Raw genomic sequence first — 57,671 nt, 5'->3', positions numbered from 1 at the left:
AATAAAATATTGCTTCGGCTATTGTCTCACTAAGCTGATTCAAGAATAAATAACAAATAGGAGTTATTAAAATGCTTGAAGTTCACAAAAATTATGTTCTTGACGAAAATCAACGACCTATTGCTGTACAAATTCCTATCGCTGAATTTGAAAAAATTGAAGAAATTCTTGAGGATTACGGTTTAGCAAAACTTATGGAGGAAGTAGAGGAAGAAAAACCATTATCAAAAGATGAAGCACTAAAATATTATCAATCACTAAAGGATTTTAAATCTGGGTTTATGAAGAGTGGTCGCTGTTTGCTGTACAGTAATAGTTAAATCAGCATTAGTGACATCTACAGGAATATCTAAATGTAATATTCCATCTTGTCCAACACGAGAGTTTAAAGTTATTCTTTGCGTGGCATCTAATTAGATTAAATAGATTTGCTCTTGTGGGAGGCTCTGCCTCCCAGTTTGACAGGAGGCAGAGCCTCCCAGTGATCACATTCCCAGGCTCTGCCTGGGAACGAGGCAGGGCAAGACTTTTATCTTAATAAGCTTGATATCCAGATGATGCTCAATTTGTAAAGTGCGTAAATCCTAGTATGTAAGTCTTGTTCTAAATCCCCGTTACAAAACTGTACTTCCGACTTCCGACTTCCGACTTCCGACTTCCGACTTCTTTAATATCCTGCTTGCTTATTAACTACATTCCGTAAGGGCTGGCCGGCTCGGTACCGCTCTAGATTATCGAGAAACAAGGCGGCGATGCGCCCTTTTAATGCTGGGGAAATTGCGGAAGTGTGGGGTGTGATCAACAGGTTAGGTAAAGACCACAAAGGACTTTCTGGCGGTAGGGGTTCAATAGAAACTGTGTCTAATCCTGCACCTGCAATCCAGCCTTCAGTCAGAGCTTTAGTTAATGCTGATTCATCTACAACCGCACCGCGACCAACATTAATTAAATAGGCATGGCTGGGTAGCGATCGCAGTACTGTTTCATCGATTAAACCTTTAGTTTCTGGTGTCAAAGGTGTAGTAACAATTATATAGTCAACTTCTGGCAACAGTGCTTGCCATTCATCTGCACCGACGATTTTATCAAAATTAGGTAGAGGTGCGGGACGAAGGCGACCACCCCAAACTCTTGCCCCAAATGCTTTAGCACGATCTGCGATCGCCTGACCAATATTCCCAGTACCAATAATTAACACAGTTGAATTTGCCAACTCTGGCAGTACCAACCAGCTTTTTTCCCATATGCGTTGATCGTGATCTGTTTGCAGTTGCCGTAACTGCTTTGCATGATAGAGAATCAAAGTCAATACAAATTCTGAAATGGGAATTGCATGAACCCCCGCAGCATTAGTCAGGATAATATCGTGTTGGAGAAAAATGGGTGTGAGGATGTGATTTACACCAGCACTAGGAGTTTGTTGCCAACGTATTCCAGGAGCAGCCGCCAGCACCTTATGTAGAGTAGTCGGCTTTAATTTGAACCCATTGAGATAAATTTCCGCATCACTAGCATCACCATCAAAATTACCATCACTATCTACTTGCACAAATTGCGTATCAGCTGATAGGTATGGCTCAATCTCGGCGGTAAGCTCTATAGGTAGAATTAGTTTGACCACGGGTTAATCCTTCATAGAATTGCTTAGTATCCTGCTGACTACTCATCCACCCACCAGTAATATCAGTTAATAGAGTAGACAGCGATCGCAATACGTTTTCAATTTAATTTTTGTTAACAGTCAACAGTCAGCCCCAACTCTTGGAGACGCACTTGCGTTCGGGTAAGTCAAAAGTCAAAAGCCTTGCTATACAAAATTTTTGACTTTTGACTTCCGCCTTGCGGTACTAGCCCTTTCAAAGCGAAGGTTCGTACTATCTATGAAAGAAATAATGTTTTAACCCAATTTTGGTATTTTGGCTCAGTCGTAGGCGTAGCCCAACCTAGGCATCGCTTAATTTACAGCCCACAAATTTGGAGTTTAATGCATAATCTCTTTCTTAAATTCCAGCCGATACCTCAAATGCCGTAAAAACTTTGATAGTACAGATGCTCACGTTGAAAAGACTAGTTCTAACTATCTAGCTGACGAAAGGACTGCTTCTGCTTCTAGGTTCTCGGCTTTATTCTTGAAGACGGTTGGTAATTCGCTGCTTAATGGTTCACCTTCAACTATTTGCGATCGGAAACCATCAGGGCCGACTGGAATATCGCCAGTAATGGTGGTGCGATAGAGTACGCGCTCGACTTCTACATGATCTAAATCCTGCGGCGCTAAATGTGCGGTGGCGCGGTTGTCCCAGAAGGCAATGTCACCATTGTTCCAGCGAAAGCGGGTGGTGTAGGCTGGCTTAGTGATCTGGTTGAAGAACAACTCCAGTAGTAGCTCACTCTCTTGTGGTGACACGTCAAGAATGTGAGAAGTGAAGCCAGGGTTGACGAATAATGCACGTTCGCCTGTCTCTGGATGAACCCGCACCACTGGGTGAATGGAAACCTGGGGATTGGCTGCGATGCGCTGGACAAGCTTGCTGTTGCTAGGCAGCCGCAAACGCGCATTGAAGCGATGTTCTGCTTTCAATGTGTCTGCTAGCGCTTTCAGTGGTGCTGACAGACCCTCGTAAGCTGCAACCAGATTAGTCCATTGTGTATCACCACCAAAACTGGGGACGTTAACTGCACGCAAAATAGACCCCGCCGGTGGGTTAACAACTGCTGTCACATCGGTATGCCAACGGCTCTCGTAGCTGGAACGACGCAGACCATTCTTGCGTTCGTAGCGGCTGCGGTCAATCGGCAGTATTTGTGAGAAGCCTTCGATTGGCTGATCCTCGTGGGGATGTGCATAGGTCACTTCGCCGAAACGAGATGTAAAGGCAATCTGTGCAGCATGATCGATGTTCTGACCGCGAAAGAATATGACTTTCCACTTCAACAGTGCTTGACGAATTTCGGCAACTGCATCATCGTGCAGAGGACGCGAAAGGTCTACGCCGTTGATTTCGGCACCGATGAAACCAGCTACCTGTTTAACTTCAATGTGCTTGTTGCTCATATTATTAAATTCTCCTGAGTTTTACTCAGAGGGCGGTGTTCGCACTTGTTCACTTTCTTTGTATTGCCATCAAGTGTAAGCAATATACCAAAGGAGGCGATCATTAGCTAAAAATATTGTACAGTAAGTTGATAAATTTGCCGTACTATAAAATTATCTAATGCAGTGTCTCCCCTGCCACAGTGCTGGATTGATCTTTCTAGAGTGCGATCGCCTCAATTGTGCAAGATGAAAAACCACTGAACCTTGAAGAAGCATTAGCAGAACTAGAGAAAGACGTAGGTTGGGTGGAGCGCAGCGCAACCCAACATATATCAGGATGTTGGGTTACGCAAAGCCTCCACCCAACCTACAATATTTTTTGCAACATTTTAGGCTAGAGGGTCTACTACAAGACTACCGAGATTTTTTCAGAAATCAAATATGATTGCTATATAAGAGTTATTAAAATCCTTGATGTCAAAAGGGCGTAATTGCTTGTAAATGCAGGGTTTTTTCTAACTGCGGATGCTGGAAGCGAAGTTCTCTGGCGTGCAGATGTAACCGACTGGTAACTGCACAGCATCCATAAAGGCGATCGCCTAAAATAGTTACCCCAAGTCCTCGCGCATCAGCCGCATGAACTCTTAACTGATGAGTGCGTCCTGTTAGCGGCGTAAATTCTACGCGGGTGTAGTCTCCTGATCTCGCTATTACCTGGAAGTGTGTCAAGCTAGGTTTACCCTGCTGCCAATCAACTTTTTGCTCAGGGCGATTTTCGGGATCTCCCCACAGTGGCAATTCAATCACACCTTGCTCAACTGTCACAGCACCAGAAAGTATGGCTTCATAAACCTTGTGAACCTGCCGTTGCTGAAACTGCTGGCTGAGTTGCCGATGGGTTTGGCGATCGCGTGCCAACAACAGAATACCAGATGTTTCCTGATCTAAACGATGCACAGATGTCAGCGCCATGCCATCAGCCCTAAGATGACGTAAACGACTCAAAACACTATCTTGGCGATCGCCATAACGACCAGGTACCGAAAGTAGCCCAGCAGGTTTGTTTACAGCAATCAGCCATTCATCTTCATAAAGAATGGGGATCTCTCCCCTGATAGGCGAGAAGCTTCTTACCCCCCCTTCCCTGCAAGGGAAGGGGGCTGGGGGGTTAGGTCTTAACCCTGAGAGCAAAAACCCCATCAATGGCTGACATCGCTCGGCACATGCTCCATAAAATTCTCCCTGAATTTTATCCTGATTTACGGAAGACTCACCCCACCAAAATTCCGCCATTGCCAATGGTTTGAGATTATGTGTTGCCGCATAATGTAGTAGCTTGGGGGCACAACAGTCTCCTGTGCCAGTGGGCAAACCTCCTGGCATCAATTCTTGTAGTGATTGCGATCGCCCGGAAAAATTAGTCAGGCTGTAACTAGCGTGCATCAGAGCTTGTAATTGACGGGACAGTGCTTTACGCTGTTGTTTCAGTTCGCTAATTCGCGCATCCGTCGCTGCAATTAACTGTTGAAGGGGCTGTAATACTGCATTTTGCTGGCGTTTAAGTTGCCGTCGTTCAATTCCCTGCTGACGACTCTCTTCGTCGAGTTGTTCTAGGGCGATAGTGAGTGCTTCTGAAGTGAGTGTATTGCAGATTTGCTGACGTTTTTCCTGGCGTTGATGTTTGCAATGGCGATGGCGATCGCTCATTGCTTGCAACTGTTGCTCAAACTCATCAACCAGGGTTTGATACTGCTGACGTTCACTGAGTTGCTTCAAGGTAAGGAGTTCTTGCTTAATCGCGTCCAACTGTGCCAAAGTGCGGGCTTCTTCTAAAGCAACCTCCTCTCGTCCTGGAATTGGCGGCACCCAGCCCTCAACCAGACTGCAACCATTCAAAAGACCAGAGAAGGCTTTGAGTACCCTTTGTTCGCCATTAGGCAGTTCAACCAATAGTATTCCATACATCTTGCCTTCATGAGAATAACAGTCATTATTGATAAGAGATTGCATTAGTCCGTGGGCGATCGCTTCAGACATTGAGGTGCGGGGTAATTTCAGGCGATTGCCACTTTCGAGACAACGCCCTTCGTAGTAATAACTACAAGATGAATAGCTAACAGCAAAATCGCTGTCAATGAAATCTGAAAGTGTGTGCAGAACTTCCATAGAAAATATGATTACAAATCTAGCTTTACCTAACACAAAAGTTATTCTTTTAGGACTAGCCCTTTCAAGGTAGGTAAACTTTTTGGATAATATAGGACTAGTATAAGATTTTTGAAATGCACTATTTTGGACCCTCAAGGCTTTAATAGTGCATTAGACGTAGACGTAGGTTGGGTGGAGCGGAGCGCAACCCAACTGATGAGAAGGATGTTGGGTTACGCTTTTCCTCCAACGCCACTTGCTACAACGCTCTTAACCCGCGCAACGCAGTGGCTCCCCAACAAAGCAATTTTTTTACAACATTTTAGCCAAGAGGGTCTACTACAAGACTACCGAGATTTTTTCAGAAATCAAATATGATTCCTATAATAGGACTTACGCACTGTACAAATGCATCGTAATCTGCAATAAATATCTTGAGGAAGTTTTCAGGCTTTTATTAATTATCCTGCGATCGTAAATAGATCATGCTGTAGGGGCACAGCAATGCTGTGCCCTTACGAAAGATATGGTTTTTAACCTTGATTCATATTTGGTATTTCTTGTTAATGCCTAAGTCTTATCTTTATAGGACTTACGCATCAAGTACGAAATGTAGGGGCAATTCATGAATTGCCCCTACGGTAAATCAAGGCTTTCACTGCCTTTTTGCGTAAGTCCTATCTTTATTAAATCCGTGTTCTTAAGCAGCGTTTATTCTTTGCAAACCAGTGTAAACATTAAACCGTTCTCCGCGCAGGAATCCAATTAAGGTAATCCCGAATTCCTTGGCGACAGACACCGCCAAACTACTGGGAGCGGAAACAGAACACACAATGGGAACTCCAGCAGTTGTAGACTTTTGCAAAATCTCAAAACTAGAGCGTCCGCTCACTAAAACAATACAATTATTTAAAGGCAACTCGTCACTGAGCAAAGCTGTACCAATCAATTTATCTAAAGCATTGTGTCGCCCAACATCCTCCCACAGGTTTAACAATTGTCCTTGAGCATCGAAGGTAGCCGCAGCGTGCAAACCCCCTGTAGCAGTGAAAATACCTTGAGCAGCGCGGAGCTTGTCTGGTAGGCTGTAGATGATCTCAGGTGTTACCGTTGGGCCAGAAGGAATCACTGGACATCCCCGCAGACGCAAAGCCTCAAGGCTAGCTTTACCACACACCCCACAGGCGCTACTAGTGTAGAAATGACGCTCCAAAGGCTGTAAATCTGGAATCAACCCATCCCGCAGTTCTACATTTACGATGTTATGGCGCTGTTCACCATCTACTAATTCATCTACGCAGTAGCTGATACGTCGGATATCTTCTCTGCGGCTAACGACTCCTTCACTGTAGAGGAAACCAGCAGCTAGTTCAAAATCTGCCCCTGGTGTCCGCATTGTGACAGCTACCGTCTTCTGGAGAGGAACAAGGCGAATTTCTAAAGGTTCCTCTGTAGTGAGATGATCTAAACGAGGACGTACTTGACCTTTTTCCACTACCCAAATAGTGGCTTTGGTCTTGCTTTTAGTAGGCATTGTCATAGTTGTGAGAGTTGGTGAATTGAAATTTTGATACTAATCTGGAAATAGAGTAATGCTATTTGTATATCAGATGTCTCTTTGATGCTCACTAACTACTTTGTGCAGTTGAGCTAGCTCGGCTAGTACAGCACAGCGTAAATAAACCACCCATTAAAAATCAATACTTCGACAGAGCTACGTAACCATGAAACGCTTACGCTGTATACCTGTTTGAATTTTGAATGAGTGAATTTTGAATTCCGTCCTGCGGTACTAAGTTTCTATTTAGGAAGTAAAATGAACCTAAAATTTTTGGCTTTCAGTAAAATTTTATTTGCAATAGTCTTTGTGATTTCCCTTGGTTTTGCAGGATACCTAGTGGGTGATAACATTAGTCAGAGAGTAATTGAAAAATCTCTTGCTAAACAAGTCATATCTACCTCCACCGTCGGAAAAAGTTCTCAACTACAGACACTTTTAAATGAGATAGTTGTAGAACAAAAAATCCCTGGTGCAGTCATGTATATTTCTACACCTAAAGGCTCTTGGCTGGGAGCATCTGGTGTCAATGACTTGTCAACTAAAACCCGGATGAAACCCACGGATGGCTTTTCTATTGCCAGTATGAGTAAAACTTTTATGGCGGTGGTTGTGCTGAAATTAGTGGAGCAAGGGAAGATAGAATTAGATCAGGCGATCGCAACCTATCTACCAAGAGACATCAGTCCTCATATTATCAACAGCGACAAAATTACAGTTCGTCAACTGCTCAACCACACCAGTGGTGTTGCTGAATACCTAGACACAAAAGAGTTTATTCAAGCTACTGCGAGAAGAAGTCGCTCACAGCCTTGGACAGCCAGAGAAGCTATTCCGTATATGTACCAAGAGCAACCACAGGCAAATCCCGGAGAAAAATTTATTTATACTGATTGCAACTACATTCTTTTGGAACTGATTGTTGAAAATATAACTAGGGGAACTCTCGCACAAGCCATCCGCAGTCAGATTTTAAAACCATTAGGATTAAAACATACCTTCACGGAATTGCGCGAACCGACAATTGGAGAAGTCGCTACAGGTTATGGCGATCGCCATAAGCATGGTAAGCTAGATAGCTACGCAAAAGTCAATGATGGCAATGGTTTAGGAGATGGTGGGTTGGTTTCAACAGCAGAGGATTTAGCCAAGTTCGCCAAAGCGTTATTTGTCAAAAAAACCTTACTTTCCTCGAAGATGATGAAAGAAATGTTGAAATTTAAAGATAATGGCGAAGGCTATAGCTATGGGTTAGGTGTAGAACGGTTTTCATCTCCTTTAGCAAAAGCAATTGGGCATACTGGTACAGCCTATGGCTTCGTAACATTGCTTGCATATCTCCCCAATCAAGATACCACCATAATAGTGCTGCTAAACAATCAGGATGTTGATATTAAATCAGTAGCTAGGACAGGTCTAGAGGTTGTCGAGAATAAATGATATTACTGTAGTAAGCGGGAACCTAGAGGGAAAAGTTATAGTTCTTTTCTCTCGCATTGAGACTTACGGAGTGTAGCATTTAAGGCTTTTGGCTTAACTTAACTGTTACCGCCAAATGCAACCCTAATGCATCCAGCAAAGCATTCAGGCAATAAAATTCTATTTCTTCTTTCTCGGATAATATCTGTTCGAGTTTGTCATAAACTTGCTTAACTTGTACAGAAAATTTATCAATTCCACCTTGCGCCTCAATTACATTTTTCAGCGCCTTACTCAACATTTTCGGGTCGCCTTCTTCTAAGACAACTTCGATATAAGCTGCTGCTTCTAATGGGTCTTTGAGGTCTTCAATCAGTTTTTCGTGATAGCTTGCACTTATAGACATTTTATAAACTCTCTGGGTCAATACCCAATTCTCGCAGTTTGGCTGCTAGCCGTTCAGCACGTTGTCTTTCTTGTTCAGCACGTTGTCTTTCTTGTTCGGCGTGTTTCGCTTCCCACAGTGCAATTTCTTCTGGTGTAGGCATTAACTGTCCTTCAGCATTGAAATAGCGTAATTGATTTTCATGAACGCCCAAATACAAACTTAGCTGCTGACTCCACAACAATCCTTCTGGGTTGGGTTCAATCGGTTGATAAGTACCACCCAACAAAATAAACCCAGCAAATTCTAGATTTCTGGGGTCAAACCAGAAATATTCAGGGGTGCGAAAGATATCTTGGTAAATTTGTTTTTTTAAGCCCTTGTCAATCGCTGCCGTTGACTTTGAAAGCAGTTCTATAATCAAATTCGGATATTTGCCGTCCTCTTCCCAAACAACCCAACTATCACGGGGTTTACGTTCAGTATCCAATACAACAAAGAAATCTGGCCCCCGAAAGTCTTGGGATTTACGCTGGCGTGGACTGTAATGAATGCTAAGATTGCCGGCAGCAAAAAAGTTGTCGTGGTCTCGCCACCACCAATCAAGGCATTTTATCAATAGCAGCATTTGCTGCAAATGTAGGTATGTTTCCAATGGTGGTTCGTTACTTTCTAAATCCCCTGGTGGAAATATAACATCTTCTGTGGTTTCAAAATCTTTGGCGACAGACATGGCTGCAAGTTTTGGAGTGATATTAAGTTGAGCGTAGCAGTCGGAAAGCGTTAATATTAGGTTTGCTTTTCTAAGCGTACTACTGCATTATAATCAGGAACACCTTCGAGCGATCGCTTACTTTTATCTATTAGCACATTCCCTTCTGGCCAATGTACTTGCAAGTTTCCTGACTGAATGGGCGCAATATAGACTTGACAGAATAACTCGCCTAAATCATTCTTAAGAATGACGCGATCGCTATCTTTTAAACCCAATAGTGCCGCATCAGCAGCATTCATTAGCACCGCCTCTCGCACCGCCCCTGTAATTGCATCCTTGCGTTCCTGCACCATACTATTAAATTGTTTGCCTCGGCGCGTTGCTAATAAGAAATAACCTTCTGGTAATTCTCTTTGGGGTGGCAATAATACCCCAAAATGTGCCTTACCATCTGCTGTCGGGAAATTCCAACCAAAGCACAAATGTGACCCGCCATACTGAAACTGATCGCCAGCCTGCTGTAAGTGTTGAATACCTGCATATTGGGGGACAACTTGAGCAATTTCTTGACGGATAGCAGCTGTGTCAGCAAAAGCCAGCTTATCTGCCAAATCTGGTTTTACCCGCCTTGCTAATTCTAAAAATACTTGCCACTCTGGACGTGTTTCCCCAATGCGCGGCCCCGGAATTTCTGGACTGAAAATTACCCGGCGTTCGGTGCTAGTTTCTGTGACTCCCCCTGGTATTTCGTAGCGAGTCGTCGCAGGTAAAAGCACCACAGTATCAGCAGGTTCCACTAACATTTGGCTGGAGAGAACAATATCCATATGTACCCGCAACGGTATTTGCTTCAATGCCGCTTCCACATAATCCGGTTCTGGCAGCACTTCTAAAAAATTCCCACCCACGGAAAACAACACATCTAACTGTCCCTGATGTGCGGCGTTAATCATTTCTGGAGCAATTAAACCTTTACTTGCTGGCACTTCAAAACCCCAATGCTGACTCAATTGGGCAGCATTTTCTGGAGTAATAGGTTTACCGCCAGGAAATACTGTTGCGTAACATCCCATCTCTGCGCCACCCTGCACCCCAGAGTGACCGCGAATTGGCATTAAACCGCAGCCTTCCCGACCGACAAAACCTTTGGTGAGAGCTAAGTTGATGATACTTCGCACGTTATCTTCGCCGCATTCATGCTGAGTAATGCCCATACTCCAAACAAATACAGCTTTATTCGCTTCTTTAACCATTTTGGCAAAGGCGGACATTGACTCGCGGGATGTACCAGAAAGCCGCTCTAATTCTTCCCAAGATTGGCTTTCTAACGATGCTTTGAGTTCAGCAAAGCCAACTGTATGTAAATCTATAAATGACTGATCTACCCAATTGTTAGCAATTAGATGTTTAATAGTGCCATTCAAAAATGCTATATCCCCGCCCATGTTGATTAAGAAAAAGTCTTCGGCAAACTTTGTACCGAAAACGGCACTTTCCACAATTGAGGGCACCCAGTAGCGCTCCATTCCTGGCTCACGGTAAGTATTAATGACTACAATCTTAGTGCCAGCTTTCTTGGCGTAATGAAGATACTTAACGGTGACAGGCTGATTATTGGCAACATTGGAGCCAATGAAGACTAATAAATCAGTTCCAATCCAGTCTTTATATGAACAGGTAGTAGCCCCTGCACCGAGAGCAGCTTTCAGTCCCGCAGTGCTGGGAGAATGGCAGATGCGGGCAGCGTTATCAATATTATTGCTTCCCATTGCCCGCACAGCTTTTTGGGTAGCATAATAAGTTTCGTTGACAGTACCGCGACTGGTAACATAGAAACTGAGGCGGTCTGGTGTAGTAGTGCGAATGCGATCGCTAATTACCTCCAAAGCTTCATCCCAGCTAACACGGCGAAAGCCTTTTTCCCCTCGTTGACGAATCATCGGGTAAGGAAGCCGTCCCAAGTCGCGTAATTGGGCGCTTTTTTGCTTTTGCAACTGCGAAACATCCGTCAATAGCACCGGGTCAAAAGCTGGCATAGTATTCATCCGCAACAGCCGCAACCGGACATTGCAGAGATGGATGCCATCTAAAGTCCAATCTTTCATCCCAGTTGTTCCGAGAGCGCAACCATCGCAAACACCTTTATCGAGAATATTCCACGCATAGGGTAGTTTGTCACGAGATAGCCAGATTGCCCGAAAGACTTCCCAATAGTTGTTGGGGTACTGTTCGCCAATCCCGAAAGGCTTCCAACTTGCCCAGTGCTGGGGTGTCCAATATTTCTTGGGTTTCGGCAACATGACGCGTCTGCTCTCGTGAGGAAATTATTCTTCTAGGCTACCGTCTTGAGTAGAATTTGAGTAGCAGCCAGTTAAAAATCCAGATATAGGACTAGTATAAGATTAGTGAAATGCACGTAGTGGACCCTCTAGGGTAAAATAGTGCATTAGACGTAGACGTAGGTTGGGTGGAGCACAGCGCAACCCAACTAATTATCAGGATGTTGGGTTACGCAAAGCCTCCACCCAACCGACAATTTTTTTGCAACGCAACATTTTAGCCTACACAGTCCACTACAAGACTACCGAGATTTTTTCAGAAATCAAATATGATTCCTATAGAAGAGATCAAAACTGCGAAGATTACAGCAATTTTCAGGTAAATAGACCACGCGGTACGGGTACAGCATTGCTCATGGGTGTCAACTTAAGCTAAAACTCCTTTACAACCTCGTTTCCAGCTTCTTGCTGGAAATGCACCTCATTGGGCTGCTGCCGCAAGTCTTGAGGCGGAGCCTCACATAGGCATTCCCAGTCAGAGACTCTTGACGAGACATTCCTATCAAACATGGCATCGCGTGTCAGCTTTTCTTGCCTTGGACGCAGTAGTTCAAATAAAAATCCCTGCCACAGTGGACAGGGATAGTAGTTTTTAGCTATGACTTGTCTGCTAACTGCTAACAAAATCTTTGTGGGCAGCGACAAGCATCTGAGCTTGTCTTAAAACGTTTCCGAATAAATAAATAGGAATCTGCCAAGCCGCAACAGTAACTTCTTTGACAATATCTTGTACACTAATTGCGATTAATTCATGCTCTACCGGCTCTCCCTCAAGTGTACCAGACCAAGTAAAAGCTAATAAGAAATCATCATCTCCAGGCAAGGATGCAATCAAGCATTCTTCTGGTGTTGGCTGGCAAATAATTCCATAATCATTTGCAAGTTCTACTAGTCTTTGAAAGTTGGTTACGTTCGTCATTTGTCCTTTGGATGTAATTTAATCTCAGTTTTAGAAGAAATCATATTTTTATCCCCAGAACTCAAGTTAATTGCTCTATACCATAAATTAAAAATTATTAATTATTCGGTCAGAGTTAGGAGTTATTGGAGATGCATCAGCCTTAAGTCCAAAATCTTACCGCGATCGCCTGCTTCTATCAGCAACAATTGCTACTTTTTTAAAAAAAGTTGAACTACCTACTTTTTCGGTTTACGGTATTTACATACACCTCCCTTCGTTACCATTTCAATATTGAGAAAAGGCTAACCAATGACCCATGAAATATTGTTACCACTGCATCTTTTCCCTGCAAAATAGTGTAGTCCACAGGTACTTATGGATTAAGAATGATTATTTTTTTATTATCTTTAGCCAAGAATAAATTATATTGACCGCCAATGCCACGAATTTCACAAATTGTCACAGGGGGTTTCATTCTCTGAGGTTCTATTTGTAATTGCCCAGCAATTTGGAGGTCAATATTGGCATTCAAAATCTTTACTATTTCTTCACGGAGCAATTGTTCAGAAATAGCTGAAAATCCTCCCAAATCAGACACGAGAACCGTAAATTTTCTGGGTTTTCCCCCAACCTTAACTCAGAAGGAGTTTCCAGGATATTGGCGACGATTTGATCATTTAGATAGTGACCGAGGGTTTTTTGCATCTCGGTAGCACTTTGAGCAATATACTGAGTGAGTGCGGGCTATTCGGCGTCACAGAACCTACCGTAATCGAGTAGAGAGGGGCAGACTTGAACTAAAAGAGGTTCATCGAACTCACGTTACCTTAGAAATTAGTCATACAATCTTCACAAACTAGGGTCAATGTTAAAGGAAAAAGCAAACATGAGGTTAATGAAGTCGGAAGTCGGAAGTCGGAAGTCGGAAGTACAGTTTTGTAACGGGGATTTAGAAAGAGCCACAAAACTTAAAGCCGTGCTAGAAGCACGGGGTTTTAAACCCAATTTTTTGATAAAAATCTTCAGAAGCATCTTTGCTGCTATCAACTTGGCGCTAATCTCTGGAGGGTTAGTTAGTTGTGTTGTTGAAGTACCGCAGCCAGTTGTTCCAACTGAGCAACAAAAACCAGTCCTAGAACCTACCCAACAGCCTAACCAGGTAAAGCAGAAGGACAAAAATGACGACGACAAACATGGCGATCGCAAGAATGATAAAAACGACGACAAACATGGCGATCGCAAGAATGATAAAAACGATGACGATAAAGAAGATAACGACTAAATAAAGCCAAAAATATTACCTTTTCTTTGAGTTTCCATTTATGCTTATCCCACAAACTTCTACTTCCCTAATCGATACTTTACGCCTCCGACGGCAACAATTAGCCAACCTGATTAATTTTCCCGCAATTCTCTGGTCAGGTAGCAACAGTCCGCGCAACTTTCCAGCAAATCCCTTTCCGTTTCGCGCTAGCAGTCATTTTCTCTACTTCGCCGGACTGCCATTATCAAAGGCGGCAATTCGTCTAGAAGCGGGCAAGCTAGAACTATTCATCGACGATCCCTCACCCAGCAGCGCCCTTTGGCATGGAGAAATGCCAACGCGCGAGGAAATAGCCCAGAAGATTGGGGCGGATGTGGCTCGACCAATGGCAGAATTAGAGTCTTGGGTAGAAGATGCCGCGACAATTGCTGTACAAGAAGCGGCTACTTGGACGCAGCAATCGCAGCTATTAAATAGATGGATTTTACCACAAAGCCCTCCCCAAGGAATTGATTTGGAGTTAGCTAAGGCGATCGTTACCCTCCGTCTCACCCACGATCAAGCTGCATTAACCGAGTTGCGAAAAGCTGCGGCACTCACTGTTGAGGCACACAAAGCTGGTATGGCTGCAACACCTGAAGCCAAGCTGGAAGCAGAAGTTCGTGCAGCGATGGAAGGGGTAATTATTGCCCACAATATGACCACCTCATACAACAGTATTGTCACCGTTCACGGTGAAGTTTTGCATAACGAACAATATCACCACCCTCTACAATCAGGTGATTTATTGCTTGCTGATGTTGGCGCTGAAACCCAGACGGGTTGGGCAGGTGATGTCACCCGCACATGGCCAGTTTCCGGTAAATTTTCATCAACCCAGAGAGATATTTATAATGTCGTATTAGCAGCCCATGATGCTTGCATTGCCAAAATACATCCTGGTGTAGAGTATCGGGATATTCATTTGCTAGCTGCCACGGTGATAGCTGAAGGTTTAGTAGAGTTAGGTATTTTACAAGGAAGTCCCCAAGATTTAGTAGAGATGGATGCTCATGCGCTGTTTTTCCCTCATGGTATCGGTCATCTATTGGGTTTAGATGTCCATGATATGGAAGATTTGGGCGATTTAGCAGGGTATGAAGAGGAACGTGAAAGGAGCGATCGCTTTGGTTTAAGCTACCTGCGGTTAAATCGTCCCCTGCGTCCAGGAATGTTAGTCACAATTGAGCCTGGTTTTTATCAAGTACCAGCAATTTTAAATGATGTCAATCTCCGCTCAAAATATGAGAATGTCGTAAATTGGCAGCGTTTATCTGAATTTGCCGATGTGCGCGGAATCCGCATTGAAGATGATGTTTTAGTTACAATAGAAGGTAGCGAAGTTTTAACAGCCGCATTACCAAATAGTGCCGATGCTGTAGAGGATTTAGTCAATGCCTGAGTTGATACTGACAGGCATCCTTTGTAGATGCCTAATTACTGGATTCACCTTTGATGTAGTTCAGCATTTGATTTCGCACATCACGTTTAGCTCGTGAATCCAGCAAGATCCTTAACATAGAGGCATCGCGCTCATCGTCGGTGTTCATCTGTTGTGTTGGATCTCGATTTACATAAACTTCAGCAATCTTTACGCTTTCTCCAATTACCTCAAAACGCACTTTGAAAATGCAAAAACCAGTCCAACTACGATGCAAGTATACCCAAGGAGCCTCATAGAAAATGAACCACTTATCTTCCATCTGCTCTGGAATTACTCCAGCAGCAATTCTGTCGAATTCTTCCTGTGAGTAAAGTTTTTCTACCGTTATATTTGTGGACGCAGAAGGCATAGGTTCTGTTTTCCAATCATTCCGTTTGGCTATTCCCATAGTAAAAATATAATATGATACCTCATGATATTTTAAATAATTCCAAATTCATGATCAAAAACCCCATAGGCTTACTACTCAACGGAGTTATTATCAGTTTCGGACTATTGCCATTATTAGCTCAAGCACAGCAGCCGGTTTCTGATACCCAAGTTGCGGCGATGGTAGAGGCGTTGCGACGGGCTGCACCGCAGACAAAAAATGCTAACGATGGACTTTACAGCGAATGGCAAGTTAAACCAGAAACTCTCAAAGGCTGGTCAAAAACTTGTCTCAAACGAGAACTAACACCGACGCAGTTTGAAAATAGCCCCGCGATCGCTCGCCAAGTTGTATCCTGTATTACACGCCGTGAGTTAAGCAATCAGTTGGGCACCACCAACAATAATGAAATTGCATCTGTGCGTGGCGCAGCTTGTTGGTGGATGACTGGTAGCTATACAGGTTGTGAAAAAGGCTTCACTGCTGACTATGTACAAAAAGTTGTCCGCTTTTACCAACAACAGCTCTCAAAACCAGCAGCAACTCAATTATAAATGATATCATGTCCGGGTAATTAGTTGTGATTCCCATAGTCATTGCACCCCACCCCCAGCCCCTAAGAGCCGGCGGGGAGGGGAGACAAAGCGTAGCTTTGGCGGGGTGGGGTTCTTGGGGTTTATTCAGAAGGCAGAAGGCAGGAGGCAGAAGGCAGAAGGAACCCAAGAAAGTTAATTGGGTGAGATTGAAAACTTGGACATTTTATACCTCGCTGCAAGCAGTCTCGGTATAATTATTTATTTTTACTGAGCTTTAAACTCTGAAACTTTAGTTCTCATTATACTTTCTTACCTTCTGCCTTCTGCCCTCTGCCCTCTGCCTTTCTTTGTAAGTAATCAAGCGGACATGATATGACGGGGGCTTTACCGAGGTTTTTTTCAATTTTGCTTCGAGAACTAGCATAGATTTATTTAAGCTTGCTACTATGGCAGAAGTTGTCTAAATTAATCTAAAGCCCTCCTACAAAGACGGGGTTTTTACGCAAAGTTCTGATAAATCTCAATAATGACAGTAACTACACGGCAGTTTGCAACCCAAGACGCTTTTGAAAAATTCTTTTGGAATTGGCAGGGCTATAAAATTCAGTATACTGTCATGGGTACAGGACGACCTCTGATTCTGGTTCACGGCTTTGGTGCTTCCATTGGACACTGGCGCAAAAATATCCCAGTTTTAGCTAATGCTGGCTACCAGGTATTTGCTATAGACCTTTTAGGTTTTGGTGGTTCTGATAAAGCGCCCATTGATTACAGTGTGGAAGTTTGGGTGGAACTGCTGAAAGATTTCTGCACAGCACATATACACGAACCTGCTGTATTTATTGGCAACTCCATCGGCGCACTTTTGAGCTTGATAGTATTGGTAAAACATCCAGAGATTGCTGCTGGTGGTATTTTAATTAACTCTGCGGGTGGTTTGAGTCATCGTTCCCACGAATTGAACCCGCCGCTACGGATTGTGATGGCAGCTTTTAACAGGTTTGTGCGATCGCCAATTACAGGTAAATTTGTCTATAACCGCATCCGCCAAAAAGCCCAAATTCGCCGTACCCTCTACCAAGTTTACCGCGATCGCCAAGCCGTCACCGATGAATTAGTCGATTTACTTTATACTCCCTCTTGCGATCCGGGAGCGCAACAAGTTTTCGCCTCCATTCTCACAGCCCCTCCTGGCCCAAGTCCAGAGGAATTATTGCCCAAAGTCGAACGCCCCCTTTTAATAATTTGGGGTGCTGACGATCCCTGGACACCAATTAGCGGGGCAAAGATTTACGAAGAGGCGCGTGAGAATGGCAAAGAAATCAAAATTGTTCCCATTCCTAATGCCGGTCATTGTCCCCACGATGAGGTTCCAGATGTTGTCAATGCCCAAATTGTCGATTGGCTAGCGCAACATCAAGAGTACTAAGTCAGAAGTGAGGCAATACGCTTGGGTTAAGGCTTAACTCTTTCTCAAAGCCAATTTTTTAACGAACCGCATTCGCGTTAGCGTCTCCCCTTGGGAGAAGGACGCAAAGAAGAGGCAGCGCGGTCTTGGGGGTTTCCCCATGAGCGACTGCCGTCGCAAAAGAAGAGAAGGAAGAGAAGGAAGAAATGAACATTTTTAATTCGTAATTCGTAATTATTGCGTACACCAAGGCGATCGCACTTTAGAACTGGTGGTGTCCAGATCCCCGACTTCTTTGAGAAGTCGGGGATCTAATTTTTGTTGATCTCGGCGTTCCGAGTTCCGAACACGAAGTTTCGAGTTCCAAGCTCGGCGTTCCGAGTTCCAATCTTGGAGTTTCGAGTTCTAAGCACGGAGTTCCGAGTTCCAAGCACGGAGTTCCGAGTTCCAAGCTTGGAGTTCCGAGTTCTAAGCACGGAGTTCCGAGTTCCAAGCTCGAAGTTCCGAGTTCCAAGCTTGGAGTTCCGAGTTCCAAGCTTGGAGTTCCGAGCTAAACCTCCGGTTCTACTCCCAGCGCTTTTAACTGAGCTGCTAATCTCTCTGCACGTTGACTTTCTTGTTCTGCACGCTGACTTTCTTGCTCTGCACGCTGACTTTCTTGTTCTGCACGCTGGCGTTCTTGTTCTGCAAGCTGTTGAGCAACGTTTTTCTCTTGCCGTTCTTTTGCTGCTAACTCCAAACCCCACAGTAATAGTTCGCTGTTGTTATCCCACCAACGTAACCAATAACCTGTGCGGTTTTCTCGGCTTCCTTTCCATACGCCTAAAAATAAGTTCATTTCGGCAATCCAGTGACGATTGTTTGCATCTGGTGTTTGCAGTTCATAATGTCCTAAATCATCTCGCCGATAAACTTCTAAAACTCCTCCCTCTGGTTCAAAAATCACATAGTTTGACACTTGTAAAATCTGCTCATAATAAAACCATTTACCAGGGGGATAGGTCGGTTTACTAGAATACTCTCCACCTTCGGTATCTGAGATAAATTCCATCACAATTACGGGAATATCACCTTGCAATCGTGGGGTATAACTGCGCTTCACTTCTTCTCGTGAAACTCGAATAGATGATACATATCCCCAATCTGGTGCTTTGATCACAAACCGATTATTCAATGTGGCGCAGATGCCGTAATTAGTGATAGTTAAAGCATCGGCGGGCAATCTTCCAGCTAGTTCTAAGCTTTCTGTTAAAGCAGCAGCCAATAGTGGCTGATTAATGTTATCCACTGGCTCGTTGTCTAAAACAAAATCATCAGGTAACTTTTCCCACGTAACTTCATGGGTGGCTGCATTGGCTAGCATAATTCAGAATATCTCAAGTACAACGTCAATTTCTAATGGTTCGATTAAAAATAGGACTTACGCACGAGTTACGGAATAACGAACCGCAGAGGCGCAGAGTACACGGAGAAATCAGAGTTTCAGAGATATTTTGCATAAGTCCTAAAAAAATTGCACAGGGCATTATTCCTGAGCAAGGGTTGTCTACGACGGGCTACGCCTACGCACTTCTTCCACTGATAATCCCAAAGCTTGGGCAATCTGTTCGATGCTCAAACTCATTTGCAATAATTGCGGTATGGCATCTCTTCTGGCTTGTTCTGCAAGTTCAGCCCGTTGGCGTTCTTGTTCGGCTCGTTGCCTTTCTTGTTCAGCCCGTTGCCTTTCTTGTTCAGCCCGTTGCCTTTCTTGTTCGGCGTTGCGGGAAATTTCTGTATAAGTTAAAAACCGTTCTCCATCAGGGCGATATAGTTGCAAACCCTCTGGTGATAAAGCAAAGCGAATTTTTAACCGAGGACTCACCCAATCTTCCATTTGGGGGATGACATCTAAACCGTCTTCATCACGCAACCAGCCGTACAAATTATTCTGATCGGGATCGTAAATGTAGTACTCTTCCACGCCATAGCGGTCATAGAAAAGTAATTTCTTGTCCATTTCAGTTTGTCTGTTACTGGGAGAAAGAATTTCAAACACTACTTGTGGTGGAACTCCTTCCTCTTTCCATTGTTGGTAGCACAAGCGATCGCCTTTTGGTCTACCTAATACCACCATCACATCTGGGGCATTAACAATTTTGTTACGTCCCTCTACGGGATACCAAAATAAATCCCCGGCGACAAAAACATTTGGATTGTCGGCGAATAGCCAATCTAAATTCTGCTTAATTTCTACAATCCAGCCAAACTGTATGGTATTATTAGCCACTGGTTGTCCGTCACTATCTGGGTAGATGACCTCTGGGTGAGTCGGCGGTTGGATTTGCGATACCATAGCTTCGCCCTCAGAAGGATATTTAATCGGGATGCTTCCAAATTAGCAGACTCTTAAGCATGTCTGCGGGATGAATTTGGAATGATAACTAACTAAAACAGTACTATTGTTCTACTATAAACTGATTTAAAGATAGTATTATTAAGGACTGTTTCATCAGAAACTCCCTCTTCGCCGCCCAATATGTCAGACAAACAGCTAGCAGCATCGTTGAATGGACATCTTCCGCACTCCAGCCACAACAGCCAGAATACCATTCGGATTCGGGGTGCTAGGCAGCATAATCTGAAAAATATTGACTTGGAATTGCCGCGCGATCGCCTGATTGTGTTTACTGGCGTTTCTGGTTCTGGTAAGTCTTCCCTGGCTTTTGATACGATTTTCGCTGAAGGGCAACGTCGTTATGTGGAATCCCTCAGCGCCTACGCACGGCAATTTCTCGGACAGTTGGATAAGCCGGATGTCGAGGCGATTGAAGGCTTAAGTCCAGCAATTTCCATTGACCAAAAATCAACGTCTCATAACCCCCGTTCTACTGTGGGTACGGTGACGGAGATTTACGACTATTTGCGGCTGTTGTTTGGTCGGGCTGGTGAACCCCATTGTCCGATATGCGATCGCTGTATTGCACCCCAGACAATCGATGAGATGTGCGATCGCATTATAGAATTAAGCGATCGCACCCGCTTTCAAATTCTTGCACCCGTTGTCCGGGGTAAAAAAGGCACACACCGTAAGCTTTTGTCAAGTCTGGCTTCCCTTGGTTTTGTCCGTGTGCGGATCAATGGCGAAGTGCGCGAACTGTCAGATTCCATTGAATTGGATAAAAATTTTACCCACACCATCGAAGTGGTAATTGACCGTCTGGTGAAAAAAGATGGTATTCAAGAGCGTTTGGTTGATTCGCTGTCTACGTGTCTGAAACAATCGGGTGGGATTGCGACCATTCTTGTGAGTTTACTTGGTGACGACGGACAAGAAAAAGAAGAAGAATTAGTATTTTCAGAAAACTTTGCTTGTCCAGAACATGGGGCGGTAATGGACGAACTATCGCCGCGATTGTTCTCATTTAACTCACCTTATGGTGCTTGTCCTGACTGTCATGGAATCGGGACTTTAAGGAGATTTGCGCCTGATTTGATCGTACCCGACCCGGAAGCGCCACTTTATGCAGCGATCGCGCCTTGGTCAGAAAAAGATAATTCTTATTATCTGGAATTACTCTACAGCATCGCGCAGGCTCATGGGTTTGAGTTACAGACAAATTGGAGCAAACTGACAGTAGAACAGCAGCAGATTATTCTGTATGGAGAAAAAGAAGACGGAAATACAAAAGCCCAAAAAACCCAAAATTTTAAAGGTGCTATTGCAATTTTGCAACGACAATATGAGGGTGGTTCTGAGTTAGTTAAGCAAAAATTAGAGCAGTATTTAGTTGATCAACCGTGTGAAGTGTGTCAGGGAAAACGGTTAAAACCGGAAGCTTTAGCGGTGAAGTTGGGACAATATGGAATTTTAGATTTGACTGCGGTTTCGATTCGGGATTGTCGAGAGAGAATTGATCAATTCAAGTTGAGCGATCGCCAGTTACAAATTGCTGATTTAGTACTCCGAGAAATCAAAGCTAGATTGCAATTTTTGTTAGATGTAGGTTTAGATTACCTCACCCTTGATCGTCCAGCCATGACCCTTTCTGGTGGTGAAGCCCAACGAATTCGTTTAGCAACGCAAATTGGTTCTGGTTTAACAGGAGTTCTCTACGTTTTAGATGAACCGAGTATTGGTTTGCATCAACGAGATAATGGCAGATTGCTGAAAACCTTAACTAAATTGCGCGATTTAGGTAATACATTAATTGTCGTTGAGCATGATGAAGAAACAATTCGTGCCGCTAACTACATAGTTGATATTGGCCCTGGTGCAGGAATTCACGGCGGAAATATTATCGCCCAAGGTGATTTCGAGACGTTGCTAGCAGCAGAAGATTCCTTGACGGGTGCGTATTTATCAGGAAGGCGAGTAATTACCACGCCAGCAGAACGCCGCGAAGGAAATGGGCGCAGTTTGGGAATTAAAAATGCCCATCGTAACAATTTAAGAAATATAGATGTAGACATTCCACTAGGAAAACTTGTGTCCATCACAGGTGTGTCTGGTTCTGGGAAATCTACCCTGATTAACGAGTTACTCTATCCATCATTACAACACCATTTAACAAAGAAAGTTCCCTTACCCAAACATTTGGATAAAATTCAGGGATTAAACGCGATTGATAAAGCGATCGTTATCGATCAATCTCCCATTGGACGTACACCACGTTCCAACCCAGCAACTTACACAGGAATTTTCGATGCCATTCGGGATGTATTTTCCCAAACAGTAGAAGCCAAAGCTAGGGGTTACAAACCCGGACAATTTTCTTTTAACGTTAAAGGTGGACGTTGCGAAGCTTGTAGCGGACAGGGTGTGAATGTTATTGAAATGAACTTTCTCCCCGATGTTTACGTGCAATGCGAAATTTGTAAAGGTGCAAGATACAACCGCGAAACATTGCAAGTGAAGTACAAAGATAAGTCAATTTCTGATGTTTTGAGAATGACAGTTGAGGAAAGTTTAGACTTTTTTCAAAATATTCCCAAAGCGATCGCGCGGTTACAAACTTTATTTGATGTCGGGTTAGGTTATGTCCAACTCGGACAACCTGCGACTACCTTATCTGGTGGGGAAGCGCAACGGGTGAAATTGGCAACAGAACTATCTCGACGCGCCACAGGGAAGACACTTTATTTAATAGATGAACCGACAACTGGGTTATCTTTTTATGATGTCCACAAATTGTTAGATGTGTTGCAACGATTGGTAGATAAAGGCAATTCAATATTAGTAATTGAACACAACTTAGATGTAATTCGTTGTTCTGATTGGGTGATAGATTTGGGGCCAGAAGGTGGCGACAAAGGCGGAGAATTGATTGCTGTGGGTACACCGGAGGAAGTTGCAAAAAATCCCAGGTCTTATACTGGGCAATATTTGCAGCAGGTTTTGAAACAATATCCGGCAATGAAGAAGTAGTAGGATACTTTCGTGAAAGGTAACGTATCTTATGTAAGCATAGTGCATTGACCTGCGCCAAAAACTAATTGATGCGTAGAATAAAATATGCAAGTTAGATGAAATAGGACTACAAAGAAAATCAATGAGAGCAATCAAAATTATTGTTGAAAAACATAATGACGGTTACGTAGCCTATCCCTTGGGTATCAAGGGGGTTGTAGTTGGCGAAGGTGACAGCTATGAAGAAGCGCTAGCTGATGTTAAATCTGCTATTCGCTGCCATATAGAGACATTTGGTCAAGAGGTTTTAGAAGAGGAATCACCAGTGTTAGAAGCTTTTGTGGCGGAAGCTGAGGTTCCTATTTAATGGTTAAATTTCCAGTAGACGCACCTAAAGCTAAAGTAATTAAAACATTGGAATTTCTGGGATTTACTATTATTAGGGAGCGAGAGCATATTGTTATGGAGCGAGAAAACGAAGATGGAACAAAAACTCCACTGACTATGCCTAATCACTCTCAAATTAAAGGTTCGACGTTGAGATCCATCTGTACTCAAGCGGGTATCTCAAGAGAGGATTTTTTGTCTGCTTATGAGCAAATCTGAAAGGCTGCATTCCGTTTTCACTCAAAACACTCTAAAAGATACAGTTACAAATAAATTCTTGAACTAGGCGATCGCATCTCAAAAGACAAGCTTACCAATAGGCGATTCGTGAAAACAAGATGATATGCGATCGCTCTCCAAACTTCGAGTTTTCATCTGAGAACTCCACACTTCAAGCTCAGAACTCCACACTTCAAGCTCAGAACTCGACACTTCAAGCTCAGAACTCGGAACTTCAAGCTCAGAACTCGACACTTCAAGCTCAGAACTCGACACTTCAAGCTCAGAACTCGACACTTCAAGCTCAGAACTCGGAACTTCAAGCTCAGAACTCGGAACTTCAAGCTCAGAACTCGGAACTTCAAGCTCAGAACTCGGAACTTCAAGCTCACTTAACATATAAGGTTGGGTTGAACGAAGTGAAACCCAACCAACCCGGAAAAATAGCATCTCACCCCATGCCCCATGCCCTATTCGCAATTAATAATGAGTTGCCGACTTGCGATGATGCACGGCTGTAACGCCATCGTTATCTAACAATTTGCCACTCTCAACAGTCGCATAAACTAGCCAATGGTCGCCAGATTCCATCCGGTTTTGTACAGAACATTCGAGATATGCTAAGGCATCGGTAAGTATGGGAGAACCGCTTTCAGTTTCTTGGGCGGCGACATCAGCAAATCGGTCTTGTCCTGGGCCAAAAGGTTTAAGAAAATGCTTCATCAACCCCAAATGATTCCCTTCTTTGAGGATGTTGAGGACAAATTTATTTCCTGTATGCGTCAGTGTTTCTACTGCGCGGTCTTTGGCAACAGCTATGGTTAAACCAGGAGGACTAAAGCTAGCCTGAGCCACCCAAGAGGCTAACATGGCACTGGAGCGATCGCCTTCTTTTGCTGTGAGAACACAAAGAGAACCGACAATCCGACCAACTGCTTGTTCTACACTTGTCGCAGGTTGACTAGACGTTCGCACTTTTCGGGTTTTCTTCAGTGCTTGGGCAAAGTCGGTTCCGGCTTCTTCACACAATTGCAGTGTGGCATCGTCGGGTTTAAATTTGACGCGGATGGTGTCAAAACCAAACCGATAGCCAGCATCTTTTAATTTACCTTGGATTAAATCAACCGCTTCCCCACTCCAGCCAAAGGAACCAAAAACACCAGCAAGTTTATTATTAGTAGCGGTAGATAGTACAATTCCTAAAGCTGTTTGTACAGGTGTGGGTGCATGACCGCCGAGAGTGGGTGAACCGATGACAAAGCCAGCAGATTTTTCTACAGCCAGCCGGATTTCTTCAGGTTCAGTGAATTCGCAATTAATCGATTCTACAGCAACACCAGCTTTTGTAATCCCACGAGCGATCGCTTGAGCTAATGTGGCTGTATTCCCGTAAGCTGAAGCATAAATTAACGCTACTGTCAAGTCAGCAGATGTTTGCTGTTGACTCCATTCCCGATAAGCTTTGGTTAGTTCGATTAAGCCATCGCGTACCAAAGGCCCGTGTCCATTGGCATACATTCGCACGGGAAAATCCGCAAGTTTATCTAGCGCTGTTTCAACTTGACGAGCGTGGGGAGCCATGAGGCAATCAAAATAATAGCGCCGATCTTCGTTATATATTTCCCAGCCTTCATCAAATACCTGATCTCCGCAAACATGCGCCCCAAATAACTTATCTGTGTACAGAATTTCTGTTTGGGGATCGTAGGTGCAAAGTTGATCTGCATAGCGGGGGTTGGGGGTGGGAATAAATTGTAAATTATGCCCATTACCCAAATCTAAGGTTTCTTCGCCCCGCATCACAATAATTTGCAAATCGGGATTTTCCAGCGCCGCACGTAAATTTATCGCCCCTGGATTAGAACAAACAAAAGTGATTTGCGGGGCAATTTTCAACAAAGCTTTTAAAGTTACAGCGCGGTTAGGATTGACGTGTCCCAAAATTACATAATCTAACTCTTCGACATGGAAACGCTGCTGCAACGCTTCTAAATAAATTTGTGTAAACGTTTCGCCCGGAGGATCGATAATTGCGGTTTTATCGCTTTCGATTAAATAAGAATTAGCAGTTGTACCCTTAGCAAGAGCGTATTCAATTTCAAATCTCAGCCTTGACCAACTGCGCGATCGCAGTATTCTTGTATCTGTAGCTATTGGATAAACTTGAACATCACGGGGTTTGTTTGTTGACATGGGGAGTAGGGAATAGGGAGTGGGGAGTGGGGAATAAGAAGTAGGAATCACCACTTCCTATTCACTTTTTTAATAATGCTTTCCGACATGGCTTTTGGGGTAATGGGGAATAAGAAGTAGGAAACACCACTCCCTACTCCCTACTCCCCACTCCCTCTCTTAATAATGATTACCAACTTTGCGGTGATGCACAGCAGTCAAAGCATCTGGCTTAGAAACTCGTCCAGCGTAGACGGTGCTGTATACTGCCCAATGGTCGCCGCAGTCCATTCTACTGACGACTTCGCACTCCATGTAGGCGAGGGCATCGTTGAGGATGGGGGCACCATTTTCGGCTGGCTGGGTTCTCACACCTTCAAAACGATCTGCGCCAGGGGCGAACCGTTTCAAAAAATGCTTCATTAGTGGTTGGAAATTGCCTTGTTCTAAGATGTTAAGAACAAAGCGATCGCCTACTTGCATGAGTGATTCAATTGCCCGATCTTTGGCTACTGCAATGGAGAATCCCAAGGGTTTAAAGCTAGCTTGATTTACCCACGAGGCTAGCATGGCACTGGAAACATCGCCTTTTTTAGCAGTAATAATATACAATCCGCCGCTCAGTCTGCCTAGTGCTTTATCTAAGTCAGCACCGAGAGATTTCATGGCTTTGATACTGCGATCGCGTGTTACCCATTGAGCTAAGTCTGTACCCGCTTCTTCACACAGCTTGTAAGTGTTTTCTGTGGGTGTTTCTTTAATCCGAATTGCTGGAAAAACTGTTGTCAAACCCAAATTGCGGAATTTACTCAGCAAAGGATCTATCGGCTCATCATCGCCACCGCCGGTTTCAAACACGCCGATCGCTTGCTTTTCTTTAGCAGATCCTAAAACTGTACTGAGTGCAGCTTGGATGCTAGCAGCACCGGAAGCCGGAGGTAGACCAACAACTATGCCAGCACAACGGCTGACTAGCTCACGCAGTTCTTGTAAATCTACTTCAGATCCCAAATCGACAATTTCCACGGCGACACCAGTTTTACCGATACCGTTGGCAATTGCTTGAGCGAGGCGATCGCTATATCCGTATTCGGAAACGTAAAATATCCCAACTGCCGTTTCTGCCTTAGTTTGTGTTTGGCTCCAAGTGCGGTAACGTCCAGTTAGTTCCTGAACATTATGAGATAATAATGGCCCATGTCCTGTGGCAATCATCTCGATGGTTTTTAGTTCCGCCATCCGCTTTAGGGCAGATAGAACTGACCGGGCATTCGGCCCCATCAAGCAATCGTAGTAGTAATGAAAGTCTGCTTCAATCGCCGCCAAGTCTTCATCAAAGGTGCTATCTGAGCAATAGTGCAACCCAAAGGCATCACAGGTATAAAGAATTTTGGTTTTGTGGTCAAAGCTGAAAATGGTATCCGGCCAGTGTAAATTTGGGGCAATCACGAATTCAAATTCGTGACCATTACCCAAATCTAAGCGATCGCCATTTTTCACAATTCGCCGTTTGAATGGCTGATGTACGAAATCTTCAAGAAACTGAATCGCCACCTTAGAACCGACAACGGTAATTTCTGGAGCCATTTGCAGCAAATCTTTAACTAAACCGCTATGGTCTGGCTCGGTGTGGCTAATAATCAAATAATCAATATCTGTTGGCTTGATTAGTCCGGTAAGGGTATCAAAATATAGTTGACGAAACTTTTCGTGGGAGGTATCAACTAAGGCAGTCTGCTCCCCACGGATGAGAAACGAGTTATAAGTGGTACCGTTTTGCAGACCAAACTCAATATCGAAGCGATCGCGATCCCAATCCAAAGAGCGAATAGCCGTCGTCTCTTGAGCGATTTCTACAGTCTGTATGGTGAGCCGTTTTTCAGTTTTTTCGGTGAGCGCTACCATAACTCCCCTCCTTAACACAATGAGTATTTGTTCCTCTAGGTTTATTGTTACACGGCTTGAATGTTAATTTTTATTAAAAAACCTATTACTGACTTAAAAAATTTAAAAGAGTGAAACCGCAGAGGTGTTGGGAGATGAGGGAGATGAGGGAGATGAGGGAGATGAGGGAGATGAGGGAGATAGAGAAAATTTGGTTAGCGTTGGAAATTGGAAATTCTCGGCTGCATTGGGCATTGTTTATTGGCGAGACGCTTAACTCAGCTTGGGATAGTGACTATCTTCCTGAGTCTCTTATACAACAGTTGGCTGAATGTCAAACCCTGAATGATTTACTAGAAAAAATTTTTCCACCCCATCAGAAAATTAGGGAAGATTGGGAAGCACGGGAAGAAAATACTTCTTCATCCCCCTCATCCCCCTCATCCCCCTCATCCCCCTCATCCCCCTCATCCCCCTCATCCCCCCCTCCCCTCCTCATAGCCTCCGTAGTTCCCAGCAAAACTGCTATTTGGCAAACTTACCACAACATTCGGGTTATTACTTTAGACCAAGTACCACTAAAAGGTGTTTATCCCACACTAGGAATTGACCGCGCTTTAGCTTTATGGGGTGCGGGGAAAACTTGGGGTTTTCCAATGTTGGTGATTGATGCTGGGACAGCGCTGACTTTTACGGCTGCGGATGCTAATCAGTGTCTGATTGGAGGTGCAATTTTGCCGGGAATAGGTTTGCAATTTGCAACTCTCGGTCAACAAACAGGACAATTACCATTTGTAGAAAAGGGAAGTTTTGCATCTTTACCACCACGTTTTGCACTGAATACAACAGAAGCAATTCAAAGTGGAGTTATTTACACTCTCTTAGCTGGAATCAAAGATTTTATTGAGGCGTGGTGGGATTTATTTGCTGATGGAAAAATTGCGATTAAAGGGGGCGATCGCACTTTATTAATTAACTATCTGCAAGCCTTATATCCTGAAATAGCACCACGTTTAATTGTGGAACCAAATTTAATTTTTTGGGGAATGCTGGAAATATTAATGAATGATGGGTAGTCAACTAACGCATCCAAAAGTCCAACAGTGGTTGCGATCGTAAGGGAAAGCTGCTCTAATGGCGGAGACCAACTCTACAGCTTTCTCAGAAATTGCTGAGGTCGGTATCTCTGATACCTCTCCAGTATTCCATCGACCAGGCGGGTCCAGCAATAAATTCTCCATCAAACCAAGTGGTGTTTTGAATGAAGACATCGCCGTCATCACAACGGAAATGGACATTCGAGGCTTGGAAGTTATTACCGATGGCACCAAAAGGGTCTATACCCCCGACCATCTTAGCCCTTCGCAAGTCACAACAAGTAAAGCAAGGTTGATTCCCATAGTCGGGGCTGGCACAAATCAACTGAATATCCGTCATATCGCAACAGATGAATTCAGCCGACAACTCGCCCTCCAAGGTGGCACCTTGCAAATTTACATAGCTCAAATGAGCGCCGCACAAATTAATCGATTGTAGGTTAACCCCACTTAAGTCAACTCGATGCAAGAAAATATCTCGGAAATCTCTCTCCCCATCGGCATAACGCTTGAGCAATTCCTGGGCATCAATAACTTTGGGGGAGTTAGTTTCAATTCTTCCATCTGGAATAGTGGTGTTGCAGAAAATAGTGCTTTCCGTCGTTTTGATACCAGTCAAATCGGCATTTCTCAAGTTAGCACCGACCAATTTAGCTGCACTCAGATCAGCAAAAGTCAGATCAGCACTGGTCAAGTCAACACCAGTCAAATCAACACCTCTCAAATTGGCTTCCCGGAGATTGGCGTTACTCAAATTGCAATTAATCAGAGGACTATAGAAAGCAGCCCCTTCTAAATTGGCATAACTAAAACTAGTATTGACTAATATGCCCTTGAAGAAACACCCTTGCAAATCGGCACTTGTGAAATTGACATCCATAAAACAGGTGTAGTTAATGACAGCATTCCTCAGTACAAGACCAGTAAAGTTTCGCTCCCCAGTTTCATAGCGTCTAATAGTCTCATCCGGCAAAGCACCCCATCTGAGAAATTCTTCAATATCATTCATAACTCTACTCCTGCATCAATAACGCCATATTCTACTAAATCTTGTACTCCTAACTCTTAACTCCTAACTCTTAACTCCTAACTCCTAACTCTTTAATAAAATCTCGAATCTCAATCGCTACAACCCCAGCAGAAGATTCTGGTAAATCGTTTCCAGCATGGGCAATCATTTTCAACTCGACTTTCGGTATCAGTTGAGCATAAACCCGACTCTTGGCTAAAGCATCAGGTGTATCTTGGCCACCTTGTAAAATCAAAACCGGGACATCAATCATGTAAAGCTGCTTTTGCAGTAATTCCGCCTCAATTTCTGCTTGTCGCCGTTTGAAAAGTAACTGGCAACCTATAGGATACGGCAATAGCGCCTGACGCAGCTGCAAGTCCTGGGCAATTTTTTCATGCCAACCCAGGATTTTAGTTAAGGGAGTTAGCGATCGCAACAATTTTACTATTACTGGTGGATAGCTCACTAATCGCCGCATCTTCCGGCAATACTGTTCTTGTCCTGCTATCTCTACACCCTCTGGTGCTAGCAGTACCACACCATCAACCTTATCTGGATACTTTAAAGCATAGCTAGCAGCAATCCAACCCCCAAGAGAATGCCCTACTAAATACACTTTTTCTATCTTGACAGCTTGCACAAATTCAGCTAAACACTCTACTTGTAAATCTATCGAATGGTGGATATTCGGATTCTCTGATTCACCAAACCCTAACAAATCAGGTGCGAAGCAATGGAAATCTTGTGCAAGGGACTCCATCACAGATAACCATTGACTGCTCTCATTCCAACCACCATGTAAAAAAATTATAGGAGTTTTTTGACCGACTTCACGCCAGAATATCAGCCCTTGAGAGAGCTTTCTCCGGGAGTTACGGAATAGTGTACCCATCTTAATTTAGTCGTTAGCTTTTAACACCATAATAAATAGTCACTAGCATCTGACGAAAAAACAAATTACTAATGACAAAATATTATTATGCCAATGTTGTCAAGCCCTTCAGGTAGTCTTGTAACTGCCGAGTATGGTCATGAGACATTTGTCCTGAAGGCAGGAAATTGGGAGAAAAAGCTTGGATTTCCACGACTTCCAAAGTATCTTGAATCTCCATTGTCCCATGCACCTCGGCTTCAACCACAACACAGATTGAATGAATTCTGGGATCGCGGTCTGGTGCGGAGTAAACTCCTACCAAACGATTAATTTTCACCAATTCTAGCCCGGTTTCCTCCATCAATTCCCGGCGGACTGTGTTGGGAATATCTTCTCCCCAATCCACCATCCCTCCAGGCAATGCCCAAAGACCATCATCACGTCGCCGGATCAGTACTATCCGACCATCGGGTAAAATTGGGATGATACTAGTGCCAGTAATGGGATGACGAAATATCATACCCAGTACTGTTTGTCCAATACGCCATAAGCTACGTGTGGACTCGACAGCTGCCGGAAAAAAAGCAATAACGTTCAATCTTCAAAATTTTTGTATTGTATTCTATACTTCTCTACCACTTACATAGACTCAACTAATAAAATTTTTATTGAGTTTTGTTTTATACAAATATGTCGGTGGTTTGAGATTTTATTCCCACGATTTACGTAGAATATTATTAATTCTAACATCAAGTTTCAATAGAAGCACTGTATTCATCTATACATGATATTTCTTAAATCAGAAAGCTTTTCAGTTTATAACTAACATTAGCCTTGCTCAAACCAGCGATGCCTACGGCGGGCTACGCCTACGCTAATAGTTTTTCAGCACACATTAAAATAATTCGTAATTCGTAATTCGTAATTCGTAATTAAGTAATGCATAGGGGATTTTACCCCAACACAAAACTTACCGGTTATAGAACCGGGGGACTTAAACCCACGGAACTAGTTCAAAAAACTAATCTGAATAATTAAGTTAGAATTCAGAATCCAGAATTCAGAATTCAGAAGAGAAAATTAAGCGGGGTTTGATACCGCTATCTAATTATTGATAATATTGATTGGTTTGTTCCAAGGACAACAACTAGTTATAGCAATCCTATCTGATTTGTGAAAATTATCGGTGTCCAGCTCCCCGACTTCTTTGAGAAGTCGGGGATCTAACTTTTCACGAATGATTTAGGATTGGTATAGCTAATTTACATCTATTTGACATATTTGAATCTAAGAAAGGGTATTTTTCGTCTAGGTAGTGGAGATAATTCTAAAATTTTATTGACAGAACAAGGTTTAATGCGGTAGACTAGTACATTGTTTAAAGCGTATTAATTGCTGCACTAGGCTACAAGTATATCAATAACATTGGTAGCTGATATTGCCTATGTGATGCCTAGTTGCTACTTTTTTGTTGTTTATTAATGAGGTGAACATGGCCAAGCGCCGTAACCCGAAAAAAGAAAAGGCGCTACGTAACCAGGCGTATGCCAGAAAGTTTCGTAAACGGACTACGACAGGAAGAATGCAGAGAAGGTTCCAACAAAGACCACCGAAGAGTGAAGAAGAAGAAGGCGCAGCAGCAGCTGACACTGAATAAGCTGCCTGCTTTAACCCTTGTTATTTAGTTTATTTAGCTTTTAGGGCGCACATTTGTACGCCCTTATTTATTTATGTTATGGGCATTGGGCATTGGGCATTGGGAAAGAAAATTACTCCCTACTCCCCACTCCCTACTCCCCACTCCCGACTTCCTCTATTGAGCGATTTGAGCGCGGGCGGCTATAAGTGCTTTGCTGACCTGTACAAAGCCAGTACCACCGTAACTGTTGCGGGCTGCCACAACTTGACGGGGGGATATTGCCTCATAAATATCTGCTGCAAATGCGGGATGTATTTGTTGCCACTCTGACAATTTCAAATCTTTCAGGAGTTTACCTGCGGCAATACTAGTTTTTACCACCTTACCCACAAGGTTGTAAGCTTCCCGGAAAGGGACGCCCCGTGCTGCCAGATAATCTGCTACATCGGTAGCATTGGAAAAATCTTCGGTCACGGCTTGGGCTAATCGCTGGGTACGAAATTCTAAGCCTTCTCTGAGCAAAATCGTCATCGCTTCTAGAGAGGCTTTGACTGTGTTAACGCTATCAAATAGACCTTCTTTATCTTCTTGCAGGTCTTTGTTATATGCCAGGGGTAGCCCCTTCATAATCACTAACATCGCCTGGAGATGACCGAATACACGCCCCGTTTTCCCCCGCACCAATTCTGGTACATCGGGGTTTTTCTTTTGGGGCATGATACTTGAACCCGTGGCGCAGCTATCTTTGAGGGTGACAAAGCGAAATTCTTCAGTTGACCAAAGAATGACTTCTTCTGCAAGGCGGCTGAGGTGAACCATAATCAAGCTAGCAGCACACAAGAATTCGATCGCAAAATCGCGATCGCTCACTCCATCAAGGCTATTAGCATAAATATCGTCAAAATTCAAGAGTTTGGCTGTGTAGTGGCGATCGATGGGAAAAGTAGTTCCCGCTAAAGCACCGCATCCCAAAGGTGAGATATTGACGCGGCGAGAAACATCTCCTAAGCGTTCCCAGTCGCGTTGCGCCATTTGAAAGTATGCCAAGAGATGGTGAGCTAAACTCACAGGTTGGGCGCGTTGTAGGTGAGTATAGCCAGGAATCAGGGTTTCAACGTGCTTTTCGGCTATATCTAGTAAAACACCTTGAAATTCTCGCAATTCGCTTTTAATTTGTTGGATTTGGTCGCGGAGATAGAGTCTGGTATCGGTGCCAACTTGGTCATTCCGCGATCGCGCCGTATGCAGTTTTTTACCCACATCGCCGACAATTTCTGTCAGTCGTCGTTCAACTGCAAAATGCACATCTTCAGCATCGACACCGGGCTGAAATTTACCCTGGCGGTACTCTTGGCGAATTTGCTCCAGACCGGCAACCAGTTGCTCTCCTTCTTGTTGGGAGATAATGCCCGTGTGAGCGAGCATTTTAGCATGAGCTTGAGAGCCAGTCAAGTCATATTCGATTAATTCAATATCAAAACCTATACTGGCATTAAAACGAGCGATCGCTGGATGCAACGCTGATTCAAATCGCGGACTCCAATTTTCTTCTTTGGTCATAAATATTATGAGGGGAGTGGGGAGTGGGGAGTGGGGAATGGGAAATGATGATTTAGGAAGAGGAGGAAGACAATTTTCCTGATTTCCCTACTCCCTACTCCCTATTCCCCACTCCCCCTAGATTTAGCCGTAGCTAGTTAGATTCCGAATCATATAGCCAATGACTAAACCAATCAACAATGCCCACACTTGACCTGTTTGTATAAAGTGGCTCCAAGCTTTTTGAATCTGACCCATAACATCTGGGTCGGTAATTGTTTGTGCTAGTGCCGTCAAATTTACAGGCAAATGCCAAAATAACTGAGATATCAAATCGCTGTAGTGGCTCATATTTGATGCTTAAGAAGTAAAGGGTGGCAAATTTCAGCATCAGTTTATTTTTGACATTAAATACTGATAGTGTACTGAAATATTGGATATAACTTTAATGTCTTAACTCAAGATGCAGCCGATGCCAACCGCAATTTCTCGGCAGTTCGCAAAATTTGCCCCGCCAAAACTGCTGCACCAAAACCATTATCGATATTTACGACACCTACTCCCGCAGCACAAGAGTTAAGCATTGTCAATAGGGGTGCTAAACCGCCAAAACTTGCGCCATAACCGATGCTGGTGGGTACGGCAATCACAGGACAACTCGCTAAACCAGCGACAACACTGGGTAAAGCGCCTTCCATCCCCGCCACGACAATTAACACCGATGCTGATTCAATCAGGTGACGGTTACTTAATAAGCGGTGAATCCCAGCAACGCCAACATCCCAAAGGCGCTGGACGCGGAAACCAGAAAGTTCAGCAGTTACAGCTGCTTCTTCAGCAACGGGTAAATCGGCGGTACCAGCAGAAAGAATGCCAATTTCACCCTGGAATTGTGGTTCGATAGTAGGGGGAGCGATCGCACAAATTCGCGCCGATTCGTAATATCGTAAACCGCTAACTTTTGATTGCAGTGCGGCATAAACTACTGGTTCAATGCGAGTCGCCATCACCACCGGATTGCGGAGGCGCATCACCTCCATAATTTGAGCAATTTGATCGGGAGTTTTACCAAGTCCCCAAATCACCTCCGGGAAACCAGTTCTAAGGGCGCGATGATGGTCAATTTTGGCAAACTCACCCACAGATTCATAAGTTAAATCTTTGAGTGAATGTAATGCCGTATCTGGGGTAACTTTACCATTGGCAACCGCTTCGAGGAGCGATCGCAAAGTTTTTTCATCGGTCATGGGTTATTTGTCCTTTGTCATTTGTCATTTGTTCTTTGTGAATAACCAATGCCCAATGCCCAATGACTAATCGGTTACTTTCAGTTCGTAGAGATTCCAAAATGGGCCGCCAAGAGCAGTATATTGAATTCCTTGGAAGCGATCGCGCACTGCTTGCAAATTCAACGCCTCCACTAAATGAATAAACGGCAACTGTTCTGAGGCGATGCGCTGATATTCGTAATAAATCTCCTTGCGCTTGTTTTCATCCAATACCTGTGCGCCTTTAATGTAAAGGCTGTCAATTTGCTTTTCCCAGTCGGAAACTTCCCAGCCAGTTATGGGTGGATCTCCCGGTTGTGGCCCCAAATTAAATGCATGGGATGCACCGGCAATCCTCCAGATATTGCTAGCGCCGTGGGGTTCAATACCGCCTCCAGCAAATCCTCCCAGGTAACAATCCCAATTATGCGTAACTTTGAGTTTTTCTAGATAAGAATTGAAGCTGAGAATTTGCAAATCTACTTGAATCCCAATATTACCAAGATCCCGTCTGATTTGAGATGCCATATCTCCTCTAACTTTTCTTTCCGAATTCGTTAAGATTGTAAATCTGACTCTGTTACCATTAGCATCTAAAAGCTGATTTTGGTCATTATATTTAAACCCAGCTTGTAACAGTAATTTCTTCGATTTATCTGGCTCGTAATTATATACCTTTAACCCTTTTTCTGGAGGAAGGAAGTAGGGACTTTTGACATAAACAAATGAATTTTGCAGTTCACCCAGTCCCCGATAAGCATTTGTTTTCATGGTTTTGCGGTCGAGCGCGTAGGCTATAGCCTGCCTGAATTCCTTTTTATTAAACCAGCTAGATTTAATTGGGTCTACAAAAGGTTTACCCTGAGAATTCTTCGCTTTACTAAGATTGAAAGCAATAAAACTCGTACTTGTGCCTGGGCCGCCGTTATAAATTTTAAACTTCGCCCGTTTTTCTTCTCGCTTCAGCAAACTAAAACCTTCAGGAGGAACTTCTAAATCATCCAACTGCCCAGAGCGAAAACTAATCAACTGGTTTTCAGTAGATTCAATAATTTGCCAAACAATGCGCTCAATGTAAGGCTGAGGATTACCCTGAGCATCTTTACGCCAGTAGTATGGATTACGCCGAAATATAACTCGCTGACTGGAAACGTAACTTTCCATGACATAGGGACCGTTACCAACAATTTGTTTCGGATCAGTGCCTGTTCCCCACATTGAGAGAAACTTAGAATTTCCACCAGAACCGATTGTGCGAACTGCTTTCTGTAGAACATGGGCTGGCATAATTGGGATGCCGCCAACATATCTTAAAAAAGGAGCAAAGGGTTCCTGTATGCTAAATTCAACCCGACGCTCATCAATTTTTTTCACCTTTGGCAAACTGCCCTTATCGCCAATTCTTAGGGCATCTTTGGTAGAGGTAGGAATTTTAGGATTGAGGTAGATTTCGTTATAACTAAAAACAACATCATCAGCAGTCGTTGGCTGACCATCTGACCACTTAATTCCCGATCGCAGGGTGATCACAATTCGCTGACCATCTTCAGAAACTTCCCAGGCTTCTGCTAGAGCAGGCTCTAGTTTTGTGGTTACAGGATTCTCATTAATCAATGAGTCATAGAGGAAGCCAAAAACGCTATATGCCGACTCATTCAGAGCATAGTTAAAAGTTGAAGGCTCACTCAAAACTGCGGTGACAACTTGCGGCACTTGAGCAGCTGCGCTTTTAAAGTTAGCTGGGTTGCAGGCGGTAACTGTAAGTGCTATTGCTGAAGTCAGAATTAATGTTAGCCAAAAACGCCTAATTGCAAAAAAGATGGAGGGTGATTTCATAGAATTAAATTTACTGGAATTCTGTCTAATTATGTTCAATAAATTCACTCGCAGGTTTATAGGACAAAGATTCAAGTGCGTCTAATCCTATATCTGGGGTAATTTTACCATTGGCCACTGCTTCGAGGAGCGATGCCTACGGCGGTAAACTACGCAATGTTTTTTCATCGGTCATTAGTAATTAGCCCTTTATGCTTTGTTCTTTGTCATTTATCAGTCGTCCAATAACTAATTCCCAATGCCCCATGCCCCATGCCCAATGCCCCATAACTAATCCCTTATTTTGATTTGTTCAATATTCCAGAATGCGCCGCCAAGGGCAGAGAATTTAATGCCTTCAAAACGATTACGCACCGCCGACATTGAATAAGGATTAACCAGGAAAATAAAAGGTAAATTTTCCTGGGTAATCCTCTGTGTTTCGTCATAAATCGCTTTAACCTTTGCTTCGTCTAATTCTCGTGCAGCTTGAATGTAAAGATTCCCTATTTCCGCTTCCCAAGGAGCAATCTCCCAACCCTGAATCGGCTTTTGTCCTGCTTGGGGTTTCTGATTAAACATATGCAATCCGCCTTCAGGTGCCCAGACATTAGCACCATCATTCGGTTCTAATCCGCCAGTTAGACCCATCAAAGAAGCTTCCCAATCCAAGGAGTTAGAAACTTTGTCAGTAAAAGTATTCCATGCTAACGGGGTGAAATCAACTTGAATGCCGATTTTGCTCAAGTCTTGTTTTATCTGCGATCCCATTGCCTCACGAATTTTATTTCCAGCATTAGTAAGCAAAGAGAAACGGACGCGATTTCCCTGAGCATCTACTAACTGATTGTTGTTGTACTTAAATCCTGCTTTTAGAAGTAATTCCTTCGCTTTTTGCTGATTGTAATCGTAAACTTTTAACCCCTCTTTAGGGGAAAGATAATAGGGGCTTTGCACAGAAATCGGTGAATCTTGTGCTACACCCAAGCCGCGAAAAGTGTTATTAATCATCGTTTGACGGTCAATTGCATAAGCTATAGCCTGCCGAAATTGCACATTATTGAACCACCCAGACTTAACCGGATCGACCAGTGGTTTTCCGTCCCTTTTACCTTTGTTGAGATTGAACCAAACAAACGATGTACTGGATGTTGGTCCACCATTATAAATTTGGAATTTTCCTTGCTTTTCTTGCACCTTTAGCAAAGAAAAATAATCTGGCGACACTGCCACAGTATCTAATCCGCCAGAACGAAATTGCAGCAAGGAAGTATCTGTTGATTCCACAATTTCCCAAATTACCCGTTCAATATAAGGCTGGGAATTGCCTTGAGTATCCTTGCGCCAGTAGTAGGGATTGCGCTGGAAGACCACACGCTGACTCGTGTCATAGCGCTCTAGCTTGTAAGGGCCGTTAGCAATAATTTGGTCGGGAGGAGTATCAACGCCCCATTTTGTCAGAAAGGTCGGATGCCCATTTCGATCTTTCGTTTTTACCGATTCTTGCAATGTATGGGCGGGTAAAATTGGCGAACCTGTACTCAGTAGAAAAGGTCTAAAGGGTTCGGGTACGCTAAACTCAACTCGGCGTTCATCCACTTTTCGCACACTGGGTAGTTTCCGACTTTTACCAATCCGCAGTGAGTCTCGAACATCAGTAGGAATCGCTTCGTTTAAATAAATATCGTTGTAGGTAAACAACACATCATCTACTGTTAGTGGCTGACCATCAGACCATTTCAACCCTTCGCGTAAGGTAAAAACAATTTTTAATTTATCATCGGAAATTTGCCACGATTCCGCTAATGCTGGCTCGACTTTCGCAGTTATCGGATTTTGGGTGATTAACCCCTCGTAAATTAGAGGAAAAACATTTGGAGATTCCTGACTGAGAGGATAGTTAAAGGTTTTGGGATCACTGAGAATGCTACTTACCAATTGCGGCACTTGAGCATCTGCACTTTTGAAGTTAGCTGGATTGCAGGCGGTAACTGTAAATGCTATTGCTGAAGTCAGAATTATTGGCAACCAAAAATGTTTAATTGCCAAAAAGATTTTCCTAAAAGATTTCATAATTTCAATATGCGAATAGTGTAATCAATTTGATTGAGATTGTAGCCAACCAAGGAAGTTTTGGGTTTTATTGAAATACTGAATGCCACTATCTCGTAAAGCCTCTATAACTTCACGTCTGCCAAATTCTTTAGAATTAGCGCTTAAAAATATTTTTGTTTCATTAGGATGTAAGCCAGCATGAAAAATTATACACTCCAAGATCACTCTATCTATAATGTGCTTCTCAAAAATTGCTCTATTTAAAGTTCCTTGAAAAATACCTGTACTTAATGTAATCATTTCTGATTTCATGGCAAGCTGATTAAAAGCTACACCAAAACGTTCTTTTATTTCGTTATTTCGTTCAAAAAAGCTAGTTCTTGATTGTTCTAGGTGAAACAGAAGTAATCGTGCATTATCTGAATTATCTCGCTTTGCTTGATTAATTTGTATATCTAACTTGCGGAGAAAATCTAGATTATGTTTTTCTTCTTGTTCCAATGTTGTCAATGATTCTACAAAACAAATACTTGGCACTACTAGACGTAAAAAAGAGGGTGTATTTTGCAGTAATTCTTGTGCTTGTGAATCTTGCCCTTTAGCAATACTCATCAACAAATTAGTTTCAACGTAAATTATCACTGCTAATCATTAATAAAGTTGAGTTTTTCCGTCTTCTAGTAGTTGCAATAAACCAATTTCTGTGATTTGCTTTGTGAAAGGTGGTATTGCAGATTTCCAATGATATGCCAAGTCACGTAGCCAAGCTTCTGTAAGACCTTTAAGGTAAAGACTAAATATCCTTTTGCCGAGGAATTTTGGCTCGTAATGACTAAGCACATCACCAGTATTAAGACTGAGAATTGGCTCTGATAAATTATTGCCATCCCATTGAAAAATCAGAATGTTATTTACATCAACAAGCATGGCAAAAGGAATCACTATCTTTGCAGCTTGCAAATAATCAATTAGCCGTAAAATAGCATACTTTTTGGCTTTTATTTCTTGGAAATTGAATGGTAAACCTTTAACTTCAGCTATGAGAACAATTTGTTCCTCTTTGTCTACAGCAACAATATCAGGAAAGTCTATATCTTCTATATTTATAGATTGTATAGCTCTGATTTCCCACCAAGTTACGGTTTGTTTGTCCTGATAAATCATTGATTTCTATCCTCGTGAGTCTTCGATATTTTTACCGATTGTTTCAAACAAAAGTTACTCTGAAGCTACTAGTAAAACAACAGCATAAGCACATATACCTTCTTCGCGTCCAACAGGGCCTAATTTTTCGTTTGTGGTAGCTTTGATGCCAATTTGATTTGGTTCTAATTCTAAAACCGCCGCTAGTTTGTCGCGCATATTGTGAATATGCGGCTTTAATTTTGGACGTTCTGCTACTACCACCGAGTCAATATTTCCGATTTGCCAGCCTCGATCGCAAATCAGTTGATGTACTTGAGTTAATAGTACTAAACTATCTGCTCCCGCCCATTGAGGGTCACTAGGCGGAAAATAATGACCAATATCTCCCAAAGATAATGCCCCAAGCATGGCATCCATAATCGCGTGAGTCAGCACATCAGCGTCACTGTGCCCCAACAAACCCAGCTCATGGGGAATTTGAATTCCCCCTAAAATCAAAGCGCGATCGCTCACCAGTTGGTGAATATCGTAGCCGTTACCAATCCGAATTTTAGTCATTTTTTTCATTTGTCATTCTCCCTCATCCCCCTCATCCCCCACTCCCTACTCCCTACTCCCCACTCCCTTTCCCCTCCTCCCATTTTTCCAAAAGATCGGGGCGGCGATCGCCTGTTCTTTGAATTTGTTGTTCGTAACGCCACCGCGCGATCGCGGCATGATTCCCACTGAGCAAGACATCAGGCACTTTCAAACCGCGAAAATTGGCAGGGCGAGTATATTGGGGATAGTCCAACAACCCTTCCTCAAAACTTTCTGCTGTGAGGGACTCCGTTTTGGCCACAGTTCCAGGCAAGAGCCGCACTACGCCATTAATCAAAGCCATTGCTGGAATTTCCCCACCAGTCAGAATAAAATCACCTAAAGATACCTCACGAGTTACCAAATGTAGCACCCTCTCATCCACTCCTTCGTAATGTCCGCAAATCACTACTAACTGGTCATAATTTGTCACCAATTCTTTCAAAAGAGGTTGATTAATTGTTTGACCCTGTGGACTCATCAAAATTACTTCTCTTCGGGGTAGAATTGGCAGCGACTCCACAGCAGAAAAAATCGGTTCCGGCTTCATTAGCATCCCAACGCCGCCACCGTAGGGTTCATCATCTACCTTTCGGTGCTTGTCAGTGGTAAAGTCCCGTGGGTTAACCAGATGCACTTCGGCAATCTGTTTAGCTAAGGCTTTACCCAACAGCCCAGAATTGAGAACAGAGTTAAAACAGTCAGGAAAAAGCGTAACTATATCAAAGCGCACAGTTATTCGTATTCAAGGACACTAATCTTAAATTTGAATGTCTAGCAAACATCATCAAGCCAAGGTCGGGTCAAATTCCAGTTAAACTTTATCAATAGTATCTAAAACTACCAGACCTCTTAGATTTTAGATGGGAGCAAAAGTTTTTCTAATTACTTAATTTATGTTTAAATGTTGTCACAACTACATTTAAATTAATAATCATATCAAGTTAACAACTTCCAGGATGCATCGAGCCAGCCTCACGAAAAAGCGTAGTCTTAACTGCTCGTCCCCAACCCGAAAGGGGGAATCTAGCCCCCTAAAGACTATTTTGCCCTGCTGCAAGTGGACAGGTGAAAAACAAGGCGCTGGCTTTGAGGAACGGGAACGAACACGTTTAGACCGAGGCAACGCGAGCGTTAAGCGAAAATTTGGAGAGTGCCTGACCCAGTTCCAAACTTCCAAAAAGTGTCCTCTCAAAGAAGCAAAGCCCAAAAATCATGGCTGCTTCTGAACCTTGTTAAATTCACCTGAAGTTGTTGACAGGAGAAACACAATGCCGCAATTACAAGCTAAATCGCTAGAAATGAGGACACCCCAAGCAACTAAAACCGCCGTTCTGGTTATCGGAGGCGCAGAAGATAAAGTTCATGGGCGCGAAATCCTACGAACTTTTTTTGGACGTGCTGGTGCTAGTAAGGCTTATATTACAATTATTCCATCAGCCTCTCGTGAACCCGCCATCATCGGTGGTCGGTATATTCGCATTTTTGAAGAAATGGGTGCCCAGAAGGTAGAAATTTTAGACATCCGTGAACGGGAACAATGTGAAGCTTCCCAGATCAAAGCATCCTTAGAAGCCTGTAGTGGGGTATTTTTAACAGGAGGAGACCAACTGCGTCTTTGTGGCGTGTTGGCAGATACGCCAGCAATGGAAATTATTCGGCAGCGAGTCAGGGCGGGGCAACTGACGTTAGCAGGCACTAGTGCAGGAGCGGCAGTGATGGGGCATCATATGATTGCTGGCGGCGGTAGTGGAGAGTCGCCAAATCGTTCCCTAGTAGATATGGCAACGGGTTTGGGATTTATTCCCGAAGTAATCGTTGACCAACACTTTAATAACCGTAATCGCATGGGGCGACTGATTAGCGCGATCGCAGCTCATCCCGATCGCTTAGGTATTGGCATTGACGAAGATACTTGTGCTGTATTTGAACGCGATGGTTGGTTACAAGTCATGGGCAAAGGCAGTGTCACCATTGTTGATCCCACCGAACTCACCCACACCAACGAACCCCATGTCGGTGCTAATGAACCGTTAACGGTGCATAATTTACGTCTTCATATCCTCAGCTACGGCGATCGCTTTCACTTGTATCAGCGGACTGTATTGCCTGCTGTACACCGAATCTCCAGCTGACGGGATAGAGTATCTGAGGTTACACTGAGTTGACCGCACATTTATTATTTCTTACCGTAGAAAAATGATAAGAATACCATGTAAAAAGAAAAAACTGTTTGCAATGAACAGTTTAGCGGTCAATTCGAGTAAGAAACTAGAATTTTGGTTCCGAATCTCCATCTACCTATTCCCATGAGAATCCTCAAGATCCAGACCTTACGCGGCCCAAACTATTGGAGCATTCGACGCCACAAGCTGATCGTCATGCGCCTCGATTTAGAAACCCTTGCCGAGACGCCCTCGAATGAAATCCCTGGCTTTTATGAAGGATTAGTTGAGGCGCTGCCAAGTCTGGAGGGTCACTATTGTTCGCCTGGCTGTCGTGGTGGTTTTTTGATGCGAGTCAAAGAAGGCACTATGATCGGCCATATCGTCGAACACGTAGCCCTAGAACTCCAGGAATTAGCTGGTATGCATGTCGGCTTTGGTCGCACCCGCGAAACTGCCACACCCGGAATTTTCCAAGTAGTGATCGAGTACCTGAACGAGGAAGCGGGACGTTACGCTGGACGAGCAGCTGTGCGGCTGTGTCAGAGTATCGTTGATCGAGGCCGTTATCCCAAGGCAGAACTAGAGCAAGATATCCAAGACCTGAAAGACTTTACCCGTGATGCTTCATTAGGTCCTTCTACGGAAGCGATCGTCAAAGAAGCAGAAAAAAGAGGTATTCCCTGGATGTCTCTGGAAGCCCGCTTTTTGATTCAGCTAGGCTACGGCGTGAATCAGAAGCGGATGCAGGCCACAATGACCGATAACACCAGCATTCTGGGTGTAGAGCTAGCTTGCGATAAAGAAGCCACTAAACGCATCCTCGCGGCTGCTGGTGCGCCAGTCCCCAGAGGTACAGTGATCAACTTCTTAGACGATTTGGAACAAGCCCTAGAATTAGTTGGCGGCTATCCCATCGTCATCAAGCCCCTAGATGGCAATCATGGACGTGGGATCACCATTGATATCAGAACTTGGGAAGAAGCTGAAGCCGGATACGAAGCTGCCAGACAGGTTTCCCGGTCAATTATTGTCGAAAGATATTACGTTGGGCGCGACCACCGGGTACTGGTGGTAAATGGCAAAGTAGTCGCAGTCGCCGAACGCGTTCCGGCTCATGTGATTGGCAACGGCAGATCAACGATCGCCGAACTGATTGAGGAAACAAACCTTGACCCGAATCGCGGTGAAGGACATGATAACGTCCTGACCAAGATTGAACTAGACCGCACCAGCTACCAGCTGCTAGAAAGGCAAGGCTATACCCTAAATAGCGTGCCACCCAAAGGCACTATTTCTTATCTCAGGGCAACGGCAAACTTGAGTACAGGTGGTAGCGCTGTAGACCGTACCGATGAAATTCACCCAGAAAATCTTTGGTTGGCACAACGGGTAGTCAAGATTATCGGTTTGGATATAGCTGGTTTAGATATCGTCACCACAGATATTAGCCGTCCTCTGCGGGAAGTCGATGGCGTAATTGTCGAAGTTAATGCCGCTCCCGGCTTCCGAATGCACGTCGCCCCAAGCGTGGGTATTCCCCGCAACGTCGCTGGCGCAGTCATGGATATGCTGTTTCCTAACGAGCAATCTAGCCAAATTCCCATCCTCAGCATCACGGGCACTAATGGCAAAACCACTACTACCCGACTACTAGCACATATTTATAAACAGACTGGTAAGGTAGTAGGTTATACAACTACCGATGGAACATATATCGGTGATTACTTAGTAGAATCTGGCGATAACACAGGCCCTCAAAGCGCCCAGGTGATCCTCCAAGATCCCACAGTAGAAGTAGCGGTACTGGAAACGGCTCGCGGTGGCATTCTCCGATCTGGATTGGGCTTTGAAGCCGCAAATGTGGGGGTGGTATTGAATGTAGCCTCCGACCACTTAGGAATAGGCGATATAGATACCATTGAGCAGTTAGCTAACCTCAAGAGCGTAGTGGCGGAAGCCGTATACCCTGATGGCTATGCGGTACTCAATGCCGACGATCGCCGCGTCGCCGCCATGTCAGAAAAAACTAAGGCTAATATTGCTTACTTCACCATGAACCCCGACTCGGAATTGGTGCGAAAGCACATCCAAAAAGGTGGAGTAGCCGCAGTGTATGAAAATGGCTATTTGTCAATTGTTAAAGGTGATTGGACACATCGGATAGAGAGAGCCGAAAATATACCTTTAACAATGGGCGGACGTGCGCCGTTTATGATTGCCAACGCTTTAGCTGCAAGTTTGGCAGCATTCGTGCAGAACGTCACAATTGAGCAGATTCGGGCTGGTTTGAGGACTTTCCGGGCTTCAGTTAGTCAAACGCCAGGACGGATGAATCTATTTAATTTAGGAAATTACCACGCTTTGGTGGATTATGCCCACAACGCAGCCAGTTACGAAGCTGTAGGTTCCTTTGTGCGGAACTGGACTACAGGACAACGGATTGGCGTAATTGGTGGCCCAGGCGATCGCCGGGACGAAGACTTTGTGACTTTGGGCAAATTAGCCGCACAAATTTTTGATTACATCATCATCAAAGAAGACGATGACTCGCGGGGACGAGTACGGGGATCAGCCACCCAGTTGATTATTCAAGGTATAACCCAAGTTAAGCCTGATAGCCGCTATGAATCAATTTTGGATGAAACTCAAGCGATAAATAAAGGCTTAGATATGGCTCCTGATAACAGTCTGGTGGTAATTTTGCCAGAAAGTGTTACTCGCGCTATTAAGTTAATTAAGCTGCGTGGTTTAGCGAAGGAAGAGACACTCCAACAAAATCCCGGCACAAATGTCATCGATTCCCAAAATGGGATCACACCTTCTTCTGTTGTTAATACCTTGTTGTAGTCAGGAATCAGGAGGAGCTAACACACTGACTCCTGTATTCTGACTTACTGTTTTTCTTCTTCCTGATTGGTTTCCTCGCTGGGAGTTTTCATCTCCTCCTTAAAACCTCGTAGGGTTTTGCCCAGTGCAGTTCCCAGTTCGGGAATTTTTTTCGGCCCAAAAATTAGAATAGCGACTATGCTAATTACAGCTATTTCTGGCCATCCCAGTCCAAACATATAAATTTCCTCTAAGGTATCTGTAATTAAATATAGACATTGATGGTTCAAATCTAATCAGTTCGCCACTGATCAGCGATCGACCCTCTTGCAGAAACAGGGTATAAATCAATACGGTTCAGTTAAGGTTAAAACTCTTTGTCAAACTCAATTTTTTTAACGAACCGCAGAGGCGCAGAGGAAACAGAGAGAAGAAAAAAATGCTTAACCCAAGCGTATTGCAATATAAATAAGTGTTTTTGTCCTCAAAAACTTTTGGTAAAGCAGCTTGGGATAATCGCTAATAACCCAAGTTGCTAGTTATGCGGGAGTGCGATCGCAGAAGTTGCGATACACTATTCTGGTAAATATCGCTACAGAGTTAGTGAGGTTTGCAGGTGAAAAACGAAAAACTGTTGCAAATTATTGAACAAGCTGCCAGAGAAAAGGCAACGGAGTTAGACCTCCGTTCCAATCAAGTGAGCAGCCTGCCGCCAGAAATCGGCCAACTCTTCAGCCTGACTAAGCTAAACCTCCGTAACAATCAACTAAGCAGTCTACCGCTAGAAATCGGCCAACTCTCCAATCTCACTGAGCTATTCCTCTATGACAATCAACTGAGCAATCTACCGCCAGAAATCGGCCAACTCTCCAATCTGAGAACGCTACAACTTACTAGCAATCAACTGAGCAGTCTACCGCCAGAAATCGGCCAACTCTCCAATCTCAATGGGCTATTCCTCGACGACAATCAACTGAGCAGTCTACCGCCAGAAATCGGCCAACTCTTTAATCTGACATTGCTACAACTTACTAGCAATCAACTGAGCAGTCTACCGCCAGAAATCGGCCAACTCTCCAATCTCGATGGGCTACACCTTTATGGCAATCAACTGAGTAGTCTACCGCCAGAAATCGGCCAACTCTCCAATCTCGATGGGCTATACCTCCACGACAATCAACTGAGCAGTCTACCGCCAGAAATCGGCCAACTCTCCAACCTGATTGAGTTATCCCTTTGTGGCAATCAACTGAGCAACTTGCCGCCAGAAATCGGACAACTCTCCAACTTGACAATGCTAGACCTCTCTAACAATCAATTGAGCAGCCTGCCGCCAGAAATCAGTCAACTCTCCAACTTGACAACGCTATCCCTCCATAACAATCCGCAATTAGCCTCGCCACCGCCTGAGATTGTCGAGCAAGGAATTCAGGCAATTTTCACCTATCTTCGAGAAAGGTTAGAAAAACTAGAAAATCAGGCGATTTTTGTCTATTCTCCAGAAAGTTTAGAAAGTAAATCGTGCGACTTGGAAATTTATAAAATTGCCTTTGAAGCGGCAATGAAAATTTTTGAACTATCAAAGAAGTTTCCTGTAGAGGAACGATATTCTTTAACTGATCAAATTCGTCGTGCTTCACGTTCTGTATGCGCGAAAATAGCAAAAGCTTGGCAGAAACGCCGTTATGAGGCTGCATTTGTCGCTAATTTGAACGATTGTGAAGCTGAAGTATCTGCAACTCAGACTTGGATTGAATTTGCGGTCAAATGCAACTACATGGATGTGCAAAGAGGACGAGAACTTCACGGAAGTTACTGCAAAATTTTATCTGGTCTGTTGAATATGATTAATCATCCATCACGTTGGTTAATCAAATATTAATCTTACCTTGAATCTCCATATATCCCATCTGTTTATGACGCGATTGTGCATTCAATGCAGAATCCTTAGCTAGCTGGCTAAAATGTTGCAAAAAAATTGTAGGTTGGGTGGAGGCTTTGCGTAACCCAACATCCTGATAATCAGTTGGGTTGCGCTCCGCTCCACCCAACCTACGTCTACTCATTTCTATAGCGGTTCTCGGCCCTTGTGAGGTACAAGAACCCCACCCCCAACCCCCTCCCCGCAAGCGAGGAAGGGACTATGATGTACTTTAGATGTTTTGAATTAATTCCATTAGCGATCGCCTTTTCCTTATAGTTGCCATTTTTAGACCTCTTTAATATTATTGATTTCGTTTATTCTCGCTGAATTGGCAAACCTAACCAATCGCTTAATTCATCAGCTACCCATTCCAGTTCCGCTTCAGATTTAATCGCACCACTAATACCACCAAGTTGAAATTTTTTTACTCCTACCCAAATATCCAATTGTGCTGGAACGGCAATTCTAGTGCCTTCAGAGTCTTTAGTAAAATGTTTGGGAATGTAAACCAACTTAGTAATACTTTGTCTTGGCGATGTCCGGGGACGATAAAATTTCCAAGCAAACAACTCCCAGGTTAGGCTAATTTGTTTAGGATTCAGGCGTAAGCAGATGCGTCCAAATAAATGAAACAGAATTTTATACACCATCACAAAGCCAGCACCCCAAAAAGGAAGTGAGAACATGGCAAAAGGGATGTTGACAGGAAAAGGCGCTGAGAGTGCGCCAATTGTCCAAATGAGGATAAATGAATTCCAGACGATCGCAAATAAACCTGTGAATAATATTGATGTATCAAAACCAGTCGGGGGAACGATAATTTCTAGAGAATCCCCATTTTTGGTTAGTTGAATCTTACTCCCATCTGGTTTGCCAACAACCAAAGCAGGTAAGTTTGTCGGTTGTGGTTTCTCTAAAGCTGCGATCGCTTCGGTAGCAGAACTCAAACGCCGTTCTAAACTGGGTTCAATCATCCATCTCAACCAATTGCTAAAGCTGGGACTCAGATTAGCTGCTTGTTCAAACTGAATGCGAAAATCCTTTTGGGGTAAATCGGCTGGATGAGTACCCGTAACTAAATAAATTAAGGTTGTGCCTAAACTATAAAGGTCAGATGCTGCAACAGTGCGTCCGCCAAATTGCTCCTGTGGCATATAGCCATAGGTTCCTACTACAGTTCTTGTCCCGTTTTCTGTGGCGAGGACAGTCTGTACTGAGCCAAAATCTACTAGGTAAACTTGACCGATACTATTGCCAGAGCGATCGCCCAATAAAATATTGCTAGGCTTAATATCACGGTGAATTACAGGCGGATACAGCCCATGTAGGTAAACGAGAATCTCTAAAAGTGCTTTAGCTATTTGTTTGACTTCTACTTCTGTAAAAGTCCGCCCATTTTGTAAATATTGCTCTAAACTTTGTGCAGGGATATAAGTTTGTACTAGGGCAAATCCTTTGATGTTTGGTAAATTTACCTCAAAATAGTTTAAATAGTGAGGAATTAAGGGATGTGACAAAGATTTTAAAATTTCAGCTTCCCGCTCAAACAGCTTGAGTGAATCCCATTCAAAGTCACCACCAAAAGAGAGTAACTTGATCACAACTAATTCTTGAGTTTGCAAATCACGAGCTAACAACGTCCGCCGCCCTGATTTTTTTCCTAATAGCTGCTGAACTTCGTAGCTATCGCCTAATATTTCGCCAATCATGATGGTTTCTGATAATGCTAGGGTTGAAAAGTTTTTAGAGCTTATGGCTTTTCAATTTGGCAAACCGATATCTTTAGTATAATTGCGTAGTTCTATGCCCTCCCAACTTTGGCCTTATATTACCCCTGGTATTCCCGATGAATTATTTGAACATTTGCCAGGAATTCCCCTGAGCCAGCGAGAAGTTCGACTACTATTAATTGCCCAACTGCGACTAAAATCAGATTCTGTGTTGTGGGATATTGGCGCAGGGACGGGTACAATTCCGGTAGAGGTGGGGCTATTGTGTCCAGGCGGACAGATTATTGCTATAGAAAGGGATGAAGAAGTAGCTAATTTGATCAAGCGTAACTGCGATCGCTTTGAAGTCAAGAATGTCGAAGTAATTGAAGGTAGTGCCCCAGAGTGTTTACATGACCTCAAAGTTACTCCTCACCGCGTTTGTATCGAGGGAGGACGCCCCATTCAGGAAATACTGCAAGCAGCTTGGCATTATTTGCCACCATCGGGTCGGGTTGTAGCCACAGCTGCTAATCTAGAAAGTCTATATGCTATTTCCCAGAGCTTTTCCCTGTTAAGGGCTAGAAATATCGAAGTCGTACAGTCTGCGGTGAACCGCTTAGAGACGCGCGGCTTTTCTCAAACCTTTACCGCCGTTGATCCCATTTTTATCCTCAGTGGTGAGAAACTGGATTAGGGAATGGGGCATGGGGCATTGCAAGAGGGCGCAAAGGAAGGGGGAAAACGGAGATGAGGAAGTAGGGGGAGCAGAGAAAGCAGGGAAGCAGGGGAAGAAAAAATAACTAATTAATTAATTAATGCCCAATGACCAATGACCAATGACCAATGACCAATGACCAATGACCAATGACCAATGCCCCATGCCCAATACTTCGACAACGCTCAGTACAAGTGCCCAATGCCCAATATTTAATACTTCTATGCCTTGGTCTCGGATTATTAGTGGAATTATTGCGATCGCTCTTGCTCTTTCTGTTACCCTTTTGGGGGGCTGGTACTTTACCATCATGTTTGCGATCGTGGTTTTCTTGGGTCAACAGGAATATTTTAATTTGGTGCGAGCCAGAGGCATTACTCCTGCTGCTAAAACCACAATGGCTGTCAGCCAAATTTTACTGGTGATTTGTACCCTTGATGGCAGTTTAGCTGATGCTGTGATGCCAATAGCTGGCACACTTATTTGTTTTTACCTGCTATTCCAGCCCAAATTTGCCACGATCGCTGATGTTTCCGCTTCTATTATGGGGCTATTTTACGTCGGTTATTTACCGAGTTACTGGGTGCGGTTACGAGCAATTGATAGTGCTGCTTTTAGCAATCTCCCTTTCGGAGGTTATTGGCCCACAAACTGGACAGATTTCTGGGAAAAGGCAAATTCCGCTTCTTTAGGACAAGGTTTTACTGCAACACTGCTAACTTTTTTGTGTATTTGGGCAGCCGATATCGGTGCTTACACCATTGGCAAATTCTTTGGGAAAACCCGTCTGTCTGAGATTAGTCCGAAAAAAACTGTAGAAGGTGCCGTCTTTGGCATCATCTCCAGTGTTGCCGTAGCCATAGCAGGAGCCTATTATCTACACTTGCCCAGATCCCCCTTCACTGGTTTAGCATTGGGTTTGCTGATTGGCATTGCTAGCATTTTAGGGGATCTTACCGAATCTATGCTCAAGCGGGATGCTGGAGTCAAAGATTCCGGGCAGTTAATCCCCGGTCACGGTGGTATTTTAGACCGTACTGATAGTTATATTTTTACAGCTCCTCTGGTTTACTATTTTGTGACACTATTGTTGCCACTACTATAAGGGCATTGGCCAAACAGGGCAATTCAATTTTGGATTTTAGATTGACGATTTTGGATTAAATTTCAATTCTTTAATCTAAAATCTAAAATCTAAAATCTAAAATTCTTACTCCCCACTCCCACTCCGCGATAGACACCGTATCATTTAAAATAAAATATTATTATAGCGTTTCCTAATCACATGAGGTATATCTTAGCCCCCTCATCGCTTGCGGGGAGGGGGTTGGGGGTGGGGTTCAGTACCTACTCAAGCGACAACTGCCATAGTATTTTTTAATTTCTAATCATCAAGGATTAACGTTAATCCGCCCACGACACACCAGCTTGCCTGGGATCAGTGTTAGTTCTTGGATATCCACATCTGAACCAAGATCGAGATTGTATTGATGATTGTCCTCTAATATATCTCCTTGGTCAGGCTTGATGTGGATATGTGCCACTTGCAACTCATACCCACTGAGTAACTGTAAACCCAGACAAATCTCTAGAGGTGTTGTTTCACTATTGGCTACTCTCACGCCTCGCAGTATAATTTGATTGTTATCAAGGATAATTTCTTGCCAATTAATTGGTTGTGACTGTGGGTAATATGTTGGTAAAACCTTAACCAGTAAATCGCTCAAAGCAGTAGATAATAAGTCAGATGAGAGAGAAGCATTCAGATCCTTCTCGTCTACGATCAAATCGCCAACCACTGGTACTATTTCTAATAGTCGTAGGGGCTGTCCCTTGAGTACCGAGCCGATATTGATCCGAATATTTTCTGCTATTAATTGAATTTGTGTAATCAGGAGACCTTGATAAACTGCATGAGTAGCAAAAATAGATACCGAGGGGATGCGCCCAGAGAGAATTTGGCGATCGCTCGCTTTAATCTCCACTTCTAATTCGGATATTTGGCTCACTTGCGCTCTCAACCAGAGCTTTAGTGCTGTTGTAAGTAGCTGCGTAATTATACGGATTTTATTTGCATTTGTTGCTTGGGAATTTTGCTCTGGCATCTCACCAATGTAATTAAACAAGCTTTAAATGTAACATTTATGCCTACTAGGGACAAAATGCAAATATCATTTAATTGTTAGTAAATAAGCAATTTCCACATGGAGGCACGGTTACAAAAAATTCTCGCTCAATGGGGTATCGCCTCACGTCGTGAAGCCGAAGAAATGATTAGGGACTCACGGGTGCAGATCAATGGGATATTGGCACATTTAGGTCAAAAAGTTGATCCCGAAAAAGATGCGATCGCTGTGGATGGTAAACCCTTATCGAAAAAGCACCGTCCGGCTTTAATATATCTATTGCTGCACAAACCTGCCGGAGTGGTTTCAACTTGCTACGACCCTCACCACAGACCGACAGTTCTGGATTTACTACCGAAAGAATTACGAGAGGGTTCCGGTATTCACCCAGTTGGGCGTTTAGATGCAGACTCTACAGGAGCATTAATCCTGACAAATGACGGAGAACTGACATTTGGACTAACCCATCCACGTCACAGTATTTCCAAGACATATCATGTTTTGGTCAAGGGACATCCTCCAGAAGCAGTGCTGCATAAGTGGCGTCAGGGTGTGATGTTGGAGGGTAGAAAAACTAGGGCGGCCAAGGTACACCTAATAGAACGTTGTGCCGAGCAAAGCTTTTTAGAAATAGTGTTGCAGGAGGGAAGAAATCGCCAAATTCGCCGTATAGCCCAACAGTTAGGATACCCAGTAATCAAGCTGCATCGGACTGCTATCGGTTCAATTCAATTACAAACTTCAAAAGAACCTTTTTTAGATGAGGGTAAATATCGTTCCCTCAAAGATGATGAGATTCAATTTTTGCAAAAGCAGTTGAAGAAGAATTCAGAAGTCAGAATTCAGGAGTCAGAATCAATCAGTCGCGGGTCAAAATCCCCGACTGATTGAAGACCACACTTCGGCGCTGCTCTGTTACCACCAAAAATTCTAGTTTTGTGGGGGTCTTAAACGCCGATTATTCATCCGCTTTTTCGGTCAGAATACCTAACTTGAATTCTGACTCCCGACTCCTGAATTCTGTTCGATAATGCAACCTATTTAAAGATTCAGTGGAATTAAGGAGCGTCAGTAGCCATGAAGTGGCCAAGAAAGAAGAATAATCACCAGCCATCACTTTCATTAGAGCAAGAACGAGCCGAAAAGTTGGCAGAATTGGGCGCTAAACTTTCGGCATTGCGTCAAGAACAAGGCTTATCTCTAGAGCAAGTGGTTGTATTGACTAGAATTCCCCGGCGATTATTGCAGGCGATCGAAGAAGGTAATTTAAACGAACTGCCAGAACCAATCTATATTCAGGGTTTGATCAGGCAATTTGCCGAAGCACTTGGCTTGAATGGAGTAGAATTTTCTAGCACTTTTCCGATCAGTTCTGCACCAGTGAACTCCCAAGGTATGGGGAATATTTCACCCCTTAGTCAACTACGTCCGATTCATCTTTACTTTCTTTACATATTGCTAATTTTCTGCTCTGTAAATGGCTTATCTCAGTTATTAAATAACGCTGTATTACAAGCAAGTAATAGCCAAAATCAGCCATACCCACAACAAAAGTCCCTTGTTAAACCAGAACTAGCCCAACGAAAAGATTCAGTTGAGGTTCAACCGATCAGCGATCGCCTTAGCGATATCCACCAAGGACAGGCTGTACAGATTGGTGTCACCTTGAAAGCGTCATCTTGGATTCGCGTAGTAGCTGATGGCAAAACTGAGTTTGAGGGTATTCTGCCAGAGGGAACTCACCGAATTTGGAAAGCCCAACAGCAACTGACAGTGAAAACTGATAATGCTGGTGGTGTGTTGATGAGCGTCAATCAAGAGAAAGCTAAGGAAATGGGAGAGCCTGGGAAGGAGGAAGAAATTAGGATTGCTGCTAAACCTAAGTTTTGAGATGAGGGGATGAGGGGGATGAGGGAGATGAGGAGGACAAGGAAGGACAAGGAGGCATTTACTCCTCCCTCTTCCTTGTCTCCCTTGTCTCCCCCACTCCCTACTCCCCACTCCCCACTCCCCACTCCTCATTGTGGTTGCGGGGCGCGTCCATTGAGTCTGGTAAGAACTTTCAAGCGATCGCCTAATTCCTCTGTCAACGCTGCTGCTTGATAGCGCCACTCCCAGTTACCCTCTGCAACACTGGGAAAATTCATCCGCGCTTCGTTTCCTAATCCCAAAATATCTTGCAAAGGAATAATCGCTTGGTTGGCTATGGAACTCAAAGCTAGGCGAATTAAATCCCAGTGGATACCTTCAGGACTAATACAACCTAAATAAAGCAACAGGTTTTGCTTTTCGTTGTCGTTAGCCGTGTTGAACCAGCCTACAGTTGTGTCATTATCGTGAGTACCGGTATAAACTACAGCATTTCGCAGGTAATTGAATGGTAAAAATGGATTATCGGGATCAGAACCAAAGGCAAACTGCAAAACTTTCATCCCAGGAAATTCATACTTGTCTCGCAGCGCATCTACCTCTGGCGTGATTACTCCCAAATCTTCCGCCAAGACGGGTAGTTTGCCCAATTTCTGCCTAATCACTTCAAAAAAAGCATCTCCAGGTGCTTCCACCCATTTACCATTCATAGCAGTTTCTTCACCTTGGGGTACAGACCAATAAGCCTCGAAGCCCCGGAAGTGGTCAATGCGAATTATATCTACATAATCCAGCATTGCTTCAAAACGCTGTACCCACCATTTAAAGTCTTGTTTTTGCAATTCCTCCCAGTTATAAACCGGGTTGCCCCACAATTGACCGGTGGCGCTGAAGTAATCTGGTGGAACTCCTGCCATTTGAGCCGCAACTCCTGTCTCTTCGTCTAAGCAAAAGATGTCGGGATGCGCCCACACGTCGGCACTATCATGAGCTACGTAAATGGGGATATCGCCGATAATGTCAATACCGCGCATATTGGCGTAGCTTTTCAGCTCTGACCACTGGCGGAAAAACTCAAATTGGACGAATTTATAATAAAAAATCTCTCCGTTGAGCCGATCCTCTGCCTGAGCTAATGCTTCCGGTTGCCGCTTGACAAGTTCTCGCTCCCATGTATGCCAGTTTGCATTGTTGTTGGCATCTTTCAGCGCCATAAATAAGGCGTAATTATCTAGCCAATAGGCTTTACTGTCGCAAAAACCTTCAAACTCTTTATGCTGGATAGGCGTAGCATTCGCTTTAAAGTTTTCACAGGCTTTTTTGAGTAGCCCAATTTTAATCGGCACAACCTGCTCGAAATCTACCTTTTCTACCGGGAATCCTGGTAAATTAGCAAAGTCTTCTTCAGCTAGCAAACCCTCTTCTAAGAGTTTTTCTGGGCTAATCAGCAGAGGATTTCCCGCCATTGCCGAGTAGCACATATACGGAGAATTGCCGTATCCAGTGGGACCCAACGGTAAAACTTGCCAATATTGTTGATGGCTCTCTTTGAGAAAATCAATGAAGCGATAGGCTTCTAAGCCTAAATCTCCAACGCCAAATCGACTGGGAAAGGAGGTAGGATGCAGCAAAATGCCACTGGATCTAGGAAAAGGCATATTTAACCTGAATTATGGGAAGAAGTAATTATCTGATCAACACGCTACGCGATTGCCCCTTGGGCAATCGCAAAGCCAATCGCATTGAATTTATCACGGAACAGCATTTGCAAAGTAAATCAAGTAAACTCATTTTGTTTGTCCTTAGTCATTTGTCCTTGACTAATGACTAATGACCAATGACCAATGACTAAATAACTATGACTTACCGAAATCCTACACCAACAGTTGATATCATCATTGAATTAGTAGATCGACCTCATCGGCCAATAGTGTTAATTGAAAGACATAATCTACCTTTAGGTTGGGCTATTCCTGGTGGTTTTGTAGATTATGGGGAAGCGGTGGAAGTGGCGGCGCGGCGAGAAGCTGAGGAAGAAACGGGTTTGCAGGTGGAGTTAGTTGAACAATTACTAGTGTATTCTGACCCCGATCGCGATCCCCGTCAGCATACTATTAGTATTGTGTTTTTGGCGACAGCGACGGGGGAACCTCTGGCTGGGGATGATGCTAAGGGTGTAGGAGTTTTTGAGTCTTGGCGAGTGCCTGGTAATTTATGTTTTGACCACGATCGCATTCTGCGGGATTATTGGCGATATCGGCATTATGGGATACGTCCGAGGTTGGGGTAGGAGGAACGAACCGCAGAGGCGCAGAGGGCGCAGAGAGTGGAGGGGAGAGGAATATCTGTGACACAAAGTTTTTGTGATTATACTGTGTCAGTGGTATTTAATGGTGCATCATGGACGCTAAGGAACTTTTGGAGAAATACGCCGCAGGGGAACGGAAATTTCATTCAGTAAATTTGAGTCAAGAAAATCTCAAAGGTGCAGACCTCAGTGAGATAGACCTAACTAGTGCAAATTTGAGTGGAGTTGATTTAAGTGGGGCAAACCTAACCAAAGCGAAGCTTAATAGTACAAATCTCACTAACGCGTCTCTAGCAGATGCAAACTTAAATTCGGTAAGTGCTTCTTCAGCAATATTTTATTCGACAGACCTCAATAGTGCTGACTTAAGTAGGTCAAATCTGAATAGCGCAAATTTGAATTATGCAAACTTAGAACAGGCAAACCTGACAGGTGTAGACCTAAGTAGTGCAAAATTAATTTATGCAAATCTAGATACAGCAAATTTAATTGGGGCAAATCTTAGTAATGCAGACCTAACTGGGGCTTCATTAGCTGAAGCTAATCTCAGTAAAGCTAATTTAACTAAGGCAAATTTGGTTCGGGCGTACTTGATTGGAGCAAACTTAACTCTGGCAAACTTAACTGAGGCAACATTGAAAAGTGCCAAACTCCAAGGAAGTATATTTCATAGAGCTAATCTGCACCAAGTTGATCTCTCAGATATGAATTTGGCTGATATAGATTTCACAGCAGCATCTCTTCAAAGTACAAACCTTACAAAAGCATTTCTCCAAGGAGCTAATTTAGAAAAAGCCAGTCCGCGATGGGCAAATTTAACCAAGGCAAATTTAGATGGAGCAAACTTGAGAAGGGCAAATCTAACTGGCGCAAATATCTACGGAGCAACTTTTAAAGATGCTGACCTGACTGGTGCGATAATGCCAGATGGAGAGGTTTACAAGCCGATCGCATCTGAAGCGGAAATCGGTACACAGGAAACATCGTTAGAGAAAGTAATATCTATGACTCGTAAAGTAATTCGTACTGATAACGGACCCGCTCCAGTCGGCCCTTATAATCAAGCGATCGCAGCTTCTGGTCAATTTATATTCATAGCTGGACAAATTGCCATCGATCCCCGCCTTGGTGATGTCGTCTACACTGATGATGTCAAAAAGCAAACTGAGCAGGTATTAGCTAATCTTGAAGCCATCCTCATAGCAGCTGGGGCGACTTTCCAAGATGTCGTGAAAACCACTGTATTTTTAGCTGATATGAATGATTTCGCGGCAGTGAATGCCGTATATGCTAAATATTTCCCGGAAGATACAGCCCCAGCGCGGGCTTGTGTTCAGGTATCGCGCTTACCTAAAGATGTGTTAGTAGAAATTGATGCGATCGCT

The 57,671-nt window shown here is 43.7% G+C and carries 55 protein-coding genes and 1 pseudogene (1 of these 56 only partly in view); 23 read left to right on the top strand and 33 right to left on the bottom strand.

Annotation, left to right across the window (positions count from 1 at the left end):
• Positions 1–71: 71 nt before the first annotated feature.
• Entirely contained in the window at positions 72–320 is a 249-nt protein-coding gene (locus V7K27_RS31535) for a hypothetical protein (protein WP_334952522.1), read from the top strand.
• A gap of 347 nt (positions 321–667) precedes the next feature.
• Here V7K27_RS31535 and V7K27_RS31530 read toward each other — a convergent pair whose 3' ends face one another.
• The 4 genes from V7K27_RS31530 to fdhD all read right to left on the bottom strand — a co-directional run bounded on the left by V7K27_RS31530 (position 668) and on the right by fdhD (position 6,725).
• A complete protein-coding gene (locus tag V7K27_RS31530; protein ID WP_334952521.1) occupies positions 668–1,621 on the bottom strand; it encodes a D-2-hydroxyacid dehydrogenase in 954 nt (317 codons plus the stop codon).
• Between the two features lie 456 nt (positions 1,622–2,077).
• Positions 2,078–3,055: a TauD/TfdA dioxygenase family protein gene (locus V7K27_RS31525; RefSeq protein ID WP_334952520.1), complete on the bottom strand. Its 978-nt coding sequence runs from the start codon at positions 3,053–3,055 to the stop codon at positions 2,078–2,080.
• 459 nt (positions 3,056–3,514) lie between these two features.
• Positions 3,515–5,203 (bottom strand): RluA family pseudouridine synthase, encoded by a 1,689-nt coding sequence (locus V7K27_RS31520; protein ID WP_334952519.1) that lies wholly within the window; start codon positions 5,201–5,203, stop codon positions 3,515–3,517.
• A 682-nt stretch (positions 5,204–5,885) separates the two neighbouring features.
• On the bottom strand, positions 5,886–6,725 hold the full coding sequence (fdhD, locus tag V7K27_RS31515; protein ID WP_334952518.1) for a formate dehydrogenase accessory sulfurtransferase FdhD: 840 nt from the start codon (positions 6,723–6,725) through the stop codon (positions 5,886–5,888).
• Between the two features lie 276 nt (positions 6,726–7,001).
• On the opposite strand from fdhD, the gene V7K27_RS31510 reads away from it, so the two are divergent.
• The gene (locus V7K27_RS31510; protein ID WP_334952517.1) at positions 7,002–8,183 is read left to right on the top strand and encodes a serine hydrolase domain-containing protein; all 1,182 of its coding nucleotides are present in this window, start codon (positions 7,002–7,004) and stop codon (positions 8,181–8,183) included.
• Positions 8,184–8,262: 79 nt separating this feature from the next.
• Here V7K27_RS31510 and V7K27_RS31505 read toward each other — a convergent pair whose 3' ends face one another.
• The 3 genes from V7K27_RS31505 to V7K27_RS31495 are packed head-to-tail and all read right to left on the bottom strand — an operon-like array spanning position 8,263 to position 11,562.
• On the bottom strand, positions 8,263–8,568 hold the full coding sequence (locus V7K27_RS31505) for a helix-turn-helix domain-containing transcriptional regulator (protein ID WP_334952516.1): 306 nt from the start codon (positions 8,566–8,568) through the stop codon (positions 8,263–8,265).
• A gap of 1 nt (position 8,569) precedes the next feature.
• Positions 8,570–9,280, bottom strand: a complete 711-nt coding sequence (locus V7K27_RS31500) for a Uma2 family endonuclease (RefSeq protein WP_334952515.1) — start codon at positions 9,278–9,280, stop codon at positions 8,570–8,572.
• A gap of 56 nt (positions 9,281–9,336) precedes the next feature.
• Positions 9,337–11,562, bottom strand: a complete 2,226-nt coding sequence (locus tag V7K27_RS31495; RefSeq protein WP_334952514.1) for an FdhF/YdeP family oxidoreductase — start codon at positions 11,560–11,562, stop codon at positions 9,337–9,339.
• Positions 11,563–11,725: 163 nt separating this feature from the next.
• Here V7K27_RS31495 and V7K27_RS31490 point away from each other — a divergent pair, with 163 nt between their 5' ends.
• Positions 11,726–11,977, top strand: coding sequence for a hypothetical protein (locus V7K27_RS31490; RefSeq protein WP_334952513.1), 252 nt, complete (start codon positions 11,726–11,728; stop codon positions 11,975–11,977).
• Here the strand turns inward: V7K27_RS31490 and V7K27_RS31485 are convergent.
• From V7K27_RS31485 to V7K27_RS31475, 3 genes are all read right to left on the bottom strand, one after another.
• Positions 11,974–12,225 carry a hypothetical protein gene (locus V7K27_RS31485; RefSeq protein ID WP_334952511.1) on the bottom strand — a complete coding sequence of 84 codons (252 nt, stop codon included), beginning with the start codon at positions 12,223–12,225 and terminating at the stop codon, positions 11,974–11,976. The two genes, V7K27_RS31490 and V7K27_RS31485, sit on opposite strands and share 4 nt — an antisense overlap.
• Positions 12,212–12,520, bottom strand: a complete 309-nt coding sequence (locus V7K27_RS31480) for a hypothetical protein (protein ID WP_334952510.1) — start codon at positions 12,518–12,520, stop codon at positions 12,212–12,214. Before V7K27_RS31480 ends, V7K27_RS31485 begins: the two co-directional genes overlap by 14 nt.
• A gap of 355 nt (positions 12,521–12,875) precedes the next feature.
• Complete coding sequence (locus V7K27_RS31475; protein ID WP_334952509.1) at positions 12,876–13,100, bottom strand: hypothetical protein; 225 nt, start codon at positions 13,098–13,100, stop codon at positions 12,876–12,878.
• 267 nt (positions 13,101–13,367) lie between these two features.
• Here V7K27_RS31475 and V7K27_RS31470 point away from each other — a divergent pair, with 267 nt between their 5' ends.
• Positions 13,368–13,784 (top strand): hypothetical protein, encoded by a 417-nt coding sequence (locus V7K27_RS31470; RefSeq protein WP_334952508.1) that lies wholly within the window; start codon positions 13,368–13,370, stop codon positions 13,782–13,784.
• Between the two features lie 40 nt (positions 13,785–13,824).
• Positions 13,825–15,207: an aminopeptidase P family protein gene (locus V7K27_RS31465; RefSeq protein WP_334952507.1), complete on the top strand. Its 1,383-nt coding sequence runs from the start codon at positions 13,825–13,827 to the stop codon at positions 15,205–15,207.
• Between the two features lie 31 nt (positions 15,208–15,238).
• On the opposite strand, the gene V7K27_RS31460 is transcribed toward V7K27_RS31465, so the two are convergent.
• Positions 15,239–15,598 (bottom strand): hypothetical protein, encoded by a 360-nt coding sequence (locus tag V7K27_RS31460; RefSeq protein WP_334952506.1) that lies wholly within the window; start codon positions 15,596–15,598, stop codon positions 15,239–15,241.
• An 89-nt stretch (positions 15,599–15,687) separates the two neighbouring features.
• Here V7K27_RS31460 and V7K27_RS31455 point away from each other — a divergent pair, with 89 nt between their 5' ends.
• Together V7K27_RS31455 and V7K27_RS31450 are read left to right on the top strand one after the other, a co-directional pair.
• Positions 15,688–16,173, top strand: a complete 486-nt coding sequence (locus tag V7K27_RS31455) for a hypothetical protein (RefSeq protein WP_334952504.1) — start codon at positions 15,688–15,690, stop codon at positions 16,171–16,173.
• 508 nt (positions 16,174–16,681) lie between these two features.
• A complete protein-coding gene (locus tag V7K27_RS31450) occupies positions 16,682–17,584 on the top strand; it encodes an alpha/beta fold hydrolase (protein WP_334952502.1) in 903 nt (300 codons plus the stop codon).
• Between the two features lie 529 nt (positions 17,585–18,113).
• On the opposite strand, the gene V7K27_RS31445 is transcribed toward V7K27_RS31450, so the two are convergent.
• Both V7K27_RS31445 and V7K27_RS31440 read right to left on the bottom strand, forming a co-directional pair.
• Positions 18,114–18,926, bottom strand: coding sequence for a Uma2 family endonuclease (locus V7K27_RS31445; RefSeq protein ID WP_334952501.1), 813 nt, complete (start codon positions 18,924–18,926; stop codon positions 18,114–18,116).
• 183 nt (positions 18,927–19,109) lie between these two features.
• Positions 19,110–19,898 carry a Uma2 family endonuclease gene (locus V7K27_RS31440; RefSeq protein ID WP_334952499.1) on the bottom strand — a complete coding sequence of 263 codons (789 nt, stop codon included), beginning with the start codon at positions 19,896–19,898 and terminating at the stop codon, positions 19,110–19,112.
• 183 nt (positions 19,899–20,081) lie between these two features.
• Here V7K27_RS31440 and uvrA point away from each other — a divergent pair, with 183 nt between their 5' ends.
• The 4 genes from uvrA to V7K27_RS31420 all read left to right on the top strand — a co-directional run bounded on the left by uvrA (position 20,082) and on the right by V7K27_RS31420 (position 24,079).
• Entirely contained in the window at positions 20,082–22,970 is a 2,889-nt protein-coding gene (gene uvrA, locus V7K27_RS31435; protein ID WP_334952498.1) for an excinuclease ABC subunit UvrA, read from the top strand.
• Positions 22,971–23,094: 124 nt separating this feature from the next.
• On the top strand, positions 23,095–23,319 hold the full coding sequence (locus V7K27_RS31430; protein WP_190894804.1) for a type II toxin-antitoxin system HicB family antitoxin: 225 nt from the start codon (positions 23,095–23,097) through the stop codon (positions 23,317–23,319).
• Complete coding sequence (locus tag V7K27_RS31425) at positions 23,319–23,558, top strand: type II toxin-antitoxin system HicA family toxin (RefSeq protein ID WP_334952497.1); 240 nt, start codon at positions 23,319–23,321, stop codon at positions 23,556–23,558. The genes V7K27_RS31430 and V7K27_RS31425 overlap by 1 nt, the downstream gene beginning before the upstream one ends.
• A 119-nt stretch (positions 23,559–23,677) precedes the next feature.
• Positions 23,678–24,079: a hypothetical protein gene (locus V7K27_RS31420; protein ID WP_334952496.1), complete on the top strand. Its 402-nt coding sequence runs from the start codon at positions 23,678–23,680 to the stop codon at positions 24,077–24,079.
• Here V7K27_RS31420 and V7K27_RS31415 read toward each other — a convergent pair.
• From V7K27_RS31415 to V7K27_RS31405, 3 genes are all read right to left on the bottom strand, one after another.
• The gene (locus V7K27_RS31415) at positions 24,039–25,751 is read right to left on the bottom strand and encodes a diflavin flavoprotein (RefSeq protein WP_334952582.1); all 1,713 of its coding nucleotides are present in this window, start codon (positions 25,749–25,751) and stop codon (positions 24,039–24,041) included. The genes V7K27_RS31420 and V7K27_RS31415 overlap by 41 nt on opposite strands.
• A gap of 159 nt (positions 25,752–25,910) precedes the next feature.
• On the bottom strand, positions 25,911–27,635 hold the full coding sequence (locus tag V7K27_RS31410; RefSeq protein WP_334952495.1) for a diflavin flavoprotein: 1,725 nt from the start codon (positions 27,633–27,635) through the stop codon (positions 25,911–25,913).
• Between the two features lie 102 nt (positions 27,636–27,737).
• Positions 27,738–27,869, bottom strand: coding sequence for a hypothetical protein (locus tag V7K27_RS31405; RefSeq protein ID WP_334952586.1), 132 nt, complete (start codon positions 27,867–27,869; stop codon positions 27,738–27,740).
• Here V7K27_RS31405 and V7K27_RS31400 point away from each other — a divergent pair.
• Positions 27,824–28,690 carry a pantothenate kinase gene (locus V7K27_RS31400; protein ID WP_334952580.1) on the top strand — a complete coding sequence of 289 codons (867 nt, stop codon included), beginning with the start codon at positions 27,824–27,826 and terminating at the stop codon, positions 28,688–28,690. The genes V7K27_RS31405 and V7K27_RS31400 overlap by 46 nt on opposite strands.
• Positions 28,691–28,775: 85 nt before the next feature.
• Here V7K27_RS31400 and V7K27_RS31395 read toward each other — a convergent pair whose 3' ends face one another.
• The 3 genes from V7K27_RS31395 to V7K27_RS31385 form a co-directional block, all read right to left on the bottom strand.
• A complete protein-coding gene (locus V7K27_RS31395) occupies positions 28,776–29,720 on the bottom strand; it encodes a pentapeptide repeat-containing protein (RefSeq protein WP_334952494.1) in 945 nt (314 codons plus the stop codon).
• Between the two features lie 70 nt (positions 29,721–29,790).
• Complete coding sequence (locus V7K27_RS31390) at positions 29,791–30,615, bottom strand: alpha/beta fold hydrolase (RefSeq protein ID WP_334952493.1); 825 nt, start codon at positions 30,613–30,615, stop codon at positions 29,791–29,793.
• Positions 30,616–30,700: 85 nt separating this feature from the next.
• Entirely contained in the window at positions 30,701–31,195 is a 495-nt protein-coding gene (locus tag V7K27_RS31385) for an NUDIX hydrolase (RefSeq protein ID WP_334952492.1), read from the bottom strand.
• Positions 31,196–32,089: 894 nt separating this feature from the next.
• Here V7K27_RS31385 and V7K27_RS31380 point away from each other — a divergent pair.
• Positions 32,090–32,254 (top strand): hypothetical protein, encoded by a 165-nt coding sequence (locus V7K27_RS31380; protein ID WP_167407613.1) that lies wholly within the window; start codon positions 32,090–32,092, stop codon positions 32,252–32,254.
• A 156-nt stretch (positions 32,255–32,410) separates the two neighbouring features.
• On the opposite strand, the gene argH is transcribed toward V7K27_RS31380, so the two are convergent.
• The 9 genes from argH to trmD all read right to left on the bottom strand — a co-directional run bounded on the left by argH (position 32,411) and on the right by trmD (position 41,371).
• On the bottom strand, positions 32,411–33,796 hold the full coding sequence (gene argH, locus V7K27_RS31375) for an argininosuccinate lyase (protein ID WP_334952490.1): 1,386 nt from the start codon (positions 33,794–33,796) through the stop codon (positions 32,411–32,413).
• A 123-nt stretch (positions 33,797–33,919) separates the two neighbouring features.
• Positions 33,920–34,126, bottom strand: coding sequence for a hypothetical protein (locus V7K27_RS31370; RefSeq protein WP_334952489.1), 207 nt, complete (start codon positions 34,124–34,126; stop codon positions 33,920–33,922).
• Positions 34,127–34,233: 107 nt separating this feature from the next.
• Positions 34,234–35,022: a nickel pincer cofactor biosynthesis protein LarB gene (gene larB, locus V7K27_RS31365; protein WP_334952487.1), complete on the bottom strand. Its 789-nt coding sequence runs from the start codon at positions 35,020–35,022 to the stop codon at positions 34,234–34,236.
• Between the two features lie 66 nt (positions 35,023–35,088).
• Positions 35,089–36,879, bottom strand: a complete 1,791-nt coding sequence (locus V7K27_RS31360; protein ID WP_334952485.1) for an ABC transporter substrate-binding protein — start codon at positions 36,877–36,879, stop codon at positions 35,089–35,091.
• Positions 36,880–37,149: 270 nt separating this feature from the next.
• The gene (locus tag V7K27_RS31355) at positions 37,150–38,931 is read right to left on the bottom strand and encodes an ABC transporter substrate-binding protein (protein WP_334952483.1); all 1,782 of its coding nucleotides are present in this window, start codon (positions 38,929–38,931) and stop codon (positions 37,150–37,152) included.
• A gap of 24 nt (positions 38,932–38,955) precedes the next feature.
• A complete protein-coding gene (locus tag V7K27_RS31350; protein WP_334952482.1) occupies positions 38,956–39,555 on the bottom strand; it encodes a PIN domain-containing protein in 600 nt (199 codons plus the stop codon).
• A 9-nt stretch (positions 39,556–39,564) separates the two neighbouring features.
• Positions 39,565–40,077 carry a hypothetical protein gene (locus V7K27_RS31345; RefSeq protein ID WP_334952481.1) on the bottom strand — a complete coding sequence of 171 codons (513 nt, stop codon included), beginning with the start codon at positions 40,075–40,077 and terminating at the stop codon, positions 39,565–39,567.
• Between the two features lie 54 nt (positions 40,078–40,131).
• The gene (ispF, locus tag V7K27_RS31340; RefSeq protein WP_334952578.1) at positions 40,132–40,617 is read right to left on the bottom strand and encodes a 2-C-methyl-D-erythritol 2,4-cyclodiphosphate synthase; all 486 of its coding nucleotides are present in this window, start codon (positions 40,615–40,617) and stop codon (positions 40,132–40,134) included.
• A gap of 52 nt (positions 40,618–40,669) precedes the next feature.
• The gene (trmD, locus tag V7K27_RS31335) at positions 40,670–41,371 is read right to left on the bottom strand and encodes a tRNA (guanosine(37)-N1)-methyltransferase TrmD (RefSeq protein ID WP_334952479.1); all 702 of its coding nucleotides are present in this window, start codon (positions 41,369–41,371) and stop codon (positions 40,670–40,672) included.
• A 538-nt stretch (positions 41,372–41,909) separates the two neighbouring features.
• Between trmD and V7K27_RS31330 the strand changes: the two genes are divergently transcribed.
• Together V7K27_RS31330 and cphA are read left to right on the top strand one after the other, a co-directional pair.
• A complete protein-coding gene (locus tag V7K27_RS31330; protein ID WP_334942831.1) occupies positions 41,910–42,773 on the top strand; it encodes a cyanophycinase in 864 nt (287 codons plus the stop codon).
• Between the two features lie 174 nt (positions 42,774–42,947).
• On the top strand, positions 42,948–45,653 hold the full coding sequence (gene cphA / locus V7K27_RS31325) for a cyanophycin synthetase (RefSeq protein ID WP_334952577.1): 2,706 nt from the start codon (positions 42,948–42,950) through the stop codon (positions 45,651–45,653).
• A 44-nt stretch (positions 45,654–45,697) separates the two neighbouring features.
• Here cphA and tatA read toward each other — a convergent pair whose 3' ends face one another.
• A complete protein-coding gene (tatA, locus tag V7K27_RS31320; protein WP_094348761.1) occupies positions 45,698–45,871 on the bottom strand; it encodes a twin-arginine translocase TatA/TatE family subunit in 174 nt (57 codons plus the stop codon).
• A gap of 377 nt (positions 45,872–46,248) precedes the next feature.
• On the opposite strand from tatA, the pseudogene V7K27_RS31315 reads away from it, so the two are divergent.
• Both V7K27_RS31315 and V7K27_RS31310 read left to right on the top strand, forming a co-directional pair.
• Positions 46,249–47,013 (top strand): annotated as a pseudogene (locus V7K27_RS31315) (leucine-rich repeat domain-containing protein); the annotation flags it as partial.
• Between the two features lie 102 nt (positions 47,014–47,115).
• Positions 47,116–47,514 carry a four helix bundle protein gene (locus tag V7K27_RS31310; protein ID WP_334952576.1) on the top strand — a complete coding sequence of 133 codons (399 nt, stop codon included), beginning with the start codon at positions 47,116–47,118 and terminating at the stop codon, positions 47,512–47,514.
• Here the strand turns inward: V7K27_RS31310 and V7K27_RS31305 are convergent.
• Positions 47,504–47,698 (bottom strand): hypothetical protein, encoded by a 195-nt coding sequence (locus tag V7K27_RS31305; RefSeq protein ID WP_334952477.1) that lies wholly within the window; start codon positions 47,696–47,698, stop codon positions 47,504–47,506. The two genes, V7K27_RS31310 and V7K27_RS31305, sit on opposite strands and share 11 nt — an antisense overlap.
• 172 nt (positions 47,699–47,870) lie before the next feature.
• Positions 47,871–49,265: a serine/threonine protein kinase gene (locus V7K27_RS31300; protein ID WP_334952476.1), complete on the bottom strand. Its 1,395-nt coding sequence runs from the start codon at positions 49,263–49,265 to the stop codon at positions 47,871–47,873.
• 94 nt (positions 49,266–49,359) lie between these two features.
• Between V7K27_RS31300 and cbiT the strand changes: the two genes are divergently transcribed.
• Complete coding sequence (gene cbiT / locus V7K27_RS31295) at positions 49,360–49,962, top strand: precorrin-6Y C5,15-methyltransferase subunit CbiT (protein WP_334942835.1); 603 nt, start codon at positions 49,360–49,362, stop codon at positions 49,960–49,962.
• 244 nt (positions 49,963–50,206) lie between these two features.
• Positions 50,207–51,088: a phosphatidate cytidylyltransferase gene (locus tag V7K27_RS31290; protein ID WP_334952574.1), complete on the top strand. Its 882-nt coding sequence runs from the start codon at positions 50,207–50,209 to the stop codon at positions 51,086–51,088.
• Between the two features lie 286 nt (positions 51,089–51,374).
• On the opposite strand, the gene V7K27_RS31285 is transcribed toward V7K27_RS31290, so the two are convergent.
• A complete protein-coding gene (locus V7K27_RS31285) occupies positions 51,375–52,088 on the bottom strand; it encodes an LmeA family phospholipid-binding protein (protein WP_334952572.1) in 714 nt (237 codons plus the stop codon).
• A gap of 99 nt (positions 52,089–52,187) precedes the next feature.
• Here V7K27_RS31285 and V7K27_RS31280 point away from each other — a divergent pair, with 99 nt between their 5' ends.
• Both V7K27_RS31280 and V7K27_RS31275 read left to right on the top strand, forming a co-directional pair.
• Positions 52,188–53,000 carry a pseudouridine synthase gene (locus V7K27_RS31280; RefSeq protein WP_334952474.1) on the top strand — a complete coding sequence of 271 codons (813 nt, stop codon included), beginning with the start codon at positions 52,188–52,190 and terminating at the stop codon, positions 52,998–53,000.
• A gap of 186 nt (positions 53,001–53,186) precedes the next feature.
• Entirely contained in the window at positions 53,187–53,999 is an 813-nt protein-coding gene (locus tag V7K27_RS31275; RefSeq protein ID WP_334952473.1) for a helix-turn-helix domain-containing protein, read from the top strand.
• 128 nt (positions 54,000–54,127) lie between these two features.
• On the opposite strand, the gene malQ is transcribed toward V7K27_RS31275, so the two are convergent.
• Positions 54,128–55,636 carry a 4-alpha-glucanotransferase gene (gene malQ / locus V7K27_RS31270; protein ID WP_334952471.1) on the bottom strand — a complete coding sequence of 503 codons (1,509 nt, stop codon included), beginning with the start codon at positions 55,634–55,636 and terminating at the stop codon, positions 54,128–54,130.
• A 200-nt stretch (positions 55,637–55,836) separates the two neighbouring features.
• Here malQ and V7K27_RS31265 point away from each other — a divergent pair, with 200 nt between their 5' ends.
• Entirely contained in the window at positions 55,837–56,268 is a 432-nt protein-coding gene (locus V7K27_RS31265; protein ID WP_334952469.1) for an NUDIX hydrolase, read from the top strand.
• Between the two features lie 110 nt (positions 56,269–56,378).
• Positions 56,379–57,671: the 5' portion of a Rid family detoxifying hydrolase gene (locus tag V7K27_RS31260; protein WP_334952467.1), read on the top strand. It continues 15 nt past the right edge of the window; only the first 1,293 of its 1,308 coding nucleotides appear in the window; it begins with the start codon at positions 56,379–56,381; its stop codon lies beyond the right edge, outside the window.

It is taken from the genome of Nostoc sp., assembly GCF_036919575.1.
Lineage (GTDB): Bacteria > Cyanobacteriota > Cyanobacteriia > Cyanobacteriales > Nostocaceae > Nostoc.
The sequence above is the reverse complement of the archived record's forward strand: the minus strand, read 5'-3'. Positions and strand labels throughout refer to the sequence as shown.

Coding starts and splice junctions, on each gene's coding strand:
- V7K27_RS31390 (WP_334952493.1), bottom strand. CDS start 30,615: ATGGGTACACTATTCCGTAACTCCCGGAGAAAGCTCTCTCAAGGGCTG.
- V7K27_RS31370 (WP_334952489.1), bottom strand. CDS start 34,126: ATGAGCCACTACAGCGATTTGATATCTCAGTTATTTTGGCATTTGCCT.
- V7K27_RS31405 (WP_334952586.1), bottom strand. CDS start 27,869: ATGCCCAATGCAGCCGAGAATTTCCAATTTCCAACGCTAACCAAATTT.
- V7K27_RS31450 (WP_334952502.1), top strand. CDS start 16,682: ATGACAGTAACTACACGGCAGTTTGCAACCCAAGACGCTTTTGAAAAA.
- V7K27_RS31445 (WP_334952501.1), bottom strand. CDS start 18,926: ATGCTAGCCAATGCAGCCACCCATGAAGTTACGTGGGAAAAGTTACCT.
- V7K27_RS31420 (WP_334952496.1), top strand. CDS start 23,678: ATGATATGCGATCGCTCTCCAAACTTCGAGTTTTCATCTGAGAACTCC.
- V7K27_RS31455 (WP_334952504.1), top strand. CDS start 15,688: ATGATCAAAAACCCCATAGGCTTACTACTCAACGGAGTTATTATCAGT.
- V7K27_RS31410 (WP_334952495.1), bottom strand. CDS start 27,635: ATGGTAGCGCTCACCGAAAAAACTGAAAAACGGCTCACCATACAGACT.
- V7K27_RS31520 (WP_334952519.1), bottom strand. CDS start 5,203: ATGGAAGTTCTGCACACACTTTCAGATTTCATTGACAGCGATTTTGCT.
- larB (WP_334952487.1), bottom strand. CDS start 35,022: ATGACCGATGAAAAAACTTTGCGATCGCTCCTCGAAGCGGTTGCCAAT.
- V7K27_RS31470 (WP_334952508.1), top strand. CDS start 13,368: ATGTTAAAGGAAAAAGCAAACATGAGGTTAATGAAGTCGGAAGTCGGA.
- V7K27_RS31345 (WP_334952481.1), bottom strand. CDS start 40,077: ATGATTTATCAGGACAAACAAACCGTAACTTGGTGGGAAATCAGAGCT.
- V7K27_RS31465 (WP_334952507.1), top strand. CDS start 13,825: ATGCTTATCCCACAAACTTCTACTTCCCTAATCGATACTTTACGCCTC.
- tatA (WP_094348761.1), bottom strand. CDS start 45,871: ATGTTTGGACTGGGATGGCCAGAAATAGCTGTAATTAGCATAGTCGCT.
- V7K27_RS31265 (WP_334952469.1), top strand. CDS start 55,837: ATGACTTACCGAAATCCTACACCAACAGTTGATATCATCATTGAATTA.
- V7K27_RS31510 (WP_334952517.1), top strand. CDS start 7,002: ATGAACCTAAAATTTTTGGCTTTCAGTAAAATTTTATTTGCAATAGTC.
- V7K27_RS31525 (WP_334952520.1), bottom strand. CDS start 3,055: ATGAGCAACAAGCACATTGAAGTTAAACAGGTAGCTGGTTTCATCGGT.
- V7K27_RS31280 (WP_334952474.1), top strand. CDS start 52,188: ATGGAGGCACGGTTACAAAAAATTCTCGCTCAATGGGGTATCGCCTCA.
- malQ (WP_334952471.1), bottom strand. CDS start 55,636: ATGCCTTTTCCTAGATCCAGTGGCATTTTGCTGCATCCTACCTCCTTT.
- V7K27_RS31440 (WP_334952499.1), bottom strand. CDS start 19,898: ATGGTATCGCAAATCCAACCGCCGACTCACCCAGAGGTCATCTACCCA.
- V7K27_RS31495 (WP_334952514.1), bottom strand. CDS start 11,562: ATGTTGCCGAAACCCAAGAAATATTGGACACCCCAGCACTGGGCAAGT.
- V7K27_RS31305 (WP_334952477.1), bottom strand. CDS start 47,698: ATGAGTAGACGTAGGTTGGGTGGAGCGGAGCGCAACCCAACTGATTAT.
- V7K27_RS31290 (WP_334952574.1), top strand. CDS start 50,207: ATGCCTTGGTCTCGGATTATTAGTGGAATTATTGCGATCGCTCTTGCT.
- argH (WP_334952490.1), bottom strand. CDS start 33,796: ATGACCAAAGAAGAAAATTGGAGTCCGCGATTTGAATCAGCGTTGCAT.
- V7K27_RS31355 (WP_334952483.1), bottom strand. CDS start 38,931: ATGAAATCTTTTAGGAAAATCTTTTTGGCAATTAAACATTTTTGGTTG.
- V7K27_RS31500 (WP_334952515.1), bottom strand. CDS start 9,280: ATGTCTGTCGCCAAAGATTTTGAAACCACAGAAGATGTTATATTTCCA.
- cphA (WP_334952577.1), top strand. CDS start 42,948: ATGAGAATCCTCAAGATCCAGACCTTACGCGGCCCAAACTATTGGAGC.
- V7K27_RS31300 (WP_334952476.1), bottom strand. CDS start 49,265: ATGATTGGCGAAATATTAGGCGATAGCTACGAAGTTCAGCAGCTATTA.
- V7K27_RS31430 (WP_190894804.1), top strand. CDS start 23,095: ATGAGAGCAATCAAAATTATTGTTGAAAAACATAATGACGGTTACGTA.
- ispF (WP_334952578.1), bottom strand. CDS start 40,617: ATGACTAAAATTCGGATTGGTAACGGCTACGATATTCACCAACTGGTG.
- V7K27_RS31380 (WP_167407613.1), top strand. CDS start 32,090: ATGGCCAAGCGCCGTAACCCGAAAAAAGAAAAGGCGCTACGTAACCAG.
- fdhD (WP_334952518.1), bottom strand. CDS start 6,725: ATGACAATGCCTACTAAAAGCAAGACCAAAGCCACTATTTGGGTAGTG.
- cbiT (WP_334942835.1), top strand. CDS start 49,360: ATGCCCTCCCAACTTTGGCCTTATATTACCCCTGGTATTCCCGATGAA.
- V7K27_RS31460 (WP_334952506.1), bottom strand. CDS start 15,598: ATGCCTTCTGCGTCCACAAATATAACGGTAGAAAAACTTTACTCACAG.
- V7K27_RS31360 (WP_334952485.1), bottom strand. CDS start 36,879: ATGAAATCACCCTCCATCTTTTTTGCAATTAGGCGTTTTTGGCTAACA.
- V7K27_RS31505 (WP_334952516.1), bottom strand. CDS start 8,568: ATGTCTATAAGTGCAAGCTATCACGAAAAACTGATTGAAGACCTCAAA.
- V7K27_RS31425 (WP_334952497.1), top strand. CDS start 23,319: ATGGTTAAATTTCCAGTAGACGCACCTAAAGCTAAAGTAATTAAAACA.
- V7K27_RS31330 (WP_334942831.1), top strand. CDS start 41,910: ATGCCGCAATTACAAGCTAAATCGCTAGAAATGAGGACACCCCAAGCA.
- V7K27_RS31535 (WP_334952522.1), top strand. CDS start 72: ATGCTTGAAGTTCACAAAAATTATGTTCTTGACGAAAATCAACGACCT.
- V7K27_RS31285 (WP_334952572.1), bottom strand. CDS start 52,088: ATGCCAGAGCAAAATTCCCAAGCAACAAATGCAAATAAAATCCGTATA.
- V7K27_RS31415 (WP_334952582.1), bottom strand. CDS start 25,751: ATGTCAACAAACAAACCCCGTGATGTTCAAGTTTATCCAATAGCTACA.
- V7K27_RS31480 (WP_334952510.1), bottom strand. CDS start 12,520: ATGACGAACGTAACCAACTTTCAAAGACTAGTAGAACTTGCAAATGAT.
- V7K27_RS31275 (WP_334952473.1), top strand. CDS start 53,187: ATGAAGTGGCCAAGAAAGAAGAATAATCACCAGCCATCACTTTCATTA.
- V7K27_RS31395 (WP_334952494.1), bottom strand. CDS start 29,720: ATGAATGATATTGAAGAATTTCTCAGATGGGGTGCTTTGCCGGATGAG.
- uvrA (WP_334952498.1), top strand. CDS start 20,082: ATGTCAGACAAACAGCTAGCAGCATCGTTGAATGGACATCTTCCGCAC.